This is a genomic window from Hydrogenophaga sp. OTU3427 (genome assembly GCF_038440225.1).
Lineage (GTDB): Bacteria > Pseudomonadota > Gammaproteobacteria > Burkholderiales > Burkholderiaceae_C > Hydrogenophaga.
The window spans coordinates 1-57,300 of sequence record NZ_JASATI010000023.1 but is presented as its reverse complement, the minus strand read 5'-3'; the positions used below and the strand labels follow the sequence as shown (position 1 = coordinate 57,300).

General features: G+C 68.5%; 47 protein-coding genes and 2 pseudogenes (1 of these 49 only partly in view). 20 read left to right on the top strand and 29 right to left on the bottom strand.

Annotation, left to right across the window (positions count from 1 at the left end):
• From AAHB17_RS14420 to AAHB17_RS14405, 4 genes are all read right to left on the bottom strand, one after another.
• Window positions 1-2,107 carry the 5' portion of a putative bifunctional diguanylate cyclase/phosphodiesterase gene (locus tag AAHB17_RS14420; RefSeq protein WP_342131322.1) on the bottom strand. The gene continues 227 nt to the left of window position 1, outside the view, so 2,107 of the gene's 2,334 nt are visible here — the first part of the coding sequence; the start codon lies at window positions 2,105-2,107; its stop codon lies off the left edge, out of view.
• A 49-nt stretch (window positions 2,108-2,156) separates the two neighbouring features.
• Window positions 2,157-2,756 (bottom strand): methylamine utilization protein, encoded by a 600-nt coding sequence (locus AAHB17_RS14415; protein ID WP_342131321.1) that lies wholly within the window; start codon window positions 2,754-2,756, stop codon window positions 2,157-2,159.
• Entirely contained in the window at window positions 2,753-3,694 is a 942-nt protein-coding gene (locus AAHB17_RS14410) for a DUF4394 domain-containing protein (protein WP_342131320.1), read from the bottom strand. The genes AAHB17_RS14415 and AAHB17_RS14410 overlap by 4 nt, the downstream gene beginning before the upstream one ends.
• 111 nt (window positions 3,695-3,805) lie before the next feature.
• Window positions 3,806-4,537 carry a Crp/Fnr family transcriptional regulator gene (locus tag AAHB17_RS14405; RefSeq protein ID WP_342131319.1) on the bottom strand — a complete coding sequence of 244 codons (732 nt, stop codon included), beginning with the start codon at window positions 4,535-4,537 and terminating at the stop codon, window positions 3,806-3,808.
• Between the two features lie 164 nt (window positions 4,538-4,701).
• On the opposite strand from AAHB17_RS14405, the gene AAHB17_RS14400 reads away from it, so the two are divergent.
• From AAHB17_RS14400 to AAHB17_RS14360, 9 genes are all read left to right on the top strand, one after another.
• Window positions 4,702-6,648, top strand: a complete 1,947-nt coding sequence (locus AAHB17_RS14400; protein ID WP_342131318.1) for an AMP-dependent synthetase/ligase — start codon at window positions 4,702-4,704, stop codon at window positions 6,646-6,648.
• Window positions 6,645-7,442, top strand: a complete 798-nt coding sequence (locus AAHB17_RS14395; protein ID WP_342131317.1) for an ABC transporter ATP-binding protein — start codon at window positions 6,645-6,647, stop codon at window positions 7,440-7,442. The genes AAHB17_RS14400 and AAHB17_RS14395 overlap by 4 nt, the downstream gene beginning before the upstream one ends.
• Before the next feature lie 10 nt (window positions 7,443-7,452).
• The gene (locus AAHB17_RS14390; protein WP_342131316.1) at window positions 7,453-8,382 is read left to right on the top strand and encodes a branched-chain amino acid ABC transporter permease; all 930 of its coding nucleotides are present in this window, start codon (window positions 7,453-7,455) and stop codon (window positions 8,380-8,382) included.
• Between the two features lie 12 nt (window positions 8,383-8,394).
• Window positions 8,395-9,471: a branched-chain amino acid ABC transporter permease gene (locus tag AAHB17_RS14385; protein ID WP_342131315.1), complete on the top strand. Its 1,077-nt coding sequence runs from the start codon at window positions 8,395-8,397 to the stop codon at window positions 9,469-9,471.
• A 48-nt stretch (window positions 9,472-9,519) separates the two neighbouring features.
• Complete coding sequence (locus AAHB17_RS14380; protein WP_342131314.1) at window positions 9,520-10,857, top strand: ABC transporter substrate-binding protein; 1,338 nt, start codon at window positions 9,520-9,522, stop codon at window positions 10,855-10,857.
• A gap of 163 nt (window positions 10,858-11,020) precedes the next feature.
• Window positions 11,021-11,830, top strand: coding sequence for an ABC transporter ATP-binding protein (locus AAHB17_RS14375; protein WP_342131313.1), 810 nt, complete (start codon window positions 11,021-11,023; stop codon window positions 11,828-11,830).
• Window positions 11,831-11,884: 54 nt separating this feature from the next.
• Window positions 11,885-13,135, top strand: coding sequence for a phenylacetate--CoA ligase family protein (locus AAHB17_RS14370; protein ID WP_342131312.1), 1,251 nt, complete (start codon window positions 11,885-11,887; stop codon window positions 13,133-13,135).
• Window positions 13,136-13,258: 123 nt separating this feature from the next.
• Window positions 13,259-14,245 carry a tripartite tricarboxylate transporter substrate-binding protein gene (locus AAHB17_RS14365; protein WP_342131311.1) on the top strand — a complete coding sequence of 329 codons (987 nt, stop codon included), beginning with the start codon at window positions 13,259-13,261 and terminating at the stop codon, window positions 14,243-14,245.
• Between the two features lie 156 nt (window positions 14,246-14,401).
• On the top strand, window positions 14,402-15,409 hold the full coding sequence (locus AAHB17_RS14360) for a Bug family tripartite tricarboxylate transporter substrate binding protein (protein ID WP_342131310.1): 1,008 nt from the start codon (window positions 14,402-14,404) through the stop codon (window positions 15,407-15,409).
• A 195-nt stretch (window positions 15,410-15,604) separates the two neighbouring features.
• Here AAHB17_RS14360 and AAHB17_RS14355 read toward each other — a convergent pair whose 3' ends face one another.
• Window positions 15,605-15,931 carry a DUF1840 domain-containing protein gene (locus AAHB17_RS14355; protein WP_342131309.1) on the bottom strand — a complete coding sequence of 109 codons (327 nt, stop codon included), beginning with the start codon at window positions 15,929-15,931 and terminating at the stop codon, window positions 15,605-15,607.
• 157 nt (window positions 15,932-16,088) lie between these two features.
• On the opposite strand from AAHB17_RS14355, the gene AAHB17_RS14350 reads away from it, so the two are divergent.
• The gene (locus tag AAHB17_RS14350) at window positions 16,089-16,580 is read left to right on the top strand and encodes a MarR family winged helix-turn-helix transcriptional regulator (RefSeq protein WP_342131348.1); all 492 of its coding nucleotides are present in this window, start codon (window positions 16,089-16,091) and stop codon (window positions 16,578-16,580) included.
• A gap of 128 nt (window positions 16,581-16,708) precedes the next feature.
• On the opposite strand, the gene AAHB17_RS14345 is transcribed toward AAHB17_RS14350, so the two are convergent.
• The 7 genes from AAHB17_RS14345 to gshA form a co-directional block, all read right to left on the bottom strand.
• Window positions 16,709-18,355, bottom strand: a complete 1,647-nt coding sequence (locus AAHB17_RS14345; RefSeq protein WP_342131308.1) for an HDOD domain-containing protein — start codon at window positions 18,353-18,355, stop codon at window positions 16,709-16,711.
• A gap of 2 nt (window positions 18,356-18,357) precedes the next feature.
• Entirely contained in the window at window positions 18,358-19,224 is an 867-nt protein-coding gene (locus AAHB17_RS14340) for a MinD/ParA family protein (RefSeq protein ID WP_342131307.1), read from the bottom strand.
• 9 nt (window positions 19,225-19,233) lie between these two features.
• On the bottom strand, window positions 19,234-19,968 hold the full coding sequence (locus tag AAHB17_RS14335) for a GGDEF domain-containing protein (protein WP_342131306.1): 735 nt from the start codon (window positions 19,966-19,968) through the stop codon (window positions 19,234-19,236).
• 60 nt (window positions 19,969-20,028) lie between these two features.
• Window positions 20,029-20,973: a glutathione synthase gene (gene gshB, locus AAHB17_RS14330; RefSeq protein WP_342131305.1), complete on the bottom strand. Its 945-nt coding sequence runs from the start codon at window positions 20,971-20,973 to the stop codon at window positions 20,029-20,031.
• Window positions 20,970-22,154, bottom strand: coding sequence for a benzoate/H(+) symporter BenE family transporter (locus tag AAHB17_RS14325; protein WP_342131304.1), 1,185 nt, complete (start codon window positions 22,152-22,154; stop codon window positions 20,970-20,972). Before AAHB17_RS14325 ends, gshB begins: the two co-directional genes overlap by 4 nt.
• Before the next feature lie 169 nt (window positions 22,155-22,323).
• Window positions 22,324-24,192 carry a potassium transporter Kup gene (locus AAHB17_RS14320; protein WP_342131303.1) on the bottom strand — a complete coding sequence of 623 codons (1,869 nt, stop codon included), beginning with the start codon at window positions 24,190-24,192 and terminating at the stop codon, window positions 22,324-22,326.
• A 162-nt stretch (window positions 24,193-24,354) separates the two neighbouring features.
• Window positions 24,355-25,647 (bottom strand): glutamate--cysteine ligase, encoded by a 1,293-nt coding sequence (gene gshA / locus AAHB17_RS14315; protein WP_342131302.1) that lies wholly within the window; start codon window positions 25,645-25,647, stop codon window positions 24,355-24,357.
• Window positions 25,648-25,754: 107 nt separating this feature from the next.
• On the opposite strand from gshA, the gene AAHB17_RS14310 reads away from it, so the two are divergent.
• The gene (locus tag AAHB17_RS14310) at window positions 25,755-26,933 is read left to right on the top strand and encodes an MFS transporter (RefSeq protein WP_342131301.1); all 1,179 of its coding nucleotides are present in this window, start codon (window positions 25,755-25,757) and stop codon (window positions 26,931-26,933) included.
• Window positions 26,934-26,957: 24 nt separating this feature from the next.
• Here the strand turns inward: AAHB17_RS14310 and AAHB17_RS14305 are convergent, their stop codons facing one another.
• From AAHB17_RS14305 to AAHB17_RS14265, 10 genes and pseudogenes are all read right to left on the bottom strand, one after another.
• The gene (locus AAHB17_RS14305; protein ID WP_342131299.1) at window positions 26,958-29,072 is read right to left on the bottom strand and encodes a putative bifunctional diguanylate cyclase/phosphodiesterase; all 2,115 of its coding nucleotides are present in this window, start codon (window positions 29,070-29,072) and stop codon (window positions 26,958-26,960) included.
• A 2-nt stretch (window positions 29,073-29,074) separates the two neighbouring features.
• Window positions 29,075-29,806 (bottom strand): substrate-binding periplasmic protein, encoded by a 732-nt coding sequence (locus tag AAHB17_RS14300; RefSeq protein WP_342131298.1) that lies wholly within the window; start codon window positions 29,804-29,806, stop codon window positions 29,075-29,077.
• A 45-nt stretch (window positions 29,807-29,851) separates the two neighbouring features.
• On the bottom strand, window positions 29,852-30,697 hold the full coding sequence (locus AAHB17_RS14295) for an alpha/beta hydrolase (protein WP_342131297.1): 846 nt from the start codon (window positions 30,695-30,697) through the stop codon (window positions 29,852-29,854).
• Between the two features lie 222 nt (window positions 30,698-30,919).
• Entirely contained in the window at window positions 30,920-32,416 is a 1,497-nt protein-coding gene (locus tag AAHB17_RS14290) for a M20 family metallopeptidase (protein ID WP_342131296.1), read from the bottom strand.
• 40 nt (window positions 32,417-32,456) lie between these two features.
• The gene (locus AAHB17_RS24760; protein WP_446719602.1) at window positions 32,457-34,517 is read right to left on the bottom strand and encodes a putative bifunctional diguanylate cyclase/phosphodiesterase; all 2,061 of its coding nucleotides are present in this window, start codon (window positions 34,515-34,517) and stop codon (window positions 32,457-32,459) included.
• A pseudogene (locus AAHB17_RS24755) lies at window positions 34,518-36,818 on the bottom strand (PAS domain S-box protein); the annotation flags it as partial.
• 194 nt (window positions 36,819-37,012) lie between these two features.
• Window positions 37,013-38,824: a methyl-accepting chemotaxis protein gene (locus AAHB17_RS14280; protein WP_342131294.1), complete on the bottom strand. Its 1,812-nt coding sequence runs from the start codon at window positions 38,822-38,824 to the stop codon at window positions 37,013-37,015.
• Window positions 38,825-38,898: 74 nt separating this feature from the next.
• A complete protein-coding gene (locus AAHB17_RS14275) occupies window positions 38,899-40,464 on the bottom strand; it encodes a methyl-accepting chemotaxis protein (protein WP_342131293.1) in 1,566 nt (521 codons plus the stop codon).
• A gap of 135 nt (window positions 40,465-40,599) precedes the next feature.
• Complete coding sequence (locus AAHB17_RS14270; protein WP_342131347.1) at window positions 40,600-41,094, bottom strand: chemotaxis protein CheW; 495 nt, start codon at window positions 41,092-41,094, stop codon at window positions 40,600-40,602.
• Between the two features lie 123 nt (window positions 41,095-41,217).
• Window positions 41,218-43,035, bottom strand: coding sequence for a SulP family inorganic anion transporter (locus AAHB17_RS14265; RefSeq protein WP_342131292.1), 1,818 nt, complete (start codon window positions 43,033-43,035; stop codon window positions 41,218-41,220).
• Window positions 43,036-43,121: 86 nt separating this feature from the next.
• Between AAHB17_RS14265 and AAHB17_RS14260 the strand changes: the two genes are divergently transcribed.
• The gene (locus AAHB17_RS14260) at window positions 43,122-43,817 is read left to right on the top strand and encodes a hypothetical protein (protein ID WP_342131291.1); all 696 of its coding nucleotides are present in this window, start codon (window positions 43,122-43,124) and stop codon (window positions 43,815-43,817) included.
• Window positions 43,818-43,890: 73 nt separating this feature from the next.
• On the opposite strand, the gene AAHB17_RS14255 is transcribed toward AAHB17_RS14260, so the two are convergent.
• From AAHB17_RS14255 to AAHB17_RS14245, 3 genes are all read right to left on the bottom strand, one after another.
• On the bottom strand, window positions 43,891-44,436 hold the full coding sequence (locus AAHB17_RS14255; protein ID WP_342131290.1) for an adenine phosphoribosyltransferase: 546 nt from the start codon (window positions 44,434-44,436) through the stop codon (window positions 43,891-43,893).
• Window positions 44,437-44,537: 101 nt separating this feature from the next.
• A complete protein-coding gene (locus AAHB17_RS14250; RefSeq protein ID WP_342131289.1) occupies window positions 44,538-45,497 on the bottom strand; it encodes an MBL fold metallo-hydrolase in 960 nt (319 codons plus the stop codon).
• Between the two features lie 114 nt (window positions 45,498-45,611).
• Window positions 45,612-47,597, bottom strand: a complete 1,986-nt coding sequence (locus AAHB17_RS14245; protein ID WP_342131288.1) for a cation:proton antiporter domain-containing protein — start codon at window positions 47,595-47,597, stop codon at window positions 45,612-45,614.
• A 59-nt stretch (window positions 47,598-47,656) separates the two neighbouring features.
• Here AAHB17_RS14245 and AAHB17_RS14240 point away from each other — a divergent pair, with 59 nt between their 5' ends.
• From AAHB17_RS14240 to AAHB17_RS14225, 4 genes are read left to right on the top strand one after another with little or no spacing between them, the layout of a single operon-like run.
• Window positions 47,657-48,649: a KpsF/GutQ family sugar-phosphate isomerase gene (locus AAHB17_RS14240; RefSeq protein WP_342131287.1), complete on the top strand. Its 993-nt coding sequence runs from the start codon at window positions 47,657-47,659 to the stop codon at window positions 48,647-48,649.
• Window position 48,650: 1 nt separating this feature from the next.
• Window positions 48,651-49,196, top strand: a complete 546-nt coding sequence (locus AAHB17_RS14235) for a KdsC family phosphatase (protein ID WP_342131286.1) — start codon at window positions 48,651-48,653, stop codon at window positions 49,194-49,196.
• Entirely contained in the window at window positions 49,193-49,816 is a 624-nt protein-coding gene (gene lptC, locus AAHB17_RS14230) for an LPS export ABC transporter periplasmic protein LptC (RefSeq protein WP_342131285.1), read from the top strand. The genes AAHB17_RS14235 and lptC overlap by 4 nt, the downstream gene beginning before the upstream one ends.
• A 3-nt stretch (window positions 49,817-49,819) precedes the next feature.
• Complete coding sequence (locus AAHB17_RS14225; RefSeq protein WP_342131284.1) at window positions 49,820-50,632, top strand: SDR family oxidoreductase; 813 nt, start codon at window positions 49,820-49,822, stop codon at window positions 50,630-50,632.
• Between the two features lie 115 nt (window positions 50,633-50,747).
• Here AAHB17_RS14225 and AAHB17_RS14220 read toward each other — a convergent pair whose 3' ends face one another.
• On the bottom strand, window positions 50,748-51,173 hold the full coding sequence (locus tag AAHB17_RS14220) for an RNA recognition motif domain-containing protein (protein ID WP_342131283.1): 426 nt from the start codon (window positions 51,171-51,173) through the stop codon (window positions 50,748-50,750).
• Window positions 51,174-51,459: 286 nt separating this feature from the next.
• Window positions 51,460-52,281 carry a formate/nitrite transporter family protein gene (locus AAHB17_RS14215; RefSeq protein ID WP_342131282.1) on the bottom strand — a complete coding sequence of 274 codons (822 nt, stop codon included), beginning with the start codon at window positions 52,279-52,281 and terminating at the stop codon, window positions 51,460-51,462.
• Between the two features lie 186 nt (window positions 52,282-52,467).
• Here AAHB17_RS14215 and metX point away from each other — a divergent pair, with 186 nt between their 5' ends.
• From metX to AAHB17_RS14195, 4 genes are all read left to right on the top strand, one after another.
• Window positions 52,468-53,658: a homoserine O-succinyltransferase MetX gene (gene metX / locus AAHB17_RS14210; RefSeq protein WP_342131281.1), complete on the top strand. Its 1,191-nt coding sequence runs from the start codon at window positions 52,468-52,470 to the stop codon at window positions 53,656-53,658.
• Window positions 53,655-54,236 carry a methionine biosynthesis protein MetW gene (metW, locus tag AAHB17_RS14205; RefSeq protein WP_342131280.1) on the top strand — a complete coding sequence of 194 codons (582 nt, stop codon included), beginning with the start codon at window positions 53,655-53,657 and terminating at the stop codon, window positions 54,234-54,236. The genes metX and metW overlap by 4 nt, the downstream gene beginning before the upstream one ends.
• 25 nt (window positions 54,237-54,261) lie before the next feature.
• Window positions 54,262-54,612 (top strand): arsenate reductase (glutaredoxin), encoded by a 351-nt coding sequence (gene arsC, locus AAHB17_RS14200; RefSeq protein WP_342131279.1) that lies wholly within the window; start codon window positions 54,262-54,264, stop codon window positions 54,610-54,612.
• A 109-nt stretch (window positions 54,613-54,721) separates the two neighbouring features.
• The gene (locus AAHB17_RS14195; RefSeq protein ID WP_342131278.1) at window positions 54,722-55,573 is read left to right on the top strand and encodes a 3-hydroxybutyryl-CoA dehydrogenase; all 852 of its coding nucleotides are present in this window, start codon (window positions 54,722-54,724) and stop codon (window positions 55,571-55,573) included.
• A 16-nt stretch (window positions 55,574-55,589) separates the two neighbouring features.
• Here the strand turns inward: AAHB17_RS14195 and AAHB17_RS14190 are convergent, their stop codons facing one another.
• The gene (locus AAHB17_RS14190) at window positions 55,590-56,837 is read right to left on the bottom strand and encodes an MgtC/SapB family protein (RefSeq protein WP_342131277.1); all 1,248 of its coding nucleotides are present in this window, start codon (window positions 56,835-56,837) and stop codon (window positions 55,590-55,592) included.
• Window positions 56,838-56,841: 4 nt separating this feature from the next.
• Window positions 56,842-56,970 (bottom strand): annotated as a pseudogene (locus AAHB17_RS14185) (cyclic pyranopterin monophosphate synthase MoaC); the annotation flags it as partial.
• Between the last annotated feature and the right edge of the window lie 330 nt (window positions 56,971-57,300).

The following is a 57,300-nucleotide window of genomic DNA, read 5'->3' as shown; positions in this document are numbered from 1 at the left end:
TCACGAAGGATTTGTCGATCTTGAGCTCGTTGACCGGCAGGCGCTTGAGGTAGGCCAGGCTGGAGTAGCCGGTGCCGAAATCGTCGATGGACAGCTTGAAGCCTTGCGCCGCCAGCTTGTTGAGCGTGGCCTCGGCGCGCTGCGGGTCGTCCATGATGGCGCTTTCGGTGATCTCCAGGCAGAAGCCGCTGGACAAGACCCCGTACTGGCGCAGCAGCGCGGCCAGGCGCAGCGGGAAGTCCTGGTCCAGCAGGTCGCGGGTGGACAGGTTGATGGCGATGCGCAGCAGGCCCTGCGCCGGCTGCAGCGCCGCCCAGTGCCGCGCCGCCTCCTCGAACATCCACAGGGTGAGCTGGCGCACGAAGCCGGTCTGCTCCGCGAACGGGATGAACTGCAGCGGCGGCACCAGGCCACGCTGCGGGTGCTGCCAGCGCACCAGGGCCTCGGCCGCCACCACCCGTTCGCTGGCGGTGTCGAGCTTGGGCTGCAGGAACAGGCGCAGCTCGTTGTGCTGCAAGGCGTGGCGCAGGTCGGTCAGCAGCGACAGGGTCTGGGTGCTGGCCGAGTCGAGCGAGGGCGAATACAGCAGCACGCCAGCGGTCTTGCTCTTGGCCGCGTGCATCGCGATCTCGGACCGGCTCATCAGCAGGTCGGGCTCGTCGGCGTCGCCAGGCCAGCAGGCCACGCCCATGCTGGCGCTCAGGTCCACCGTCTGTTCGTCGAAGGCCAGCGGCAGCTCGAAGGCGCGCGCCACACGCTCGGTCAACATCACCGCGCCCTGGGCGTCGGTGCGCGATAGCAGGATGGCGAACTCGTCGCCCCCCAGGCGTGCCACCAGGTCGCCTTCGCGGTAGACCTGCTGCTTGAGGCGCTCGGCCACGGCCTTGAGCAGTTCGTCGCCGAAGGCGTAGCCCAGCACGTCGTTGACGTGCTTGAAGCGGTCGACGTTGAGGGTGATCACGGCCAGCGGCTTGGCACTGCCACGGCTGTCCTCGATGGCGTGCACCAGCGCCTCGCGGAAACGCTCGCGGTTGGGCAGGCCGGTCAGGCGGTCCCAGTAGGCCAACTGCAGGATCTCACGGCGCTGCTCGGCCAGGCTGGTGCGCATGCGGTCGAAACCGCGCGCGAGCTGGCCCACCTCGTCGCCCCGCGCCATGTTGCCCAGGTCGGCCGCGTAGTTGCCCTGCTGCAGCGCGGTGGTGGCCTCGGTCAGGGTCTTGAGCGGCTGGGTGACACGCCGCATGACCAGGCCGCTGCCCGCCGCGAACAGGACCACGCCGCCGGCCGCGACCAAGGCCAGCAACAGCTGAAGCTGAACATAGGGCTCCACCGCGTCCACCACCGAACGCATGAGCACGGTGCGCACCACGCCGCCGGAGGTGTCGAGCTCGACGTGGCGCACCACGTAGGTGTCGCGCCCCAGCACCACGTCGGGGGCCATGGAGCGCGACACCTCGGCCAGTTCCGGCTCGTGCCCGCTCAGGGTGCTGACCACCATGCCGAGCCGCTGCGCCTCGGTGCCCGAGAGCACGGCAACGTGCACGGAGGACAGGCGGAACAGGTCGTCGGCCAGGGCCTGGTCGATGGGAAAACCCATCAGCACCCAGCCAATGATGGCCGGCGCGCGCACCGGCACCATGACGAACTGGTAGGGCACGCGGTTGATGCGGGCGATGCGGTTGCGCCCACGGTCGCGGGCCAGATCGGCCCCAACCCGCAGCAGCGCCTCGTCGGCCATGCCGCCATCGGCCGTGCCACTGGCCACCAGCGCCTGCGCGCCCGGGTCCAGCAGCGCGGTGACGGCCGCGCCGATGCGGCTGCCGCTGTTCTGCAGCGCCGACTGGATGGTGGCCTTGTCGCCGGTGCCCACCGCCGAGCGGAAGCCGAAGTCGGCCGCCAGCACCGAGGAAGCCTGGCGAAGGCGGTCGGCGTTCTGCTCCAACAGGCGCAGCCACACACGCTCGCCCACCTGCAGGTTGCCGGCGATGGCCTGGCGCGCCTGCGACTCCACCGTGGCGCGCACGATCACAAAACCCACCGCCTGCACCAGCAGCAGCAGCAGCAGCATGACCACCACGGTGCGCGTGGACAGGGGCAGGTCGCGCACGCGGTCGCGCCAACCGCTCAAGACACAGCCCCCCCGCGCCGGAGGCCGCTCACGGCGTCAACCCCCGCAAGGTGACGGTCGTGGACGCGCCGGCGGCCTCCAGCCGCTGCGGCAGGTCGAGCGCCGGCGCGCCCACCGGCAGGCGGCTGTGCCAGACCCTCAGGCGGTAGCTGCCCTCCGGCACGTCGTTCAGGCGCACCTGCCCGTTGCCAGTGGATCGGCCGAAATAGGGCGTGTCCACCACCAGGATCCAGCCGATCATTTCGTCGTGGATGTTGCAGCCCAGCACCACCACGCCGGCCTGGTCGAAGCTCACCGGGTTGGCCGGCGTGCCGATGTAGAGCTTGAGCTCGAAACGTTTGGCCGGCGAGAAGGAGTAGACATGGTGGCGCACGGTGTCGCGGTTGGGGAACTGCACCGAGGTGCCGCGGGTGACCACCACGGCTTCGGGCACGAAGGTCTTGTCCTTCTGCGCCATTTCCACCCCCGACAGCGGCTTGGCGGCGCGGGCGGCCTCGGGCGACTCGAGAAACACCACGGCTTCGGGCAGGGGCCGGCCTTGTTCGTCGCGCACCGTCACCTGCAAGGTGGCGGCCTGGGCCAGGGCACCCCAGCACAACCACGCCAGGGCGGGCCAGGTTCGGGTCATGGCTCGATCGCCATGCCACGCAGGGGCGCGCCATCGCCCACGGTGCCCATCAGCTGCGCGCGCCCGCTGCCCAGGTCGATGCGGTAGAGCCGCGTGCGGGCGTCGCCCGGTGTGCGCAGCGCGGCATAGGCCTGGTTGTTGATGTCGGCAATGTCGAAACTGGCGTCGAACAGCGGGCCCAGGCCCAGCGGCCCGACCGTGGACAGGCGCCCGGTGTTGGGCGAGACCACCGGCGACGCGCCTTCGACCGAACCCTGGGTGACCAGCACGCCCAGCGCGCGGTCGATGGCGTAGTTGCTGGTCAGCTTGTCGTCGCGCTTGTTGTAGGTGTAGGCGGCGCCCACCACCTGGGGGGGTTTGCCGGCATGCGCGTCGCCCGGCGCGTAGGCCAGGGCGGGGTCGGGCTGCAGGCCGGGGGTGTTGGGGTCGAAGTCGACCACCGCGCCGGTGTCGGGGTGCAAGCGCAGGTTCTGCCCACTGTCGCTGACCACGCGCACGCGATCGGCCACCGGGTTGAAGTCAACGCCGAAGGCGGTGCCCGACAACGGCAGCGCGGCCGGCGCATCGCCCACCGGCTTGAGGGCGCCGCTGGCGGTGTCCAGCGTGTAGAGGCGGCCGGCGCGCGACAAGGCGTAGAGCACACCGCGTGCGACGCGGAAGTCGATGCCCACCAGGGCGTCGCCAGCGGCCAGGCCGGTGACCGGCCGGCGCTGCAGCACGCGCTGAGGCTGGCCCGCGTTGAAGTGGATCAGTTGGTGGTCGGCCGTCACCGCCCAGACCACTTCCTTGGCCGGTGCGCCCGCCGGCTCGCCCGAGGTCGGGGCGCCATAGGGCACGGTGGACGGCGACGGCACGGCGCCGCAGGCGGCCAGCGCGGACACCAGCACCAGGCTGACCCAGCGGGCGCGCGGCAGGAGAGGCATGGCGAAGGGTGTCATGGGTGTCTCGGTGGATGAAAGGGACCGGGTCGCCGGCCCGGACCGGGGCGCGGCGGACGGCGCCTGGAAATGTCAAAGAAACTGTACACGGAAACAGGCCCGGGGGGAGGTTCAGGGCCGTTGCAGGTCCTGCGCGCTGGACACCCCCCGCAACGCCTGCAGGTCCAGCACCCGCACGCCGCCGTATTCGATGCGGATGGCGTTCAGCGCCTGCAAGGTGGACAAGGCCTCGTTGACGCGCTGGCGCGACAGGCCGACCAGGTAGGCCAGTTCCTGCTGGGTGATGCGCAGCATGTGCCCCACGCCGGGGTAGAGCTCGGGGTTGAACAGCGCCGCCAGGCTGCGCGCCACCCGCACGTCGGGGTTGCTGATGCGGTCGATTTCGCGCGCGGCGATGAACTGACCCAGGCGCTCGTTGAGTTGGCGCATGACAAAGCGGTTGAAACCAATGGAGTTGTCCAGCAACCAGTGGAAACTTTCCACCGGCAGGCCGGCCACCACGCTCTTGCGCAGCGCCTGGATGTTGTAGCGGTATTTCTCGCGCTTGAGCGCCGTGCCTTCGCCGAACCAGCCGCCCGGCGCCACGCCGGTGAAGGTCATGACCGGCCCCTGCGAGTCGTCGTTGCTCATCTTGAGCAGACCGTCGATGAGGCCGAACCAGTAGGTCACCGGGCGGCCGACGCGACAGATGTAGTCGCCGGGCACGGCCTCGGACACCACGATCTCGGCCTCGGCGCGGCGGCGGCCGGCCGGCTCCAGGTTGTGTATCCAGGGGATTTCGTCGAGCTCGCGCGCGCTCGCGGGCCGGGCCCGCTGGCGCAGGGAAGGAACGCCGGTGCTCATGCCGTTCCTGTCGGAAAACTGACGCGGTTCATAGGGAAAGTCCTAGGCGGGCAGACCCTCAATTGTCGTCGCAATGACAACATGGCGTCAAATGCTTGCCTACCATTCGCGCCACGCCAAGGTCAGACATTGTGAGTTCGTCCACGGCATCCACAGGAGACAACATGCGGAGCACCTTCCCCCAACTGCTGCTGGCCCATGCGGCGCGTCGGCCCGACGCACCGGCCATGCGCGAGAAGGAATACGGCATCTGGCAGACCACCAGCTGGGCCCAGATGGTGGCGCTGGTCAGGCACGTCGCCTGCGGCCTGCACCAGGCCGGGCTCAAGCGCGGCGAACACATGGTGGTGATCGGCGCCAACCGCCCGCGCCTGTACGCCACCATGCTGGCCGCGCAATCGCTGGGCGCCATTCCGGTGCCGCTGTACCAGGACGCGGTGGGCGCCGAATGTGTGTTCCCCATCAACAACGCCGAGGTGCGCTTCTGCGTGGTGGAGGACCAGGAGCAGGTCGACAAGATGCTGGAGATCCGCGACCGTTGCCCGCAGTTGAGCCACATCTACTACGACGACCCACGCGGCCTGCGCAACTACACCGACGCCGGCCTGGGTGGCCTGGCCGAACTGGTGGCAGCCGGCGAGGTGTTCGCGCGCCAGCACCCTGGTTTTTTCCAGGCCGAGGTGGACCAGGCCCGGCCTGAGGACGTGGCCGCGATGTTCTTCACCTCGGGCACGACCGGCAACCCCAAGGGCGTGGTGCACACCCACGACTCGCTGCTCAACCGCGCCCACGTGGGCGCCCAGTTCGACAAGCTGACCGAGCGCGACGAGGTGCTGGCCTACCTGCCGCCGGCCTGGATCGGCCAGAACATCTTCAGCTACGCGCAGTGGCTGGCCGCCGGCTACGTGGTGAACTGCCCCGAGTCGTCCAGCACGGTGACCATCGACCTCAAGGAAGTGGGTCCGACCTACTACTTCGCGCCGCCGCGCGTGTTCGAAGGCCTGCTGACCAGCGTGATGATCCGCATGGAGGACGCCAGCGCGCCCAAGCGCCGGCTGTTCCATTACTTCATGGACGTGGCGCGCCGCGTCGGGCCGGCGCTGATGGACGGTCAGCCGGTGTCGGGCAGCGACCGCCTGCTCTACGCCCTGGGCAACGTGCTGGTCTACGGCCCGCTGCGCAACACCCTGGGCTTCTCGCGCGTGCGGGTGGCCTACACCGCCGGCGAGGCCATCGGCCCCGACCTGTTCACCTTCTACCGCTCCATCGGCATCAACCTCAAACAGCTCTACGGCTCGACCGAGACCGCCGTGTTCGTGTGCCTGCAACCCGACCACGAAGCCCGCGCCGACACCGTGGGCGTGCCCTGCGAGGGCGTGGAGATCAAGCTGTCCGAGTCGGGCGAAATCCTGGTCAAGTCGCCCGGCCTGCTCAAGGGCTACTACAAGAACGAGGCCGCCACCGCCGAGGTGCTGACCGCCGACGGCTGGTACCACACCAGCGACGCCGGCTTCATCGACGCCTCCGGCCACCTCAAGATCATCGACCGCGTCAAGGACGTGGGCCGCATCCTGGGCGGCCCCAACGACGGCGCCATGTTCGCGCCCAAGTACGTGGAGAACAAGCTCAAGTTCTTCTCGCACATCAAGGAGGTGGTGGCCTTCGGCGACAAGCGCGAAAAGGTCTGCGTGATGATCAACATCGACTTCGATGCCGTGGGCAACTGGGCCGAGCGCCGCAACCTGCCCTATGCCGGCTACACCGACCTGGCGCAGAAACCCGAGGTCTACGAGCTGATCCGCGACTGCGTGGAAAAAGTCAACGCCGACCTCAGCCGCGACGCCCTGCTGGCCGGCAGCCAGATCAGCCGCTTCCTGGTGCTGCACAAGGAGCTCGACGCCGACGATGGCGAGCTGACCCGCACCAACAAGGTCCGCCGCGGCTTCATCGGCGACAAGTACGGCGCGCTGGTGGACGCGCTCTACGGCGGCAAGACCGAGCAGTACATCGAGACCGCGGTCAAGTTCGAGGACGGCCGCAGCGGCAAGGTCAGCGCCACGCTGAAGATCGCCGACGCCAAGACTTTTGCCCCCGTGAAGGCCGCAGCATGACCCAGAAGAAGATCGGCGACGTCATCCTGGACGTCAGCAACATTTCCCTCAGCTTCGGCGGCGTCAAGGCGCTGACCGACATCTCGTTCAACGTGCGCGAGCACGAGATCCGCGCCATCATCGGACCGAACGGCGCGGGCAAGAGCTCCATGCTCAACTGCATCAACGGCGTCTACCAGCCGCAGCAGGGCGCCATCACCTTCCGCGGCCAGACCTTCAAGCACATGAACAGCCGCCAGGTCGCGGAGATGGGCATCGCGCGCACCTTCCAGAACCTGGCGCTGTTCAAGGGCATGAGCGTGATCGACAACATCATGACCGGGCGCAACCTGCGCATCAAGAGCAACCTGTTCAGCCAGGCCTTGCGCAACCCCTTCGGCTTTGGCGGCGCCGAAAAGGAAGAGGTCAGGCACCGCGAGTTCGTCGAGCACATCATCGACTTCCTGGAAATCCAGGCGCACCGCAAGACCCCCGTGGGCCAGTTGCCCTACGGCCTGCAGAAACGGGTCGACCTGGGCCGCGCCCTGGCCATGGAGCCGCAGGTGCTGCTGCTGGACGAACCCATGGCCGGCATGAACGTGGAAGAAAAACAGGACATGTGCCGCTTCGTGCTCGACATCAACGACGAGTTCGGCACCACCGTCGTGCTGATCGAACACGACATGGGCGTGGTGATGGACATCAGCGACCGCGTGGTGGTGCTGGACTACGGCAAGAAGATCGGCGACGGCACCCCCGACGAAGTCCGCAACAACGAGGACGTGATCAGCGCCTACCTCGGCACTTCACACTGAAAGAACGGCCATGGCATTTTTTCTAGAAACCCTCCTCGGCGGCCTGATGGCCGGCATGCTGTATTCGCTGGTGGCGCTGGGCTTCGTGCTCATCTTCAAGGCCTCGGGCGTGTTCAACTTCGCCCAGGGCGCGATGGTGCTGTTCGCCGCGCTGGCCATGGCCCGCTTCTCGGAATGGATTCCGAAGTGGCTGGGCACCGACAGCCTGGTGCTGGCCAACGTGCTGGCCTTCATCGTCGCCGGCGCCTGCATGTTCGTGGTGGCGTGGCTGGTGGAGCGACTGGTGCTGCGCCACCTGGTCAACCAGGAGGCCGCCACGCTGCTGATGGCCACGCTGGGCATCACCTATTTCCTCGACGGCGCCGGCCAGACCATCTTTGGCAGCGACATCTACCGCATCAACATCGGCATGCCCAAGGACCCGATCTTCGTGCTCGACTCCGTGTTCGAGGGCGGCATCCTGATCAACAAGGAAGACCTCTACGCCGCGCTGATCGCCGCCGTGCTGGTGGTGCTGCTGTCGCTGTTCTTCCAGAAGACCAGCACCGGCCGGGCGCTGCGCGCGGTGGCGGACGACCACCAGGCCGCGCAATCCATCGGCATCCCGCTCAACCGCATCTGGGTCATCGTCTGGTGCGTGGCCGGCGTGGTGGCCCTGGTGGCCGGCATGATCTGGGGCTCCAAGCTGGGCGTGCAGTTCTCGCTCACCACGGTGGCGCTGCGCGCGCTGCCGGTGATCATCCTCGGTGGCCTGACGTCCGTGCCCGGCGCCATCCTCGGCGGCCTGATCATCGGCGTCGGCGAGAAGCTCTCCGAGGTCTACATCGGCCCCATGGTGGGCGGTGGCATCGAGATCTGGTTCGCCTACGTGCTGGCCCTGGTCTTCCTGCTGTTCCGGCCACAGGGACTCTTCGGCGAAAAGATCATCGACCGCGTGTAAGGAAACCGAACCATGTTCTATCGCGAAAACGGTCAATTCAAGACCTCCTACTCGGCCGACCAGCAGATCTTCCCGATCGCCCAGGACCGCTGGGCCGTGCTGGCCCTCATCGCCTTCGCCGCCATCGGCGTGCCGCTGCTGGCCGACGAGTACATGTTCCGCGCCATCTTCATCCCCTTCCTGATCCTGGCGCTGGCCGCCGTGGGCGTGAACGTGCTGGTGGGCTACTGCGGGCAGATCTCGCTGGGCTCGGGCGCCTTCATGGCGGTGGGCGCCTACATGGCCTACAACACCTTCGTGCGCATCGAGGGCGTGCCGGTGATCCTGGCCCTGCTCTCGGGCGGTTTCTTCGCCACCCTGGTGGGCATGTTCTTCGGCATCCCCAGCCTGCGCGTCAAGGGCCTGTACCTGGCCGTGGCCACGCTGGCGGCGCAATTCTTCTGCGACTGGATGTTCCTGCGCATCGGCTGGTTCACCCATGGCAACGCCTCGGGCTCGGTGTCGGTGTCCAACCTGCAGGTGCTGGGCTGGGTCATCGACACGCCGCTGGAAAAATACCTGTTCTGCCTGGCCTTCCTGGTGGTGTTCGCGCTGCTGGCCAAGAACCTGGTGCGCTCGGCCATCGGCCGCGAGTGGATGGCCATCCGCGACATGGACGTGGCCGCGGCGGTGATCGGCATCCGCCCCATGTACGCCAAGCTCAGCGCCTTCGCGGTCAGCTCGTTCATCATCGGCGTGGCCGGAGGCCTGTGGGGCTTCGTGCACCTGGGTTCGTGGGAGCCGGCGGCCTTCTCGGTGGACCGCTCCTTCCAGCTGCTGTTCATGGTCATCATCGGCGGCATGGGCTCCATCATGGGCAGCTTCTTCGGCGCCGCCTTCATCGTCGTGCTGCCCATCTTCCTGAACCAGTTCCTGCCCTTCGCCGGCAGCCTGGTGGGCGTGGAGGTGTCGACCGCCACCGTCTCGCACACCGAATTCATGGTCTTCGGCGCCCTGATCGTGTGGTTCCTGATCGTCGAACCCCATGGTCTGGCCAAGCTCTGGAGCATAGGCAAACAAAAGCTGCGCCTGTGGCCTTTCCCGCACTGATTCCGTTTTTTCCCCGCTCGCTTCAACCACACCCTTAGGAGACAACACATGAAGCTTCGTCAAATCGTCCTGGCGGCCGCCGTCGCCTCGGCCACGCTGTCTGGCGCCCTGGTCGGCACCAACGCATTCGCCCAGGCCAAGGAACAGTTCTTCCCCTCGCTGGTCTACCGCACCGGCGCCTATGCGCCCAATGGCGTGCCCTTCGCCAACGGCTACGCCGACTACCTCAAGCTGACCAACGCGCGTGGCGGCATCAACGGCGTGAAGGTCTCCTTCGAGGAATGTGAAACCGGCTACGCCACCGACCGCGGCGTGGAATGCTACGAGCGCCTCAAGGGCAAGAACGGCGGCGCCACCGTGTTCCAGCCGCTGTCCACCGGCATCACCTTCGCCCTGACCGAAAAGGCCCCGGGCGACAAGATCCCGCTGATCACCGCCGGCTATGGCCGCAGCGAGTCGGCCGACGGCGGCGTGTTCAAGTGGAACTTCCCGCTGGCCGGCACCTACTGGGTCGCGGCCGACGTCATCGTCCAGCACCTGGGCAAGAAGGAAGGCGGCCTGGACAAGCTCAAGGGCAAGAAGATCGCGCTGGTCTACCACGACAGCCCCTTCGGCAAGGAAGCCATTCCGCCGCTGCAGGAGCGCGCCGCCATGCACGGCTTCCAGCTGAGCCTGCTGCCCGTGCCCCACCCCGGCGTGGAACAGAAGGCCACCTGGCTGCAGATCCGCCGCGACCGCCCCGACTACGTGATCAACTGGGGCTGGGGCGTGATGAACTCCACCCTGGTGAAAGAGGCCCAGGCCACCGGTTACCCGCGCGAGAAGATCTATGGCGTGTGGTGGGCCGGCGCCGAACCCGATGTGAAGGACATCGGCGAAGGCGCCAAGGGCTACAACGCCATCACCATGCAGCACGGCACCGAGAAGGGTTCCGACATCGCCAAGGAGGTCCTGGCCAAGCTGCACGACAAAGGTCAGGGCACCGGCCCCAAGGACGAAGTGGGCGAGGTGCTCTACATGCGAGGCCTGATCAGCGCCATGTTCGCCGTCGAAGGCGTGCGCGCCGCGCAAGAGCGCTATGGCAAGGGCAAGGTCGTGACCGGCGAGCAGGCGCGCTGGGGCTATGAAAACCTGAACCTGACCCAGGCCAAGCTCGACGCGCTGGGCTTCAAGGGCGTGCTGCGCCCGGTGTCCACCAGCTGCCAGGACCACATGGGCGCCAACTGGGCCCGCATCCACACCTGGAACGGCAGCAAGTGGGAATTCAGCAGCGACTGGATGCAGGCCGATGAGCAGATCATCAAGCCCATGGTCAAGGTGGCCGCCGACAAATACGCCGCCGAGAAGAAGCTGACCCGCCGGGCGGGCGCCGACTGCCAGTCCTGATCCGTCTGCGACGGATCAGGCTGGCAGTGCCTGCCCTCCGTTGTGCACCCTCCCTCCCGCCCAGCGGGAGGGAGAAAAGAAAAAAGTGGCCCTCGCGGGCCGCCAACCGACAGTGCTGCGCGCAGCACTGTCGCTTGGTCACCGATTCGCACAAGGTCCTCACATGAGCACACCCAACATCGTTCTCAACGTCAACGGCATCGAGGTCATCTACAACCACGTGATCCTGGTGCTCAAGGGCGTGTCCCTCAACGTGCCCCAGGGCAGCATCGCGGCCATCCTGGGCGGCAACGGCGCGGGCAAGACCACCACGCTGCGCGCCATCTCCAACCTGCTCAAGGGCGAGCGTGGCGAGGTGACCAAGGGCAGCATCGAGTTGCGCGGCGAACGCATCGAGAACCTGTCGCCGGCCGACCTGGTCAACCGCGGCGTGGTGCAGGTGATGGAGGGCCGGCACTGCTTCGCCCACCTGACCATCGAGGAGAACCTGCTGACCGGCAGCTACACCCGCAAGGACAAGGGCGAGATCGCGGCCAACCTGGACAAGGTCTACAACTATTTTCCGCGCCTGAAGACGCGCCGCACCAGCCAGGCCGCCTACACCTCGGGCGGCGAACAGCAGATGTGCGCCATCGGCCGCGCCCTGATGTCCAGCCCCAGCGTGGTGCTGCTGGACGAGCCCTCCATGGGCCTGGCGCCGCAGATCGTGGAGGAGGTGTTCGAGATCGTGAAGGACCTCAACACCAAGGAGAAGGTCACCTTCCTGATCGCCGAGCAGAACACCAACATGGCGCTGCGCTACGCCGACTACGGCTACATCATGGAAAGCGGCCGCATCGTGATGGACGGTGCCGCCGACGACCTGCGCAACAACGAGGACGTGAAGGAGTTCTACCTCGGCATGGGTGGCGGCGAACGCAAGAGTTTCAAGGATGTGAAGAGCTACAAGCGCAGAAAGCGCTGGTTGGCTTGACCCACGTCCCTCGCTTGCCCGTGGCCCCACACCCAACCCGAATTGGTATCTTCAATGAGCAATTTCCACGACGCGCTTGAAACCCGCGACCCGGCCGAACGCGAGGCAGCGCTGATGGCGGCGCTGCCGGCGCAAATCGCCCACGCGCAGCAGCACACCGCCGCCTACGCCAGCATCCTGGCCGGCGTGAACGCGGTCCGCGTGAACAGCCGCGCCGCCCTGGCGCAACTGCCGGTGACGCGCAAGCACGAACTGCTGGCGCGCCAGAAGGCCTCGCGCGCGCAGGGCGGCGACGCCTTTGGCGGCTTCTCCGCCCTGGTGCGCGGCCCGGCCATGTCGCGCATCTTCGCCAGCCCCGGCCCCATCTACGAACCCGAGGGCGCGGACACGGACTACTGGCGCACCGCGCGCGCGCTGCACGCGGCGGGCTTCCGCAGCGGCGAGCTGGTGCACAACAGCTTCAGCTACCACATGACACCGGGGGCCTTCATCCTGGAGTCCGGCGCGCGGGCGCTGGGCTGCACGGTGTTCCCGGCCGGCACGGGCCAGACCGAGCAGCAGCTCGAAGCCATCCAGGAGCTTCGGCCCGACGCCTACACCGGTACGCCCAGCTTCCTGCGCATCCTGCTGGAAAAGGCCGCCGAGGCCGGTACCCGGCTGAGCATCACCAAGGCCTCGGTGGGCGGCGAAGCCTGCCCGCCCAGCCTCACCGCCTGGTTCAAGACACAGGGCGTGGACGTCTACCAGACCTATGCCACCGCCGACCTGGGCCTGGTGGCCTACGAAACCCCGGCGCGCCAGGGCCTGCTGCTGGAGGAGGGCGTGATCGTCGAGATCGTGCGCCCCGGCACCGGCGACCCGGTGCCCGAGGGCGAAGTCGGCGAACTGGTGGTGACCACGCTGGGCGCCGGCTATCCGCTGATCCGCTTTGGCACCGGCGACCTGTCGGCCATCCTGCCCGGCACCTGCCCCACCGGTCGCACCGCCACGCGCATCAAGGGCTGGATGGGCCGCGCCGACCAGACCACCAAGATCCGTGGCATGTTCGTGCACCCGGGCCAGGTGGCCGAGGTGGTGCGCCGCTTCCCCGAGGTGAAGAAAGCGCGGCTGGTGGTCAGCGGCGAGATGGCGAACGACCGCATGTGCCTCCAGGTGGAGGCCGATGCCGCCAGCGATGCGCTGCGCGACGGCCTGGCCCAGGCGGTGCGCGACGTGACCAAGCTGCGCGGCGACATCGAGGTGGTGGCGCCGGGTGCCCTGCCCAACGACGGCAAGGTGATCGAGGACGCCCGCAAGTACGACTGACCGGCAGCGGACGGTCGCGGGTTTTCACGCAGACCAGGCTAGGTACTTTCCTCGATGGCCCGACGGGGTGGCCGGGGTAGCATCGGCGCCACTTCTCCCCACACCTTGCGCACTGGAACCGCCATGAAAATTCTGCTGACATTCACCGCCCTGGCACTGGCCGCCTCGGGCAGCTTCGCCCAGGAGTTCCCGAGCGACAAACCCATCACGCTGGTCGTGCCTTTCGCCGCTGGCGGCCCGACCGACCGTGTCGCGCGGGACCTGGCCGAGGCCCTGCGCAAGCCGCTGGGCGGCGCCAACGTGGTGGTGGAAAACGCCGCCGGCGCTGGCGGCACCATCGGCGCCACCAAGGTGGCCCGCGCCAAGGCCGACGGCCACACCCTGCTGCTGTGGCACATCGGCCTGGCCTCGACCGTGGGCCTTTACCGCAAGCTGCAGTACAAGCCGCTGGAAGACTTCGAGTACCTGGGCATGGTCAACGACGTGCCCATGACCCTGATCGGCAGCCCCAAGTTGCCGGCCAACACCTACCGCGACTTCGAGAACTACATCCGGGCCAACTCGGGCAAGGTCAATCTGGCCCACGCCGGCCTGGGCTCGGCCTCGCACCTGTGTGGCCTGATGTGGCAGTCGGCCATCAAGCTGAACACGGCCATGACCACCATCCCCTTCAGCGGCACGGCACCGGCCATGACCAACCTGATCGGCGGCCAGGTCGACGTCATGTGCGACCAGACCACCAACACGACCAGCCAGATCGAGAGCGGCCGGGTCAAGGCCTTCGCGGTCACGACCGACAAGCCGCTGAGCGGCCACAAGCTGCTCAAGGACTACCCCACGCTCAACGAGATGGGTCTCAAGGGCTTCAACCTCACCATCTGGCATGGCCTGAACGCGCCCAAGGGCACGCCGGCCCCGGTGCTCAAGAAGCTCAACGACGCCCTGAAAGTGGCCCTGAAGGACCCCGAGTTCATCAAGAAGCAGGAAGGTCTGGGCGCCATCGTCGTGAACGACAAACGCGCCACGCCCGAAGGTCACAAGGCCTTCGTCGCGGCCGAGATCACCAAGCTCAAGGCCGTGATCGAAGCCGCTGGCCAGTTTGCGGATTGAACGGAGCCCACCCGTTGCTTGCCCGCTGCGCGTGGCCGCATCCCCCTCAAGGGGCGGCACCAGCCGTCTGGCGAAGCCAGCCCGGCGGTGTCTCCCGGACAAAGCCACCTCCGGGTGGCTTTTTTTTGGTTCACCCGCACAACAGGAGACCCACGCATGACATCAACGCTTCCCTCTCGCCGGCGGCTGCTGACCGGCACCGCCTCACTGGGACTCCTGGGCGCGCTCCCCGCCGCCTGGGCACAGGCCAGCTGGCCCACGCGGCCGGTGCGCATCGTGGTGCCGTTCGCGCCCGGCGGCACCACCGACCTGCTGGCCCGCGCGCTGGCGCCCGAGCTCAGCCGGGCCTTTGGCCAGCCCTTCACGGTGGACAACCGTGCGGGTGCGGGCGGCAACATCGGCACCGAGCTGGTGGCCAAGGCCGAGAAGGACGGTTACACCCTGCTGATGGGCACGGTGGGCACCCACGGCATCAACAAGGCCCTCTACAAGTCGCTGCCCTACGACCCGCAGAGGGACTTTGCCCCGGTGACCCTGGTGGCCGGCGTGCCCAACGTGATGGTCATGAACACCGAGAAGGCGCGCAGCCTGAACATCCGCACGGTGGCCGACTTCATCCGCCACGCCAAGTCCAACCCGGGCCGGTTGAACATGGCCAGCAGCGGCAACGGCACCTCCATCCACCTGGCCGGTGAGCTGTTCAAGCACCAGACCGGTATCTTCATGACCCACATCCCCTACCGGGGCTCGGGTCCGGCGCTCAGCGACATGTTGGCCGGCACCATGGACGTGATGTTCGACAACCTGCCCTCGTCCATGCCCCACATCCAGTCGGGCAAGCTCAAGGCCTTCGCGGTCACCAGCGCCCAGCGTTCCACCGCCCTGCCCGACGTGCCCACGGTGGCCGAGGCCGGTCCGCTGCCGGGCTTCGAGGCCAGCTCCTGGTTCGGCCTGCTGGCGCCGGCCGGCACGCCGCCGGACACCATCCAGCGCGTGCAACAGGAAGTGGCCAAGGCCCTGAACCTGCCGGCGGTGAAGGAGCGCCTGCTGTCACAGGGTGCCATCCCCAGCGGCAACACGCCGCAGGAATTCGCCCGCCTGATCGACAGCGAGATCACCAAGTGGGCCGCGGTGGTGAAAGCCTCCGGCGCCCGGGTGGACTGAACAGGACCGCTGGCAGAGGGAGGCCAGGCCGCCGCGCCGGGCCGCCCCAAGCAAGGCCGCGCCCCCTCGGGAGGCAGCGACCCGCGCAGCGGCGGAGCGTGGGGGCCGCGTTTCGCCGCCGGGCCGCCCCAAGGCGAAACCACCCCCTCGGGGGGCAGCGACCCGCGCAGCGGCGGAGCGTGGGGGCCTCAGTCCCTAGACCCCCCAGACGATGTCGGCCTGTTCCTTGAGGCTGTGCTGCACCATCTCGATGAAGGGCGCGCAACGCATGCGCAGGGTCACGCTGTCGGCGGGCTCGGGCAGGGGTTCGTCCCGATCCTGTGCCTCGCGGGCCTGGCGCTCGCGTTCGGCTTCGTCGGCGCGCACGGCCTCCTGCAGCGCGCTCACGGCAGCAGGCATCTGGGCGACCAGCAGGATGCCGGGCGCGCCCGGGTCCTTGCCCAGGATCTCCAGCACCCGCCGCCCAGAGGCCTCCAGCATCACCAGGTCGGCCGTGGCGCGGGACTTGAATCGGTACAGCATGGGGGTCCTTGTGGGCGGGGTGATGGATCGGCCCATTGTGGCATTCGGCTTCCCGCACAGGGGAAAACCCCCAGCACAAGCGTTTAACAATCATCGACAATTTTTCAGGCCTAAACTATCGCCACCTTCCCGACGCCACACCACCATGGACGACACCCTGGACCTCGAAGCCCGCGCCCACAGCGAGCACCCGGAAGCCTTGCGGCTGTGGCTGCGCCTGCTCACCTGCACCCAGCTGATCGAGAAGCAGGTGCGCACCGGGCTGCGCGAGCGTTTCGACACCACCCTGCCCCGTTTCGACCTGATGGCCCAGCTCGAACGCCACCCCGAGGGCCTGAAGATGAAGGAGCTGTCGCACCGCTTGATGGTGACCGGCGGCAACATCACCGGCATCACCGACCAGCTGGTGACCGAAGGCCTGGTGGAGCGCCTGGAGGTGGAGGGCGACCGCCGCGCCTGGCGCGTGCGCCTGACGCCCCATGGCCACGCGCAGTTTGCCGCCATGGCGCAGCAGCACGAAGCCTGGATCGTGCAGGCCTTCGACGGCCTGCAGACGCGCGAGGTGGAGCAGTTGCATCGCCTGCTGGGCAAGGTCAAGCGCCACCAGCAGCGCAGCGGCAGCGAAGACGGTTCAAGCGCAGGCGCCTGAAAAAACCGAAATCAAGCACCCCACCGGCAAGCCGTGCCCCACCCGGGGACACCGCCGGGCTGGCTCCGCCAGACGGCCGGTGTCGCCCCCTGGGGGGTGACGCCGAAGGCGGTGCGGGGGGGCCCCATTCACCTCGCCTGCCGAAACGCCATCACCGCCTGGTTGCGCAGGGTCTTGAGCAGCGACAGCTGCTGGTCGTTGAGCGCGATCGCACCCACGGTGGCGGTGTCGGCGTAGATCAGACCCAGCGGCGCCCCCTTGAGCTGCAACGGCAGCAGGAGGAAGGACGGCGCCTGCACCTGCTCGCGGAACCACGCGGGCAGGCGCTGGGCCACGTTGGGCGCGCTGGCGTCGCTGATCAGCGTGTCCACGTTCTTGGTGCAGACCAGGGCAAACACGTCGCTCGCGCCCTGCAGCGGGATCTTGAAACGCCGCGCCACAACGGCGGCGTCCTCGCCCAGCCCCATGCGGCCCACCATGTGCTGGCCGGTGCTGTCGCGCAGGCACAGCAGCACACGCCGGAAACCCAGGGCCCGGTACATGGTTTCCAGCACCATGCGCAGCACATCGTTGAGAGGCACGGAGTCGATCAGCGCCTGGGTCACGTCCTGGATGCCGGTGGTCAGCAGTTCGCTGGCCTGGACCACCGGATCGGACGCGGCGGACCGCCCTTCGTCGTCGGCCGCCATCAGCGCCAGGCTGTCGAGCGAGGAATCGATGGCGTCCACGGGCTCGGCGTCGGACGCTGCGTCGGCGGGGATTTCGGTGGGCACCTGCATGAGCCTCGCGGCGGGCGACTGCGGCGGCACCACCAGCCCGAGCGCGTCGGCGGTCTGCGCCAGGCGCTCACGCGCGGCATGCACGCGCTGCACCAGATGTTCCGCGTCCACGCCCATGCTGGCGCTGTAGGTCTGGGCCAGGCGCTGCAGGCGCGCCGGAAGGACCTCCGGGGCACTGGCGAGCACGGCGTCGGCCATGTCGTTGGCGCCCAGCACCAGCCAGCGCAGGCGATCGGCGTTGTCGCCAGGCTCCCTGGCGGGCGGGCGGCCGGCCGGCCGGCTCATGAGGCGCTGGATGGGGCCTGGCAGGCCCCAGGCGCGAGCCACGCCCAGGCCCAGGGTCTCGTAGTCCAGCCGCAGCACCTGGGTGGCGGCGGTGGTTTCGGGGGTGCCGGCAGCGACCGCGTCACGGACCCGGCGCGCCTCCTCGGGCAGGTAGAACCCGGCAAGCATGCGGCCCAGGTTCTGGAACAGGCCCCCGATGAAGGCCTCTTCGCCATCGGTGGCCTTGACACACAGATCGCTGGCCAGCGTGGCGGCCAGCAGCGCGCGCAGGAACTCGGTGCGCAGCTGCTGGGCGTGGGCCTTGTCCTGCATGTGCTCCAGCAGCAGCAGGCTGAGCGCCATGTTGCGTATGCCGGCAAAGCCGATCAGGCTGACCGCGCGCGAGACCGTGCTGATGCCGCCGCCAGCGTGGGCGAACTGGGCCGAGTTGACCAGGCGCAACAGCTTCTGGGTCAGCGCCACATCCTTGAGGATTTCGTTGGTCAGCCCGTTGAGGCTTTCGGTTTCCGAGTTCGCCAGGGTCTGCACCCGCACGATGGACTCGGACATGGCCGGAAAGTCGGTCTGGTGCCGCATGCGCCGCAACAGATCGGCCAGGGTGGCGGGCAGGCGGGGATCGGCCTCGCTGGCGGAGGTCGCCGGGGTCATGTCGGACAAGGTGTCGGGCGCCGCGGTCGGCACGGGAGGCGGGAGGGGTTCGTCGGGGTCCACGGTCAGGCCAGGTGGTGGCCCAGCACCGCTTCTTCGATGCGGCCGGCAATCTGCCCCAGGGCCAGCGCGGCCGGGCAGCCGGGCGCGTGCACCAGCAGCAGCTGGCGCCGCATGATGGCGTCCTTGACCGACTGGTCGGACGGCACGTCACCCATGTGAAGCAGCTTGATGGCCTGGCCCGGCTGGGCGTTCGGGCCATTGGACAGGAAGCGGTTGAGCACCTGCTGCAGCTGGGCGGTGATGTTGCGCCCGTCGCCGGGGCGGGTGGCCTGGTTGACCACCAGGCGGACCTGCTGACGCCCCTGCTGCATGGCCAGCACCTTGATGGTGGCGTAGGCATCGGTCAGCGAGGTGGGCTCGGGCGTGGCCACCATCAGCACCTCGGTGGCCAGGGAGACGGCGAACAGCACCACGTCGGAGATGCCGGCGCCGGTGTCGAGCAGCACCACGTCGTAACGCGGCACGATGGTCTGCATGACCTTCATGAAGTCGTCGCGCACCTCGGGCGTGAGGCGCGAATACTCGACCATGCCGGAGCCGGCCAGCAGCACCGAAAAGCCGCCGGGGGCCTTCAGGATGGCGTCTTCCAGCGTCGCCTTGCCGGTGAAGACGTCGTGCAGCGTGATCTTGGGATAGAGGTTGAGCACGACGTCGAGGTTGGCCAGGCCAAGGTCGGCGTCGAGCACCAGCACCTTGTGGCCGCGCCGGGTCAACGCGGCCGCGAGGTTGGCCGAGAAGAAGGTCTTGCCCACCCCGCCCTTGCCGCTGGTCACGGCCATCACCTTGCCCTTGCCGTTGTAGGCGGGCAGGCCCGCCTGCGCGGCGGCCAGTGGGGAAGGAGGCGTGCTGTTCATGCTGGGTTGGTTCATTGTCGGGCCTCAGTCGGCACCATGGGACGGCACACCATCATCGTGCAACGGTTCGCCCAGGGACGAAAGGCCGAAAAGCAGGCTTTTTTCTTCCGCGCTGACCACGCTGTCGGGCTGCGGCTCCAGGCAGACACGGTTGCGGCCCTCGGCCTTGGCGCGGTAGAGCTGGGCGTCGGCACGTTCGATCCAGGCCGCGGCGGTGAAGCGCAGCCACTGCGGGGCATAGGCGCCACCAATGCTGACGGTGACCTGCAACGCCTCACCCGAATCGAGCACGATGGGCGTGGCGGCAATGCGATCGAGGATGCGCTCGGCCACCTGGGCGCCGAACACCGATTGGCAGCTGGGCAGGATGATGGCGAATTCCTCGCCGCCGAAACGCGCCACCGTGTCCATGGGGCGCACGCAGGCGGTCAGGCTGTGGGCCACCGAACGCAGGACCTGGTCGCCCGCCGGGTGCCCATGGCGGTCGTTGACCCGCTTGAAGTGGTCGATGTCCAGCATCAGCAGCAAGGCCATGTCGCCGGCCCGGCTGACGCGGTCGATCTCCTGGTCCAGCGCGGACAGGAAATGGCGGCGGTTGGACAGGCCGGTCAAGGGGTCCTTGAGCGACAACTCGCACAAGGCATCGATCAGCCGCTGCAGGTAGGCGGGGTCGTCGCTGCCTGCCGGGGTGGGCAGGGACTGGCCAGCCCGGGCCAGCAAGGCCTGGGCGTTGTCCAGATGCAGCGAGTTGAGCTTCACGGAAGGGTGGTGAACGAGCGTTGTTACAAATCAGTCTAGCACCGTCCGGACACGGTGGACTTACACCATCGCCGCTTCCAGCGCATCGACAAACAGGGCCGGCACGTCGCAGCCGGTCTGCTGCTGGATTTCCTGGAAACAGGTCGGGCTGGTGACGTTGATTTCTGTCACTTTGTCGCCGATCACGTCCACCCCCACCAGCAGAAGCCCCCGCGCCGCCAGCTGTGGGCCCAGCGCTTCGCCGATGGCGCGGTCGCGCTCGGTCAGCGGCCGTGCCACGCCCTTGCCGCCGGCGGCGAGGTTGCCACGCACCTCGTTGCCCTGCGGGATGCGCGCCAGGCAATACGGCACCGGCTTGCCACCGATGACCAGCAGGCGCTTGTCACCGTCCACGATCTCGGGCAGGTAGCGTTGCACCATGACGCTGGTGGCGCCGCCCTGGTTGAGCGTTTCGATGATGGCGCCCAGGTTCATGCCATCGGCCTTGACGCGGAAGATGCCCATGCCGCCCATGCCGTCCAGCGGCTTGAGGATGATGTCGCCGTGTTCGGCGTGGAAGGCGCGGATGTCGGCGTCGGCACGGGTCACCAGCGTGGGCGGCGCGAAGGCGGCGAACTCCATCAGGGCCAGCTTTTCGGGGTGGTCGCGCAGGGCGCGCGGGCTGTTGAACACCCGGGCACCCTCGCGCTCGGCCTGTTCCAGCAGGTGGGTGGCATAGAAGAACTCGCTGTCGAAGGGCGGGTCCTTGCGCATCAGGATGGCGTCGAAGTCCTTGAGCGCCATGGGGCGACTGTCCTGCGCTTCGAACCAGCGCCCGGCGTCGCCCGTCAGGCGCAGCGGCCGCACGCCGGCCGTGACCACGCCGCCGCTGCGCCAGCTCAGGTGCTGCGGCTCGCAGGCCGCCAGGCTGTGGCCGCGCTTCTGCAGCTCACGCATCATGACAAAGGTGGTGTCCTTGTAGATCTTGAAGGACTCGAGGGGGTCGGCAATGATGAGGATGTTCATGGTGTTTTCTGCTTCAGGCCGTACTGTTGCACAAACAGCGCCAGCACGCCGGCCACCACGCCCCAAAAGGCCGAGCCGACGCCGGCAATCACCACGCCGCTGAGCGTGACCAGGAAGGTGACCAGCGCGGCCTCGCGGTGGCGCTCGTCGGCCAGCGCGGTGTGCAGGCCACCGCCGATGCTGCCCAGCAGGGCGATGCCGGCGATGGCCATCACCAGCTCTTTGGGAAAGGCCAGCAGCAGGGCGGTGAAGGTGGCACCGAAGATGCCGATGCCGATGTAGATCAGACCGCAGGCGACGGCGGCCGTGTAGCGCTTGTGGCGGTCGGCGTGGGCCTCTTCGCCCATGCAGATGGCCGCGGTGATGGCACTCAGGTTGAGCGCGAAGGCCCCGAAGGGCGCGAGCACCAGGGTGACCACGCCGGTCAGCGTGATGATGCGCGAGATCGGCATGCGGTAACCGGCGCTGCGGATGGCGGCCACGCCGGGCAGGTTCTGCGAGGCCATGGTCACCACGAACAGCGGCAGCGCCAGGCTGACCATGGCCTGCAGGCTGAAGACGGGCGCGGTGAACACCGGACGCGCCAGCTCCAGCGACAGACCCTCGGTCCGGAGCCCGCCCGTGAAGGCCGCGTGCAGCACGCCCACGGCCAGGGTCAGCACCACCGCGTAGCGCGGCAGCAGGCGGCGCCCCACCAGGTAGGCCAGCAGCATCAGCAGCACCAGCGACAGCGCGGTCTGCGCCGCGCCAAAGGCCTGCAGGCCAAAACGCGCCAGCACGCCGGCCAGCAGCGCGGCCGCGATGGCCATGGGAATGCGGTTCATGACGCGCTCGAACCAGCCGGTGGCGCCCACCAGGATGATCAGGGCCGCGCAGGCCATGAAGGCGCCGATGGCCTCGCCCATGCCGAAGCCCCCGGCCAGGCCGGCCGTGGCCAGCACCGCCGCGCCGGGCGTGCTCCAGGCCACCATCACCGGCTGGCGCAAGATCAGCGAGGGCACGGCCGAACTCAGGCCCATGCCCAGGCCCAGCGCCCACATCCACGAGGTGATCTGCGCCGGCGTGGCGCCAAAGGCCTGCGCGGCCTGGAACACGATGGCGATGGAACTGGTGAAGCCCACCAGCACCGCCACAAAACCCGCTGTCGCCGAGGACAGGCTGACGTCTCTGAAAAATCGCATGGGGGGATTGTGCCCGGGGCAACGGTGCTCGCCGGTCCGCGGACCGGGGACACCGGGTGAGCGACTCCGCTCATGTCCCCCGGGCGCTGCGCGCCCTCCGCCTTCACTTCGCTGCGTCGCTCACCCGGCGCCCCCAGCCCGCTGCGGATGGGCAGGCGGGGCGCAAGGTTTAGATTTCTATTTTTGAGCCCAGCTCGATCACCGCGTTGCTCGGCAAATTGAGGAAGTCCGCCGCCGCGCCGGCGTTGCGGTGCATCTGCGCGAACAGCTTTTCGCGCCAGGGCGCCATGCCGCTGCCGATGGTGGGGATCACGGTGTCGCGCGACAGGAAGTAGCTGGTGGTCATGTCCTCGACGTCGCAGCCGCGCCCGCGCAACAGCTGCAAGGCCTTGGGCACGTCGGGGTCGTTTTTGAAACCGTAGTGGATGACAACCTGCCAGCAGTCGTGGCCCAGCGACTCGATCTCCAGCCGGCGGTCCAGCCCGATCCAGGGCCGCTCGTGGTGGCGCACGGTGACGAACAGGTTCTGCTGGTGCAGCACCTTGTTGTGCTTGAGGTTGTGCAGCAGCGCGTTGGGCACCGAACCCCGCTCGGCCGTCAGGAACACCGCCGTGCCCTCGACCCGCAGCGGCGGGCTCACGAACACCGCGTCGAGGAAACTCGACAGCTCGATGGCCTCGGCCTGGTGCGCCTTGGACAACAGGTGGCGCCCCTGTTTCCAGGTCATCATCAGCGCGAACACCACCCCGCCGATCATCAGCGGGAACCAGCCACCGGCCAGCAGCTTGAGCAGGTTGGAGGAGAAGAACATCAGGTCCACCACGAAGAACCAGCCGGTGGCGGCGATGCACAGCCAGAGCGGGTATTTCCAGCCGTAGCGGATGACGAAGAAGGTCAGCACGGTGGTGATCAGCATGTCCAGCGTGACCGCGATGCCGTAGGCCGCGGCCAGGTTGCTGGAGGACTTGAACATCACCACGGCCAGCACGATGGCCACGAACAGGCCCCAGTTGACGAAGGGGATGTAGATCTGCCCGGTGTCGCGCACGCTGGTGTGCTGCAGGTTCAGGCGCGGCAGGTAGCCCAGCTGCACCGCCTGCTTGGTGACGCTGAAGGCACCCGAGATCAGGGCCTGGGAGGCGATCACCGTGGCCATGGTGGCCAGGCACACCAGGGGCACCAGGGCCCACTCGGGCGCGAGGTTGAAGAAGGGGTTCTTGACCGCCTCGGGGTCTTCGAGCAGCAAGGCGCCCTGGCCGAAGTAGTTGAGCGTCAGGCAGGGCATGACGACGCTGAACCAGGCCAGCCGGATGGGCTTCTTGCCGAAGTGGCCCATGTCCGCGTAGAGCGCCTCGCCGCCGGTGACACACAGGACCACCGCCCCCAGGATGATGAACGTGGTGCCCGGCTGCTGCCACATGAAGCGCAGCGCATGGTGGGGGCTGAGCGCGCTCAGGATCTCGGGATGGCCAACGATGTGGGACACGCCCAGGGCCGCGATGGCCGCGAACCACACCAACATGATGGGGCCGAACAGCTTGCCGATGCCGCCGGTACCGCGCTTTTGCACCACGAAGAGCAGGAACAGCACCACCAGCGTGACCGGGATCACGTACTGCTTGAAGGCGGGGGAGACCACCTCCAGGCCCTCCACCGCCGACAACACCGAGATCGCGGGCGTGATGACGCCGTCGCCATAGAACAGCGATGCACCGAAGATGCCGATCACCAGCAGCACCTTGCGCAGTTCGGGCTTGTCCTTCACCGCCTGCGAGGCCAGCGCCAGCATGGCGATCAGGCCGCCCTCGCCCGCGTTGTCGGCGCGCAGCACCAGCACCACGTACTTGAGGGAAACGATGACGGTCAGCGTCCAGAACAGGATGGACAGGACACCGTAGACGTTCTCGTGGGTGAAGGGCACATGGCCCGAACCGAAGACCTCTTTGACGGCGTAGAGCACGCTGGTGCCGATATCGCCGTAGACCACGCCGATGGCGCCAACGGTGAGCGCTCCCAGGGACGATTTGGATGCTGACACAAATGACCGGCGTCGGCTCGGTGCCGCGCGCCGTGTTGATACAAGGTGGCCGATTCTGCGCCCGCCCACCCCGGCCTGCCAACCGGGTATGGCGTCTAAACCACAGAAAAAGGGTCAACAATGTTGCGCCGCAACAACCGAGCCGCGGCGGCGGCGTCTCCGTCAGTCGTAGGTTTCCGCGTCCGGGTCTGTGGCTTCCAGCTCGTAGCTGGCCGCCAGCATGGCCAGACGGCCGATGACGCCATACATGTAGAAACGGTTGGGCGCGCTGGCGCCGGGCTTCTGGCCGGGCTGCGGCATGTGGGCGCTTTTCTCGAAGGCCAGCGGCACAAAACGCGCGCCCGGGGCGCAGAGGCTCTCGCCGTCGCCGCGTTCGGCGTGCACCCGGTAGAAACCGCCGACCACATAGCGGTCCATCATGTAGACCACCGGCTCGGCCACGGCGTCGTTGATGCGCTCGTGGGTCAGCACGCCTTCCTGGATGATCACGTCGCTGGCGGGCGCGGCGCCGCCGGCGGCGGCCAGTTTCTGCTGCGTCGCGAGCGCCAGCGCGTCGAGGTCCTTGACGTCGCGCACCGTCATGAGGCCGAAGCCCTGGTGGCTGTTGTCCGCCTTGACCACCACGAAGGGCTTTTCGTTGATGCCGTATTCCTTGTACTTGCGCTTGATCTTGGTCAGCAGCGCGTCGACGTTGCTGCGCAGGCACTCCATGCCGGTGCCCTGGGCGAAGTCGACCTCGCCGCACTGGTTGTACATGGGGTTGATCAGCCAGGGATCCATGCCCAGCAGCTTGCCGAAGCGCTTGGACACCTCTTCATAGGCCTTGAAGTGGTGGCTGCGCCGGCGGGTGGCCCAGCCCGCGTGCAGGGGCGGCAGCAGGTACTGTTCGTGCAAATCCTCCAGGATGCCAGGCACGCCGGCGCGCAGGTCGTTGTTGAGCAGGATGGTGCACGGATCGAAATTCTTCAGTCCCAGGCGGCGCTTGCTGCGGATCAGCGGCTCCAGCGTGACCTTCTCGCCGCCGGGCAGCTCGATGGTGGTGGGCTCCTTGATGTCGTTGGACAGGGAGCCCAGCCGGACGTTGAGCCCGGCCATGTAGAACAGTCGCTGCAGCTGCGCCAGGTTGCTCAGGTAGAAGGTGTCGCGCCGGTTTTCCGGCACCAGCAGCAGGTTCTTGGCCTCGGGGCAGATCTTCTCGATCGCGGCCATGGCGGCCTGCACCGCCAGTGGCAACATCTCGGCGGTCAGGTGGTTCCAGCCACCTGGGAACAGGCGGGTGTCGACCGGGGCCAGCTTGAAGCCGGCGTTGCGGACATCGACCGAGCTGTAGAAGGGGGGCGTGTGCTCCATCCACTCCAACCGGAACCAGCGTTCGATCACCGGGGTGGACTCGAGGATGCGCTGCTCCAGCTCGTTGATGGGGCCGGTCAGGGCGGTGACGAGGTGCGGAACCATGGGTGGGCCTTGGTGGCGAAAGATGTGGCGATTCTAGGGATCGCTGCACATGGGGGCATCGCGACCAAACACAAGGCGGCGATCGCATGAGATATAAACAAAGACTTATGAACAAGAACCTCTGGCTGCTGGCCGCCGCACAAGGCCTGTTCCTGACCAACAACGTGGTGTTCATCGCCATCAATGGTCTGGTCGGGCTGGCGCTGGCGCCGCTGGGCTGGATGGCGACGCTGCCGGTCATGGGCTATGTGGTGGGTGGCGCGCTGTCCACCGGTCTGGTGGCCAAGACGCAGTCGCGCTGGGGCCGCAAGGTCTCGTTCCAGCTCGGCCTGCTGGTGGCGCTGGTGTCGGCCCTGCTGTGCGCCTGGGCCGTCATGCACACCCAGTTCTGGCTGCTGGTGGCCAGCACCGTGCTGGCCGGCTACTACAGCGCCAACGGCCAGCTCTACCGCTTTGCGGCCGCCGAACTGGCGGCCCCGGCATTCCGTGAGAAGGCCGTCTCGCTGGTGATGGCCGGTGGCCTGATCGGCGCGGTGCTGGGCCCCAACCTGGCCAGCCGCACCCAGGACGCCCTGGCCGTGCCCTTTGCCGGCGCCTACCTGTCGCTGGCGCTGGTGGCCCTGCTGTCCATGGGACTGATGGCCGTGCTGCGTTTCCCGCCCGTGCCGCCCAAGGTGGTGGGGGCCTCCGGTGGGCGCCCGCTGGGCGAGATCATGCGCCAGCCGGCCTTCATCGTCGCCGCCGCCGGCGCGGCCCTGGGCTACGGCGTGATGAACCTGCTGATGGCGGCCACGCCACTGGCCATGCAGGTCTGTGGCTACGCCTTCAAGGACGCGGCCCTGGTGCTGGAGTGGCACGTGATCGGCATGTTCGCGCCGGGTTTCTTCACCGGCCACCTGATCAAGCGTTTCGGCACCCTGCCCATCATGGGCGTGGGCGTGCTGCTCAACGGAGCCTGCATCGCGGTGGCGCTGTCGGGCGTCGACCTGCACCAGTTCCTGATCGCGCTGTTCCTGCTCGGCGTCGGCTGGAACTTCCTCTTCACCGGCAGCACCACGCTGGCCATGACCGCCTACCGGCCCGAGGAAAAGGACCGCGCCCAGGCGGCCATCAACTTCTGCGTCTTCGCCACCATGGCCTTCACCGCCTTCGCCTCCGGTGCGCTGGTGACGACCCAGGGCTGGCAATGGCTCAACCTGGGCTCGCTGCTGCCGGTGGCGCTGACCGGCGCCGCCCTGCTGTGGCTGGCGTCGGTGCGCCGCCGGGCACCGCGCCCGGCGGCCTGAGCTGCCGCCGCGGTCCCGCGCCGATCAGGCCAACGGTACCTGCGCCAGATCGCCCATCCAGCGGGTCATGGCATCCGCGGCCATGGGGCGCGCGATGCCGTAGCCCTGCAGGTGGGTGCAGCCCTGTTCGCGCAGGAACACGCGCTGGACCTCGTCCTCCACGCCTTCGGCCGTGACCTCCATGCCCAGGGTGCGGGCCAGCCCGATGACGCCCTGCACGATGGCGCGGTCGTCGGCGTCGGTGCCGATGTCGCGCACGAAGCTGCGGTCGATCTTGAGTTGGTGCGGCCGCAGCCGCTTGAGGTAGCCCAGGCTGGAGTAGCCGGTGCCGAAGTCGTCGATGGCCAGCCTCACGCCCAGTTCGCGCAGGCGCTCGATGATGCGCAGCGAGGTGTCGCTGTCCGTCATCAGGGCGCTTTCGGTCAGCTCGATTTCCACCTCCTGCGGCGCCACGCCGTGCGCCGACAGCGCCGCGCGCAAGCTGTCGACCAGGCGGTGGTCACGGAATTCGAGCGCGGACACATTCAGCGCCAGCACCCCGGGACGCAGCCCCATGGCCTTCCAGCGCGCCAACTGGGCACAGGCCTCGCCCCGCACCCACAGGCCGATCTCGGCGATCAGCCCCGACTCCTCGGCGATGGTGATGAACTCCCCCGGCGCCACCAGACCACGCTCGGGGTGGTGCCAGCGCAGCAGCGCCTCGCACCCCACCATGCGCCCGGTCTGGGCGTGCACCTGCGGCTGGTAGTGCAACTCGAATTCGTGCCGTTCAATGGCGTTCACCAGTTGCTGCTCGATCAGCACGCTGGCCTGGCGGCGGGTGTTGAACTCGGGCTGGAAGAAGCTGTAGCGGGCGCGGCCCATGGACTTGGCCTGGTACATGGCCACGTCGGCGTGCTTGACCAGGCTGTCGAAATCGGCCGCGTCGTCGGGAAACACCGCGATGCCCAGGCTGCCGGACACCCGGGTCGGCGTGGCGCCGAGCTGGACCGGGCGCGCCAGGGCCGTCAGCAGGCGCTCGCTGAGCGTGGCCAGTTCTTCCCAACCGGCCACGTCGCGCGCCATCACCATGAATTCATCACCGCTGAGGCGGCACACCACGTCGGCCTCGCGCAGCGTGCCACGCAGGCGGTGGGCGACCTCGACCAGCAGTTGGTCCCCCAGCGTATGGCCCAGCGCGTCGTTGATGGTCTTGAAGCGGTCGAGGTCGATGAACAGCAGGCCGAACTGCCGCCGCTCGCGCTGGGCGCGGCCGATCTCGTGCTCCACCAGTTCGCGGAAGAGGTTGCGGTTGGGCAGGCCAGTCAGCGCATCGTAGAGCGCCATGTGCTGCAGCTGCCGGTTCTTGTCCTCCAGCGCACCGAAGGCATCGTTGAGCTGCTGCTGCACCTCGTGCAGCAGGCGGCCGAGCTGGCCCAGCTCGTCGCGGCGCCGCCGTTCCAGCGGCATGGGCTGGAGGGTGTCGCGCGCGGCCAGCGCGCTGGCCTGGGCCTTGAGCCGCTCCACCGGCCGGGCCACCCGGCGCGTCAGGAAGATGCTCAGCACCAGCAGGCTGCCCAGCATCTGCAGCAGGACCAGGGCCAGCAGCTGCAACCGGCCCTGGCGCAGCGCGGGCGGCTCGTTGTCGATGTCAAACCAGACGCGCAAGCTGCCCAGGGGCAGGCCTTCGCGCCAGATCTCCTCGCGCCGCTCCACCACGCCTGGCACCTCTTCGCCCCGCAGCATCGACTCGAACCGCGGGTGACGACCCATTTCGATGGGTCGGCCGTCGGGCCGCTGCTCCTGCACCTGCACGCCCAGCACCGACGGGTTGTCGAGCAAGCGGCGCCCCACGGCCTCGATCGCGGGCGTGTCGATGGCCCACATCGGGTCGACCAGCGAAGCGGCTCCCACGACCATGATGGCCTGCATGGATTCGGCCACCAGGGACTGGTGCTGGCTTTCAGCGATGCGTTGCCCCACCACCAGCAACAGCGCGGCCGGCGCGATCAAGGTCAGGCTGAGCACCCACAAGAGGCTGGCCCGCAGGCTCAGTCCGGCCCACCAGTGGGCCAACCACCGCGTCAGGCGCCCCCAGCGCCCCTCTGACGCGGGCACTGCGGCCTCCTGCAGCGCTTCATCGGCGGGGTGTCCGGCCATTGTCAGCGCGCCGGCGACGGCCGGGGCAGCGCCTCATCGACACGGCGCAGCAGCTCGGCGGGCACACTGTGGTTGCAGTACAGGTGGCGCTCCAGGCCCGGGCCGACATCGGCAAACTGGACCAGGCGCAACGAGCCGGGCGGGTGTTGCGCCATCAGCAGCTGGCCTTCCTCGGGCGCGACGATCATCCATTCGGCGCGCTGGGCCAGCAACATGCGCACCAGTTGCGGGGGCTCGTTGCCGGTGCTCACCCGCTTGACCGGCAGCGTCTGCAGCCAGCGGTCGATCTGGGCACCGTAGGAAAACCCTTCCTTGGTCAGGAGCGTGAGGCGCCGCGCCTCCAGGGTCTTGGCCATGGACGCGCCATCGGCGAGCTCGACCTCCGCGCGCACCAGTCCGGCCATGGGCAGGTCGCGGTAGATGGGCCGCGAAAAACGGCCCAAGGCCTCGCGCTCGGGGTTGCGGAACCAGCCGACGCCACACACCGGCGCATCGCCGGTCTGCACCAGCAGCATGTGGCGCTGGCTGGGCATGATCTCCCAACGGTGGGCCACACCGGCCCTTTGCAACGCCTGGTTCAGTGGCGTGGCCAGCAGCCCCTCCACCGTGCCGTCGGGGCGCAGCGCGGTGTAGGGCGGGCGCTCCTGGTAGAGCAGGCGCAGCGGCTCCGCCGGCGTGCCGACCCCCGCCGCCCACGCGCCGCGACCCACCGCCAGCGCGAACAGACAGCCCATCCATACACCATGCCAACGTACACCCATACGTCCATTGTGCATGGCTCAAAAACACTGGTCCAGCCAGTGCTCCAGGGTATCGAACACCGGCGCGGCGTCCAGCTCGTTGAACAGCTCGTGGTAAAGGCCCTCGAAGCAGCGGCTGCTGAGCCATTCGGCCGGCGCGGCGACCGCAAAAGCCCGGCTGCCGGCCGGGTTCACCAGCGCGTCGGCACCAGCGTAGAGCAGCAGCGTCGGGGTGGTCCAGCGCGGCGCCGCAGCCAGCGTGCGGGCGCTTTCGCGTTCGATGAAGCGGGCCAGGCGGGCGCTGATGCGGTCGTGGTTGCGCCGGTCGGCCCGGTAGCGCCGCACCACCTCGGGGTCGTGCGACAACCGGCTGGCGTCCAGCCCGTTGCGCAGCGTCAGGTTGGGGGCCAGCCGGTAGAGCAGTCCGATCAGGGCTTTCTGCCAACGCCGCAGGCCGGGGTCCAGCGCGGGCGAGGACAACACCAGCCCTTCAATGGGGCGCAGGCGTTCGGCCACAAAACGCGCGGCCACCAGACCGCCCATGCTGTGGCCCAGCAGCACCAGGGGGCAGGCGCGGGGGTTGCAGCAGGTCTCGCGGGTGTCGTCCAGCACCTCCGCCAGGTCGACCAGCAGGGCGTGGTCGGTCGGCAGCACGCCACGCGCGCCACCGGACTCGCCATGGCCACGCTGATCGTAGGAGCGCACCTGGAAGCCCCAGGCGTTGAGCCGGCGCGCCACATGGTCGTAGCGCCAGGCGTGTTCACCGATGCCGTGCACGATCAGCACCACCGCGCGCGGGCGCTGCGCCGGGTGCAGCGGCCAGTCGTAGACCGCGAGGTTCTCGCCGTCACGCAGGGTGAAGGGGGCCTGGGAAGTGCTGGTCATGCGGCAGACAGCGCCGCCAGCGTGCCACCCGCCCCGCATGAGGCAGCCCAGCCGGGGATGCCGCCGATCTGGCTCTGCCAGTCGGCTGGCATCGCCCCCTGGGGGGCTGAGGGCTGCGGCTCCAAGCCTGCCTGCGCAGGCTTGGACAGCCCGAAGAGGCACCGACTCTGGCGGTGACGCGGCCTGCAAGGCACGCCGCAGGCGGCGCAGGGGGTGCCCATTTCAAGGCATGCGCGCGATCACCTGGGCCACGGCCGAGGTCAGGCGGCGCGCGTAGTCCAGGTGCAGGAACTCGTTGGGTCCGTGGGCGTTGCTCTTGGGGCCCAGCACGCCGCAGACCATCATCTGCGCGGTGGGGAAACCCTGGCTCAGCATGTTCATCAGCGGGATGGTGCCACCCTGGCCGATGGTGCCGTAGCCGGCGCCGTAGCTGGCCTGCGAGGCATCGCGCAGGGCCTGGTCGAACCAGGGCGCGGTGCTGGGCGCGTTCCACCCGGTGGCGCCCCCCTCGGTCTCGAAGGTCACCTTGGCCTGGTAAGGCGCGTTGTCCTCCAGCAAGGCCTTGAGCTGCTGCACCGCCGTGGGCGCATCCACCAGGGGCGGCAGGCGCAGGCTGAGCTTGAAGGCGGTGTAGGGCCTCAGCACGTTGCCGGCGTTCTTGAGCTCGGGAAAGCCATCGGCCCCGGTGACCGACAGCGTCGGGCGCCAGGTGCGGTTGAGCAGGGCCTCCACCGGGTCGGTGGTGGTGGGCAGGGCAAAGACGCTGCTGCCGCCGCAGTCGTGGTGGGCCCAGGGGAAACGCTTGTAGACCTCGTCGCCCAGGATGGCGGCCGTGGCGCGCGCCTGGTCCACCCGTTCGGTCGGGATCTCGCAGTGGAATATCTCGGGCAGCAGGCGGCCGGTGGCGCTGTCCTCCAGGCGATCCAGCACCTGGCGCATGATGCGGAAACTCGACGGCACCAGGCCCGAGGCGTCGCCCGAGTGGATGCCCTCGGTCAGCACCTGCACCTTGAGCACCCCGCTGGCCATGCCCCGCAGGCTGGTGGTCAGCCAGAGCTGGTCGTAATTGCCAGCGCCGCTGTCCAGACAGATCACCAGGCCCACATCGCCCAGCCGCGAGCGCAGCGCGTCCACATAGGGCAGCAGGTCGTGCGAGCCGCTTTCCTCGCAGGTTTCGATCAGGCCGACGATGCGCGGGTGGGCCACACCCTGGGCCTTCAGGGCCTGCACCGCCGCGATGCTGGCGTAGACCGCGTAGCCGTCGTCGGCGCCGCCACGGCCATAGAGCTTGCCGTCGTCGATCTTGGGCGTCCAGGGGCCCAGGTCAGAACGCCAGCCGGTGAATTCGGGCTGCTTGTCCAGGTGGCCGTACATCAGCACCGACTGGCCCGAGCTGGGCGCCGGCGTGCCGTCGTTGCCAGCGCTGGCGGGCAGCTCGAAGAACATCACCGGCGTGCGTTCGCGGCCGTGGGCGTCCTTCAGGCGCACGATTTCCAGCGTCAGGCCTTCAACCTTCTGCTCAAGCACCCAGTCGGCGGCGCGCTGCAGCACCCGGTCGAGGTGGCCGTGTGCGGCCCAGTCGGCGTCGAAAGACGGCGACTTGGCCGGGATCTCGATGTAGGACTTGAGCTCGGGCACGATGCGCTGCGACCAGCTGTCGCTGACATGGGACAGCAGGGCATCGGTGTCGGTGGCGGACAAGGGCACGCGGGCGTTCATGGCATCTCCTGACATCGGCCATGGCGGCCGGACCCAACCATTATTCCAAAGGCGCGGGCCGCCCGAACAGGTAGCCCTGGAAGGCCTTGCAACCCATGTCCCGCAGCACCTGGCGCTGGCCCTCGGTCTCCACGCCCTCGGCCACCACGTCCAGGTCCAGGCTTTGCGCCAGCTGCAGGATGGTGCGCGCGATGGCCGCGTCGTTGGGGTCGGTCAGCAGGTCGCGCACGAAGGACTGGTCGATCTTGAGCTGCGACAGCGGCAGGCGCTTGAGGTAGCTCAGGGACGAGTAGCCGGTGCCGAAATCGTCGAGCGCGAAACAGATGCCCCGGTCGGCCAGCTGCTGCATCTTGAGGATGGTCTCCTCGATGTCGTGCAGCAGCAGGCTTTCGGTCAGCTCCAGCTTGAGCCGCCCGGCCACCGCGCCGCTGCGCTCGATCACCGCCAGCAGGTCGGGCACGAAGTCGTTGTGCCGCAGCTGCCGCGCGCTGAGGTTGACCGCCAGCGTCAGGTGGGCGCGCGTTGGGTCGGCGGCCCAGCGGGCCAGCTGTTCGCAGGCCGCACCCAGCACCCACTGGCCAATGGGCAGGATCAGGCCGGTCTGCTCGGCCACCGGGATGAATTCGGCCGGCGACACCATGCCCCGCTCCGGATGGCGCCAGCGCACCAGCGCCTCGTAGCCGGTGACGCGCTGCTCGGCGTCGACCACCGGCTGGTAGTACAGCACCAGCTCGCCCACCGCCACCGCCTGGCGCAGGTCGCGCTCCAGCGCGGAGCGGGCCATCACCACGGCCTGCATGTTGGGGTCGAAGAAGCGCACCGTGTTGCGGCCCGCCGACTTGGACTGGTACATGGCCAGGTCGGCGCGCTTGAGGATGTCCTCGATGCGCTCGTTGTGGTCGCGGAAAAGGGTCAGGCCGATGCTGGGCGTGTTGTGGTGCTGCGCGCCCAGCAGCCGGTAGGGCTGGTTGAGCACGCTCAGTATCTTCTGGCCGATGTTGTTGGCGTACAGCGCGGCGGCGTCGGCCTCCATCCCCAGTTGCTCGAACAGGACCACGAACTCGTCGCCCCCCAGGCGGGCCACGGTGTCCTGTTCGCGCACCACCTGCTGCAGCCGCTCGCCCACCTGGCGCAGCAGCTCGTCGCCGGTGTCGTGGCCCAGGGTGTCGTTGAGGTCCTTGAAGTTGTCGAGGTCGATGAAACACACCGCGGCCCACTGGCCGCTGCGCACGCTGTTCGCCTGGGCCTGTTCCAGCCGGTCCTGGAACAGGCGCCGGTTGCACAGGTGGGTCAGCGGATCGTAGAAGGCCAGGCGCTCGATCTGCGCCTCGGCCTGCTTGCGCTCGGTGATGTCGCGCGCCACGCCCAGCACGCCCATGGGGTGGCCACTGTGGTCGTGCACCGCGCGCTTGACGACCTCGAACACGCGGTTGGCGCCCAGCACCTGGTCGCTTTCCTCGTACACCAGCGGCGCGGTGGACCGCAGGGCGCGCAAGTCCGTTTCGCGGTAGGCCCTGGCCTCTTCGGCCGGCACCAGTTCGAAGTCGGTCTTGCCCAGCATCCATTCGACGGTGGTGCCATAGACCCGGGCCTTGCCGGGGTTGCACAACACGTAGCGGCCTTCGGTGTCCTTGAACCAGACGCAGTCGGGAATGGCTTCGAAAAACGCGCTCAGACTGGCCTCACTCTGCTCCAGGCGCTGCTCCAGGCGCTTGCGCGCGCTGATGTCGGTGAGCGTGCCGGAGACGCGGATCGCGCGCTGGTTCTCGTCACGCACGATGAAGCCACGGTCCAGCACGGTGAGCACGCTGCCGTCGCGGTGCAACATGCGGAACTCCAGCTCGAAGCTGCGGCGGTCCTCGGTCAGGGCCTCGGCGATCTCGGTGTCCACCCGCAAGGCGTCGTGGGGATGGATGAACTCGGTCCAAAGCGCGTTGCCGGGCGGACGCTCCTGGTTGCGCATGCCCAGCATGCCCCACCAGCGCGGTGAAAAGTAGACCTCGCCGGTCTCCAGGTTCCAGTCCCAGGCGCCGTCGTTGGAGCCTTGCAGCATGAGCTGCAGGCGCTCCTCGCCGCGCTTGAGCGCGCGCTGCGCCTCCACGTAGTCGGTCACGTCCGCGTAGGTCCGCACCCAGCCCCCGGACGGCAGGGCGCTGGTCTTGATCTCGAACACCTGGCCCTCCGGCCCTTCGCGCAGGTACTGTCCGGGCGCGACCAGCTGCTCGCCGGTGACGTGGCCGTACACACGGGAGACGTCCTGGCGCGACATGCCCTTGGGGAAGGCACCGAGCTGGTACTGATGATCGACGATCTCGTTGAGCGTGGGCTTGTGCGCCATCAGCGAGGCGGGCAGGCCCATGAGGTCGAGAAAACGCTGGTTGTGGAACACCGCGCGGCCCAACACGTCGTACATCACCACGCCCTGGCTCAGGCTGCCCAGCGTGACCTCCAGCAGATCGGTGCGCCCCGCCAGCAACACGTTGGCCTCGCGCAACTGCTGGTCCACCTGCACCCGCTCGGTGACGTCGCTGGTGAAGCCGTACCAGACCACCGCGCCATCGGGCTGCAGCTCCGGCCGCGCGCGGGTGCTGTGCCAGCGCAGGCCGGCGCCAGGCAGGCACACCCGGTAGTCCATCTCCCACGCGGTCAGCTCGCGGGCGGACTGGGCAGCCCGCTCGATCATGCGCTGGCGGTCGTCGGTGTGGACGCGTGAAAAGAAGGGGCCGGCCGCCTGCTCGGTGTCGGTGGGCTCGATCTCGAACAGCTCGCGCACGGCGGAGCTGACAAAGGGGAAGGTGAAGCGGCCGTCGGCCGCACGCCGCATCTGGAACACCATGCCGGGCACGTTGTCCGTCAGGCGCTGGCTGAAGGCCAGCCGGTCCAATGTGTCGCGCTCGGCCTGCTTGCGGTGGGTGATGTTGCGCCCCACGCCCCGGTAGCCACGGAACGCCCCCTGCGCGTCGAAGAAGGGCAGGCCGCTGATGGCCACCCAGAACTCGCGCCCGTTGCCATCGCGGCGCTGTATCTCCAGCCGCCGGAAGCCCTGGTGCGCCTGCAGCAGGGCGCGGTGCGCGGCCCAGTCGGCCTCGCCCATGTTCAGGGCCGGCAGCTCCCAGCGGCACTTGCCCAGGAAGATCTCGGCCAGTGGCGTGTCGGTGATGCCATGGCCTTCCATGCGGGTGTAGCGGAAATGTTCGTCCTGCTCCCAGTACCAGTCGGACGACAGCTCGGTCAGGCTGCGGAAGCGCTCCTCGCTGAGACGCACGGCTTCCTGCGCCCTCACGTGGTCGGTGAGGTCCGCGTAGGTGCGCACCCAGCTGCCATCGTCGAGCACGCGGGTGCTGATTTCCAGCGTGCGCCCGGCGGTCCCGCGCCGCACGAACACATGCTCGCGCAAGGCCGTCCGGTGGTGGTGCGCCAGGTCGCGCATGACCAGATCGGGGCCGTCATCGAGCGGGCCGACATCGCCACGCTGCTCCTGGAAGGCCCGCACGTCCAGTGCCTTCGGCGCGTTGGCCAACAGCGACTCGGGCAGGTCCAGCAGTTCCAGGTAGCGGCGGTTGTGGTAGCGCACGTGCCCGGCCGGATCGACCTGGGCCACACCGAAGCGGTTGTTTTCAAGCACCACCTGCAACAGGTCGTTGGCCGCCTTCAAGGCCTGCTCGGCCTGTTTGCGACCGGTGATGTCGCGGCCCACGCCACGGTAGCCCCGAAAACCGCCGTTGGCATCGAACATGGGCTCGCCCGATATCTCCAGCCACATGGCGCCGCCCCCGGGCATGGGACGGTGCACCTCCAGGTGGCGAAACGGCCGGTGCGCCTGCAGCAGGGCGCGGTGCGCGGCCCAGTCGACCTCGCTCATGTTGAGCGCGGGCACATCCCAGGGACTTCGACCCACGCTGTCCCGGTGGACAAAACGGCTCGGCACGTTGCCGTCGAAATGGGTGAAGCGGAAGTTCGGATCCATTTCCCAGAACCAGTCCGATGACAGCTCGGTCAGGCTGCGGTAGCGTTCTTCGCTGTCGCGCAACGCGCTGTCGATTTCGATCCGGTCGGTGATGTCGCGTTGCACCGACAGGAAATGGCTCACCTCGCCGTCGGCACCCCGGACCGGCACGATCTCCAGGTCGGCCCAATAGGGGCTGCCATCCCGGCGGTGGTAGACGATTTCCATCCGCACGGCCTGCCGGCGGGCCAGTTGCTCGCGCAGGCGCTGGACGAGTGCCGGATCGGTGGCCGGCCCGTGCAGGATGGTGGACAGCTGTCCCACCATTTCATCGCGCCGGTAGCCGGTGTGGCGCAGCATCGCCCGGTTGGCGAAGACGATGCGGTTGGGCTGCCCCTCGGGTGCCACCTCGGTGATCAGGACCAGGTCGCCCAGGAGGTCCAGGCTGTGCTCCATCCAGGCAAAAAAACGCCGCTGCATGGCCGTGCTGGCCGAGGACGCGCCCCGACCCGCCTCACCCGCACCGACCTCCCAGGACACGGGGAGTGCCTTCATCGGGGCCGCGCCCGCCAGGTCAGGCCCGCGTCCGCGTCGGTCTCCCAGCCTTGTGTTGCACCAGCGCCCATGCCGTGTCCCCGCCGGTCAATGGCCTAGAAGGTTTCCCACTCGCCGTCGTCCGCCGGCTTGGGCGCGGCGCGCACCGCCGCCTGCTGGGTCAGCAGCGGGGCGGCCTTGTCGGCGGGCGGCCGGGGTGCGGGCGCCGCACCGCCCAGGGCCTTGGCCGGCGCGGCGGCCTTGGGTTGCGGCAGTTTCTGGCCGGCCGGGGCCACCGGCTTGCGAGGCGCCGCTGCCGGCGCGGGGGCGGGCGGACGGGGTTTGGGCGCCGTCCGCAGGGGCGCCGCCGGGGCCGCGGCGCGGTCGCCCAGCTTGAACATGGACACCACCTCGGTCAGACGCTGGGCCTGCTCGCGCAGGCTTTCGGCGGCGGCCGTGCTTTCCTCCACCAGGGCGGCGTTTTGCTGCGTCATCTGGTCGAGCTGGTTGACGGCCACGTTGACCTGCCCGATGCCGTCGCTCTGTTCGCTGGACGCGGCGGTGATCTCGCTGATGATGTCGCTGACCCGCTGCACGCTCTGCACGATCTCCTGCATGGTGGCACCGGCGGTCTGCACCAGCGCGCTGCCCTCGCCCACTTTCTGCACGCTGGTGCCGATCAGGTCCTTGATCTCCTTGGCCGCCTGTGCGCTGCGCTGCGCCAGGTTGCGCACCTCGCCCGCCACCACCGCGAAGCCCCGGCCCTGCTCACCCGCGCGCGCGGCCTCCACCGCCGCGTTCAGTGCCAGGATGTTGGTCTGGAAGGCGATGCCGTCGATCACGCCAATGATGTCGGCGATCTTCTTGCTGCTGCCGGAGATGTCGTCCATGGTGGTGACCACCTGGCCCACCACCGCGCCGCCCTTTTGTGCCACCTGGGCGGCGTTACTGGCCAGCTGGTTGGCCTGGCGCGCGGCATCGGCGCTCTGGCGCACGGTGGCGGTCAGCTCCTCCATGCTGCTGGCGGTTTCCTCGAGGTTGCTGGCGGCCTGCTCGGTGCGGGCGCTCAGGTCCTGGTTGCCGCTGGCGATCTCGGCGCTGGCCGTTCCAATGCTGTCGGCGCTCTGGCGGATCTGCGAAACCGAACGCACCAGGGCGTCGCGCATCTCACCCAGCGCACGGAGCATGTCGCCCAGCTCGTCCCGGCGGTCGGTGCTGACGGTGACCATCAGGTCGCCCCCCGCGATCTGGCGCGCCACGCCCACCGCGCGCGACACCGGCTCGGTCACGCTGCGGGTGATCCGGTAGGCAGCGAACAGCCCCACGATCAGGGCCAGCAAGGCCGTCACGCTCAGATAGATCTCGAACGAGGTCAGGCCCGCATTGACCCGGTCGCCGAATTCGACGCTGAACTTCTCCTGCAGCTGCAGCAGGCTGAGCATGGTGCTCAGGTAGGCGTCGGCCGCCGGCAACAGCTTGCCCGTCAGCAGGACATCGGCACCGCCCTGGTCGCCCGCCTTGAGCGCCTTGAAGAAGTCGTTGCGCACGGCGATGTACTCGGCGCGGCGCTTGCCGATGTCGGCCAGCAAGGCTTTGCCCTCGGTCGACGTGATGGAGGCCTCCAGATCCTTCTGCAGCTCGTTGATGCGCTGCGTGGTCTGGGTGATCAGCGGCGCGAAATGGGCTTCGACGGCCGGGTCGTTGCGCGATTTGGCCAGCGCCATCACGCGGTTGATGTTGAGGCGGGTGCTCGCCACCCATTCGTCGACCAGGCCGACGCGGCGCGCGCGCTCGTTCGCTTCGGCGAATTGCGTCTTGGTCGTCTCCATGCTGGTCAGTCCCAGCACGACCAACACCGCCGTGAGCAGCATGACCAGGCCGAAACCCAGCGCCAGACGTGTCGCGATCTTCATGTTGGTGAGTTTCATGGTGTTTCCCTCGTTGTCTCTTCTGCTGCGGTTGCGCCGTGGCGTCGATGGTGGTGTGCCCCGTCGCGGCGGGCTCAGGCCCGCAGGCGGAACACCGCCACCACTTCGCTCAGGCGCTGGGCCTGCTCGCGCAGGCTGTCGGCCGCCGCCGCGCTCTGCTCCACCAGGGCCGCGTTCTGCTGCGTGCCTTGGTCGAGCTGGGCGATGGCGGCGTTGACCTGGGCGATGCCCTCGGACTGCTCGTTGGCCGATGCCGTGATGGCGCCGATGAAGCTGGAGATCTTCTGCGCGTTGGCCACGATGTCGCCGATGGTCTGGCCGGCGCGGTGCACCTGCGCGGTCCCGGTCTCGACCTTGTCCACGCTGTTGCCAATCAGCTCCTTGATCTCCTTGGCCGCCTGCGCGCTGCGCTGCGCCAGCGTGCGCACCTCGCCCGCCACCACCGCGAAGCCCCGCCCCTGCTCGCCAGCGCGGGCGGCTTCCACCGCCGCATTGAGCGCCAGGATGTTGGTCTGGAACGCGATGCCGTCGATGGTGCCGATGATGTCGTTGATCCTGCGGCTGCTGTCATGGATCTCCTGCATGGTGGAGACGACCTGGCCCACGGCCTGCCCGCCCTGCTCGGCCACGCCGGCATTGTTGGTGGCCATGTCGCTGGCCTGACGTGCCGCCTCGGCCGACTGCTGCACGCTGGAGGTGAGCTGCTCCATGCTGGAGGCGGTCTCCTCCAGGCTGCTGGCGGCCTGTTCGGTGCGCAGGCTCAGGTCCTGGTTGCCGCTGGCGATTTCGGCGCTGGCCGTGCCCAGGCTGTCGGTGGCGTGGCGCACCTCGCCCACGATGCGGGCGATCGAACCCTGCATGTCGGCCAGCGCCCCCAGCAGCGCGGCCAGTTCATCCTGCCCGGCGCGGTCGGCGTCCTGCGTCAGGTCGCCCGCCGACACGGCCTGGGCAAAACGCTGGGCCTGCTCCAGCGGCTTGCAGATGCTGTGCATGTTGGCCAGGGTGGTGGGCACCACGACCAGCGCCGCCACGGCCAGCGCCACCCCAAAGACCAGCAGGGTCTGCCGGCTGGCCGATTCGCTGTGGCTGCGCACGCCAGCGGCCTCGCCATCGAGCACCTTCTCGAGTTGCGCCATCAGCTTGTCCACCTGCTCGAAGGCGCCATGGGCGGCACGCAGCACCGTGTTGGCCACCGTGGCCGAGTCGTAGTCGCCATTGGCCAGCGAACGGGCCACCGGGTCCACCGCCTTGTAGTAGCGCTCCAGCAGGCCGGCCATCTCGCGCAGCAGCGCGTTGTCCTCGTCTTCCTCGCCGGCCAGCATGGCCTTGAGCTGGACGTCGAGCTTTTGCCGCGCCGTGTCCCAGGCCGCCTTGGCCAGCCGCACCTGTTCGGGCTTTTCGTAGTTGACGATCATGTCGCGCTCGTAGCGGCGCAACTGCCCCAGGGCCACGTGCATCTGTGTCAGCGCAACGGTCTCGGCGAACACGTGTTCGGCGAATTCCTCATTGAGCGCATTGAGCCGCTGCATGCCCCACAGGCCGGCACCACCCACCATGATCAGCAGGCACAGCACCACACCGATGGCACCGATCATGCGCAGTCGGATCGAGAACCGGCGCATCAAAGTCGTCAAACCCATTTTTCTTGTCTCCGTTGTGCACGCTCACGCCACCTCAGGCAGCGCTCCATGCGCCGGGTGGACTGTCCGAGCGGGCAGATGCCATCGGCCGGCTCGCCGCTGGCCCGCATCCGTCACCCGCGCCAAGCGCCCCGCTCAAGCCACCGTGGCGTCGATCAGGCCCATGTCGGCGCTGCTCATCAGCGACTCGATGTCCATGAGGATCAGCATGCGTTCGCCCACGCTGGCGATGCCGGTGATGAAGGTGGTGTCCACCGTAGTGCTCATCTCGGGCGCCTGGTTGATCTGGTCCTTGGCCAGTTCCAGCACGTCGGACACCGAATCGACGACGGCACCGACCACGCGGCCCTTGACGTTGAGCACGATGACGACGGTGAAACCGTTGTATTCGACCGACTCGCAACCCAGTTTGATGCGCAGGTCCACCACCGGCACGATCACGCCGCGCAGGTTGACCACCCCCTTGATGAAATTCGGCGAGTTCGCGATGCGCGTGGGCTCCTCGTACGAGCGGATCTCCTGCACACGCAGGATATCGATGCCGTACTCCTCGGCGCCCAGGCGAAAGGTCAGGTACTCCGAGGTCGCTTTCGAGCCGCCACCCTGTTCGGCCCCGGCGCGCCCGCGCATGCCGGCCGCGCCCATTCCCTGTATTTGTGTATTCATGCAAACTCCTCGTCTGAGACTGTGAACTGTTATGAAGTATCGGCACCCGCGTCCGGACTTTGAGCCTCGCGCAAGCCCGGAATTCTGTCAAGGCTGATCAACATTGTCGGCCAGCTTTGGCCTAGTTTCACATTCTTTGAAAATTCTGGCGCGGCATCTGCCACAAATGTCACTGTCCAGGCGCGGCACGATGGACGCAATCGCGGTGGCCTTGTCGGGGAACAGGTGATCGGCGCCCAGCCACCGGTCAAAGCCGGTGCGCTGCCAGATCTCGATGACCTCGGGGCGCGGGCGGTGGAAGTACAGGTCGCCGCCCATGGCCCGGCGCGCCCTGAGTTCGTCGGCCCAGAGTTCGGCGCCGGCCAGGTCGATGAAGTTCATGCTCTTGCCCATGACCAGCAGGTGGCGTTGCGCCCCGGGCGCCTCGCGCTGGGCGTGCAGGGTGTCGGCCACGTGTTGCACCGCGCCAAAGTAGACCTCACCCTCCATGCGCAGCAGCTTGAGCTGCGGGCATTCGGGCAAGGCGCCGGGTGTGTTGCCCAGCACTACGAAAGGCCGGTTCGCGGCCGGGCGGTCCGGCGGGCTGTCGAAGCCCATGCTGCGCATCGCCGGGCGCGAGGTGCGGTGCAGGAACACCGTCAACGACAACAAGGTGCCCAGCACGATGGCCATTTCCAGCCGCAGCGTGACGGTGGCCAGCAAGGTCGCGGCCGCGATCCAGAAGTCGCGCCGGCTCACCCGCCACAGCTCGCGCCAGCGCCGCAGATCGAACAGGCTCCAGGCCACCAGCAACAGCAGGGCGGCAATGGCGGCCATGGGGATCTGCGCCAGCCAGCCAGACACCGCACCGACCAGCACCAGCATGAACAGGGCCGCCAGCACCGCCGCCAGCGGCGTGCGGGCGCCGGCCTGCAGGTTGGGCACCGAGCGGTTGAGCGAGCCGCAGGACACGTAGCACGAGAAGAAGGCCCCGGCAACGTTGGCCAGGCCCTGGCCCATGAACTCGCGGTTGGCATCGATGCGCTGGCCGCTGCGCGCCGCCACCGCCTTGGCGATGGAGATGGTCTGCCCCAGGGCCACGATGGTCATGGCGAAGGCCATGCTCAGCAGCTCCGGCAGGCGCGCCCACTCCAGGCGCGGCAGGCTGGGCTGTGGCCAGGGCGAGGGCATGGCCCCCACCTGGCGCAGGGCCTCACCCTGCCAGCCGCCGCGCTGCAGCACCACGGCCAGGACGGTGCCGGCCACCAGCCCCAGCAACAGGTGTGGCGAACGTGGCCAGCGCCAGCGCAGCCCCCAGGCCACCACCAGGGTGAGCCCCGCGACCGCGGGCGCCTGCCACGTGACCAGTTGCCACTGGCCGGCCAGGTGGGCCAGCACGGCCGGCGCGCCGCGCACGCCATGGGCCTGCAGGCCCAGCACATCGACCAGGGCATAGACCGCGATCAGCAGCGCGGCGCCAGCGGTGAAGCCGAACAGCGCGGTGGGCGAAATGAAGTTGGCCAGCGCCCCCAGGCGCAGGGCGCCGATCAGCCACTGCATCAGCCCCACGAGCAGGGTGATGGCCAGGGCCAGCTGCACATAGGCGGCGCTGCCGGTGGCCGCCAGTGGCGCCAGCATGCTCAGCAGGGCCAGCGACAAGGCGTTGGTGGGGCCGGAGACCACATGCCAGCTGGAACCGAACAGGGCCGCGACCAGGGTGGGCACGATGGCCGAATAAATGCCCATTTCGATGGGCAGGCCGGCCAGCGCGGCGAAGGCGATGCCCTGGGGCAGGGCCAGCACCGTGCCCAGCAGCCCGGCCAGCGCATCGGCCCGCAGGCTGGGCCCGGACACCTGGAACACCCAGGGGCCGAACAGCCGGGCGCCGAGGCGGCGAAGGGGGGATGGGGCGAGGGAAACTGACATGTCGGCGCCAAGCATAACGGCAGCCCCCTGGGCGGGGCGGACAGCCGGGTCTGGCGCCGGGGCGCGGCTTTTGTGATACTCGGGCGATGGCCCACACCCCCGCCCTCGACCGCCTCTGGCGCTGGCTGCGTGGCAGCGAGACCCATGCTGCGTCGCCCTCGACCGCCAAGGCCCATGCCAGCCACGCCGGCTCCAGCGGCCTGCGCCAGCAGCGCAGCACCCGGCGCGAGCAGCTGTTCGCCCTGGTGCGCGAGAACATGATCCGCCTGGGCGTGCTCAGCAGCCACTACAAGTTCAAGGTGCTGACGCTGGACCCGGCAGGCGAGCAGTTCATCGTCATGGTGGACTGGCAGGCCAGTGCGCCCACGGCAGAACCCAGCTTCGAGAAGAGCTACGAAGCCGGCCTGCAGCACCTGATGGAAGAGCGTCGCTTGGGCTTCAAGGTGAAGGCGGTCTACTGGCGCGGCCACGTGACCACAGCGCCGGCCGCGGCGGTGCAGGCGGCAACCCCGGTCAATCCCGCGCCTGCGCGCACGCCCCCCGTGGCCCCGAAGGCCGCCGCCACGCCACCCCCTGCGACCGACCACGATGTGTCTGAAGACGAGATCCAGGCCTTTCAGGCCGCCCTGCGCGAGGCCGGCGGCGGCAGCCGCGCGACCCGCAAGCCCCCGCCGCTGTCGCCGCAGGACATGCCTGACTTCGAGCCGACCATCAACACCGACGACAAGCCGGGCACCGAGTTCGGCTCGCTCAGCGAAACACAGTACGGCAAGCTGAGCTGAAGGCCCGCACCGGACGGCCTCAGAACGTGTTGGCGATCTGCAAGAGGTCCCCTTGCAGATCGCCAACACGTTCTCAATGCCCGGAAAAATCGAGCAGGGTGAACAGCGCCAGGCCGCCGTCGCGCAGGCGCTGCGAGCCGCCCAGCTCGGGCAGGTCGACGATGGCGGCGCCTTCGATGACCTTGGCGCCCAGTTTCTCCAGCAGTTTCTTGCCGGCCATCATGGTGCCGCCGGTGGCGATCAGGTCGTCGATCAGCACCACCCGGTCACCGGTCTGGACGGCGTCGGTGTGCAGCTCCACCGTGGCGCTGCCGTACTCCAGCTCGTAGGTTTCCTCCACCGTGGTGAAGGGCAGCTTGCCCTTCTTGCGGATGGGCACAAAGCCGACCCCGAGCTCATAGGCCAGCACGGAGCCGATGATGAAGCCGCGCGCGTCCAGCCCGGCCACCACGTCGGGGCGCAGAGCGCGGTCCATGTAGCGGTGGACAAAGGTGTCGATCAGCACCCGGAACACCTTGGGGTCCTGCAGCAGCGGCGTGATGTCGCGGAACTGGACGCCCGGGGCCGGCCAGTCGGGCACGGTGCGGATGTGGGACTTGAGGTAGGCGGAGGTGTCCATGGCGCAAGGCAGCAAGGCAGGCAGGGTGGGCCGCCATTATCGGCCCGGACGCCCACCCGCCGCCCCACCGACCCGGCGGTCGGCGGGTGCGGGTGCGGGGTTCAGGCCAGCGGCTGGAACGCGTAGCCGCTGCCGGCGGCCTGCATGGTGCCAATGGCCGGGAAGGGGAAGTGGAATCCGCCCACGGTTGTGTTGTCCTTGATCAACATGTCGAACACGCGGCGGCGCGTCTGGCGGGCCATCTCCGGGTCCATGTCGAACGACACCGCCCAGTCGGGGCTGCGCGCAAACAGCGACGGGATGTTGGTGACATCGGCCACATAGACGAAGCGCTGGCCTTCTGAACTGAGGGTGAACAGGTTCATGCCGGGCGTGTGGCCAAAGGCGGCTTCGGCGCGGATGCCAGGCGCCAGTTCGGCCCCGGGCTCAAAGCGCAGCAGCTGTTCGGCGGGGATGGCGCCGATGACGCGGCGTGCGTTCTCGAACGCCCCCTTCAAGGCCGGCGGCGCGGCGTTCATCTTGGCGTCATCGAACCAGAAGGCATGCTCGGGCGCCGGCACATGCACCTTGGCCTTGGGATAGGTCAGCGAACCGTTCTTCTTGCGCAGGCCATTGATGTGGTCGCCGTGGTAGTGGCTGATGATGACGTGGTCGATGTCCTCGGGCTTGAGTCCCAGGGCCGCCAGATGCCCGGCCACCTTGCCGGTGGTCGGCGGGCCGTTGTCGGCAAAGCCGGTGTCGATCAGGAACCGGGTGTTGCCACTGAGCACCAGGTACGGCGTGTAGGGAATGTCCACGTAATCGGTGGGCAGGTTCTGCGAGGCCAGCAGCGACTTGACCTGCTCCAGCGGCGCGTTGCGCACGAACTCCTCGCCCAACGGACGGCGGGTGGCGCCGTCGTTGAGCGCGATGACCTCCATCGCCCCGAGCTTCATGCGCTTGAAACCCGGTGCCGGCAGGCTGGGCACACCGAAGTTGGGCGAGGCTTGCGACCAGACGGAAGAAAACGTCAGGGCGGAGGCACCGGCGATGCCGGCTCCGAGGAAATGGCGTCTGTCCATGGCGGGGAAATCTCCTGGAAATGGGGGTTTGGAGTTCAGCACAGGCGCGCAGGTTAACCGCAAGCATGCAAACAAAAAACCAACCAGTTCAATTTCCAACCTGACAGTCGGGTTTTATCCTCCCAGCAACTGCGCTTCGGCCAGCGCCAGCGCGGTGGGCGTGCCCGACAGCACCAGGGTGTCGCCGCCCTCCAGCATCAGCGTGTCATCCAGCGCCGCCGGTTTGCCATTGGCGCGGCGCAGGCTGATCAGCTGCACACCGATGGCGCGCAATCTCAGGTCACCCACCGCGGTGCCCTTCAAGCGGCTGGCCGGTGGCAGTGACAGGGTGGTCAGGCGCTCCTGGTCGGCATCGTCGATGCCCCCGTCGCCAGCGCCGTGGAAGTAGCCACGCAACAGGCCATAGCGGGCGTCGCGCTGGTCCCGCACCAGCCGGATCACCCGTCGCATGGGCACGCCCACCAGCGCCAGCGCGTGGCTGGCCAGCATCAGGCTGGCCTCGATGGCCTCAGGCACCACCTCGGTGGCGCCGGCCTCGCGCAGCTTGTCCAGCTCGCGGTCGTCCACCGTGCGCACCACCACCGGCACGCGCGGCGCGTGTTCGCGGGCGTTGGCCAGCACCTTCAGGGCGCTGGGAATGTCCAGGTAGGTCACCACAACAGCACTGGCGCGGTGCAAGCCGGCGGCCATCAGGGCCTGCAGGCGCGAGGCGTCGCCGAAGACCACGCTCTGGCCGGCGGCGGCGGCCTGGCGCACGCGGTCGGGGTCCAGGTCCAGCGCCATGTAGGGGATGCCTTCGCCTTCGAGCATGCGGGCCAGGTTCTGCCCGCAGCGGCCATAGCCGCAGATGATGACGTGTTTGTCGGCACTGATGGAGCGCCGCGCGATGCTGGTCATCTGCACCGACTGCATCAGCCAGTCGCTGCCCACCAGCCGGGTGACGATGGTGTTGGCGTGGATGATGATGAAGGGCGTGGCCAGCATGGACAGGACCATGGACGCCAGGATGGGGTTGAACAACTGCGGCGGCACCAGTTGGTGCTGCCCGGCCAGCGCCAGCAGCACGAGGCCGAATTCGCCCGCCTGGGCCAGGTACAGGCCCACCCGCAACGCCACCCCCGCCGTGGCGCCAAACAGGCGCGCCAGCCCGGTGATCATGACCAGCTTGAAGCCGATGGACAGGGTCAGCAGCAGCAGCACCATCGGCCAGCGCTCGACCAGGATGCGCCAGTCCAGCATCATGCCGATGGTGATGAAGAACAGGCCCAGCAACACGTCGTGGAAGGGCCGGATGTCGGTTTCCACCTGGTGTTTGTATTCGGTCTCCGAGATCAGCATGCCGGCCACGAAGGCGCCCAGGGCCAGCGACAGCCCGGCGTGCTCGGTCATCCAGGCCAGGCCCAGGGTGATGAGCAGCAGGTTGAGCATGAACAGCTCGTCGCTCTTGCGGCGCGCCACCAAGGTCAGCCACCAGCGCATGACCTTCTGCCCGCCGGTGAGCAGCACGCCCAGCAGCACCGTGGCCTTGAGCACGGCCACGCCCAGCGAGGCCAGCAGTTGCTCGGGCTCGGCGCCCAGGGCCGGAATCAGCACCAGCAGCGGCACCACGGCCAGATCCTGGAACAGCAGGATGCCCACCACCCGCTTGCCGTGCTCGCTCTCCAGCTCCAGGCGCTCGGCCACCAGCTTGATGACGATGGCGGTGCTGCTCATGGCCATCACCCCGCCCAGCGCCAGCGCGGTGCGCCACTCCATCTGCCACCAGCGCGGCAGCAGCCAGGCCAGGGCCAACGAGCCGGCCGAGGTCAGCATCAGCGTCAGCGCCACCTGCGACAGGCCCAGACCAAACACGTGGCGCTTCATGGTGCGCAGCTTGGGCAGGCTGAACTCCAGCCCGATGACAAACATCAGGAACACCACGCCGAACTCGGCGAGGTAACGCACGCCGCTCGAGTTCTGCGCCAGCGCCAGTGTGTTGGGTCCGATCACCACACCCACCGCGAGGTAACCCAGAATGGGCGGCAGCTTGAACTGGCGGCACAACACCACGCCCACCACGGCGGCGAGCAGGTAGAGCAGCGTCAGGTCCAGAGCGGTCATGCCGGGCATGTTAACGGCAGAGCCTGTGGGGACCGGACCCTTGGCCGATAATGCCGGCCATGACTGAGACCGTCGCCCACATCGACCGCGCCCGCGCACTGGCCATGGCCCGCGAGACCCTGGACATCGAAGGCCAGGCTGTCTTGTCCCTGGCCGCCCGGCTGGGGGAGGACTTCACCCGGACCGTGCAGGCCGTGATCGCCTGCCATGGCCGCGTGGTGGTGATGGGCATGGGCAAAAGTGGCCACGTGGGCCGCAAGATCGCCGCCACCCTGGCCTCCACCGGCACACCCGCCATGTTTGTCCATCCCGCCGAGGCCAGCCACGGCGACCTGGGCATGGTCACCGACGGCGACGTCGTTCTGGCCATCAGCAACAGCGGCGAAAGCGAGGAGCTCACCGTGCTGCTGCCCTTGATCAAACGCATGGGTGTGCCACTGATCGCCATGACCGGCAAACCAGGCTCCAGCCTGGGCCGCCATGCCGACCAGGTGCTGGACAGCGGCGTCGACAAGGAAGCCTGCCCCCACAACCTGGCCCCCACCGCCAGCACCACGGCCCAGCTGGCCCTGGGCGATGCCCTGGCCATGGCCTTGCTGGACGCACGCGGCTTCCGTCCCAACGATTTCGCCCGCTCCCACCCCGGCGGCGCCCTGGGCCGCAAGCTGCTGACCCATGTGCGCGACGTCATGCGCACCGGCGACGGCGTGCCCCAGGTGCCGCTGGACGCCACGCTGATGGACCTGATGCGCGAAATGACCGCCAAGGGCCTGGGCGCCAGCGCGGTGGTGGACGCCGACCAGTTGCCGGTGGGTGTGTTCACCGACGGCGACCTGCGCCGCCTGATCGAACAGGGCGGCGACCTGCGCACCGCGATGGCGTGCGACGTGATGCACCGACAACCCCGCACCGTGCGCGAGGACGCGTTGGCCGCGAGCGCCGCCGAGCTGATGGAACATCACCGCATCAACAGCGTGCTGGTGGTGGATGCCGCCGGCAAGCTTTGCGGCGCACTGAACAGCCACGACCTCATGCGTGCCAAGGTGATCTGACTTGAAACCCGTGCTCAGCTTCCCACCCGAGCTGCTGCTGCGCGCGCAGCCGGTGAAGGTGGTGTTCTTCGACGTCGATGGTGTCCTCACCGACGGCGGCCTGTACTTCACCGAGCTCGGCGAGACGACCAAACGGTTTCACACGCTCGACGGCCACGGGATCAAGCTGCTGCAGCGCGCCGGCATCACACCGGCGGTGGTCACCGGGCGCGACTCGCCCGCGCTGCGGCTGCGGCTGAAAGCGCTGGGCGTGACACACGCGCGTTTTGGCACCGAGGACAAACGCCCGGCGGCCGAGGCCATCCTGGCCGAACTCGGGTTGGACTGGGCCCAGGCCGCCGCCATGGGCGACGACTGGCCCGATCTGGCCCTGCTCACCCGCAGCGCCCTGGCCTGTGTGCCGCCGGGCGCCCAGGCCGAGGTGCTGGCCGTGGCCCACCATGTCACCCGCGCCGCCGGTGGGCAGGGCGCCGTGCGCGAATGCTGCGACCTGCTGCTGGTGGCCAGCGGCCACTACGCCGCCTTGCTGGACGAGGCCTGCCGATGAGCGGCCAGCCACTCCCCTGGCGGCGCGGCCTGCGCCGAGGCTGGGACCGCTTCACCATCTACCTGCCGGTGGTGCTCATGGGGGTGCTGGCCATGGGCTCGTACTGGCTGCTGCGCGTCACACCCGAGCCGGGCGTGGCGGCCGTTGAACGGCCGCCCCAGCACGAACCCGACTACTTCATGCGCGACTTCGCGGTGCGCACCTTCCACGTCGACGGCAGCTTGCGCTCGGAAGTGCGCGGCATCGAGGCGCGCCACTACCCCGACACCAACAGCACCGAGATCGACCAGGCGCGCATCCGCAGCGTGCAGCCCGGCGGCGTGCTGACCACCTCGCAGGCCCAACGCGTCACCACCAACGCCGATCAGACCGAATTCGTGCTGCGCGGCCAGGCGGTGGTGGTGCGCGAAGCCAGCCACAGCGGCCCGCCGCGCCCGCGGCTGGAGTTCCAGGGCGAACACCTCAAGGTGCTGGTCAATGACCGGCGGGTGGTGTCCGAACAGGCGGTGCTGCTGCTGCGCGGGCGTGACCGCATCCGCGCCAACACGCTGGACTACCGCGACGACACGGGCGTGGCCCTGTTGACCGGCCGCGTGCAGGCCAACCTGGGCGCGCGCTGAGCCATGGCCCACCCGCCCGCCCCCCTGCTGTTCGTCACCGGTGCGTCCAGCGGCATCGGCCAGGCGCTGGCGGCTCGCCACGCGCAGGCCGGCCACCGGCTGGCCCTGGTGGCCCGCCGGGTGGACGAGATGCAAGCCTGGGCCAGCAGCCAGGGCCTGGGGCCCGAGCGCTGCCGGGTCTATGGCGCCGACGTGGCCGACATCGACAGCACCGTCGCCGCCGGCCAGCGCTGCCTGGCCGAGATGGGCCTGCCCGACGTGGTGCTGGCCAGCGCCGGCCAGAGCATTGGCATGGACACCGCCGAACGCGAAGACCTGGACGTGATGGCCCACACCTTTGCGCTCAACAACGTGGGCACGGCCGCCGCCTTCCACCCCTTCTTGGCGGGCATGCGCGCGCGCGGCAGCGGCACCCTGGTGGGCGTGGCCAGCGTGGCCGCCATCCGTGGCCTGCCCGGGCACGGCGCCTACTGCGCCAGCAAGGCGGGCGTGGTGGCCTACTGCGAAAGCCTGCGCGGCGAGCTGCGTGGCAGCGGCGTCAAGGTGGTCACCATCGTGCCCGGCTACGTGGCCACGCCGCTGACCCAGCACAACAGCTACGCCATGCCCTTCCTGATGACACCCGAGGCCTTCGCCGACCAGGCCTTCAAGGCCATCGCCGAGCAGACCAGCTACCGCGTCATTCCCTGGCAGATGGGGGTGGCGGCCAAGCTGCTGCGCCTGCTGCCCAACCCGCTGTTCGACCGCCTGCTGAGCGGGCGCGGGCGCAAGAAGCGGCTGCGCGAACAAGCCGCCGCCACACCGCCGGCACCCTGAGCCGGTGCCGCGCGAAACCCCCGCGCCCCAAAAACAAAAACCCCGCAGGGCCAGACGCCATGCAGGGTTTTGGGGTTCCGGGGTGAAACGCGGAGCGCCTCACCCGGGGGAACGATCAGTAGCCGCCGCGGCCACCGCCGTAGCCACCACCGCCGCCGCCTTCGCGACGGCCACCGCCGCCGTAGGGGCTGCGGAAGCCGCCATCGCTGCCGCCACCGCCGTAACCACCACCACCGCCGCCTTCGCGACGGCCGCCACCGAAGCCACCACCGCCGGTGCGGGGGGGACGTGCTTCCATCGGACGGGCTTCGTTCACCACCAGGCTGCGACCGCCCAGCGATTGACCGTTCATGCCGCTGATGGCGCTTTGCGCTTCAGCGTCAGAGCCCATTTCCACAAAACCAAAGCCCTTGGAGCGGCCGGTGTCGCGCTCCATCATGACCTTGGCGCTGTTGACATTGCCAAAAGCGCCAAAAGCCTGTTGCAGGTCTTCGTCGCGCACGGTGTATGGCAGGTTGCCAACGTACAGTTTGTTGCCCATCAAGGGACTCCTCAAGAAACACTAAAGAGAAAAAAGCGATGGAGTCCCGAAAGCACAACCCACGAGGAAACGCTGTAGCACGCGAAACGGTCCGATCACTGATCACGCAGCCCACAGGCCGCGCTTAACAATTATGCGCCCCGGCCGGGAAAATGGGCATTTTTTTTGGGAAACCGCGGCTGCGTGCGATCACCGCCCGGTATTTGCCCCGCAAGCGGGCCGTTTGTGCGTTGTGAAACCGCAACGCTGAACACCGTTTCCCGGTGACAAGACCGGCCCAGGCGGTTCATGGCGTGGTGCCACGGCGGTAGATCACGTGGTAGGTCATCGCCACCAGCAGGCTGCCGCCCACCAGGTTGCCGGCGATCACCGGCCCCAGATTGCCCAGCATGCCCGACCAGGTGACGGGCGAGGCGCCCGCCGGCACATCCCCGCCGGCCTGCAGCAGCAGCGCCAGCGGGAACCAGTACATGTTGGCGATGCTGTGCTCGAAGCCGGCCGCCACAAAAGCGGCCACCGGCGGCACGATGGCCGCCGCCTTGTCCGTCACGCTGCGCCCGGCCATGGCCATCCACACCGCCATACAGACCAGCACATTGCACAACACGCCGCGAAAAAAGGCGGGCCAGGGCGCCAGTTCCTGCTTCGCATGGGCGATGGCCATCACCTGGCGGCCGATGGCGCCGCCGTTCATCTGCCCATGCCCGCTCAGGTAGACCAGCAGCGCCAGCCCGGCGGCTCCCACGAAGTTGGCCACACACACCAGCAGCCAGTTGCGCAGCACCTCGCGCGTGCTGAGCTGACCGGCCGCCCAGGCCATGGCCAGCAGGTTGTTGCCGGTGAACAGCTCGGCCCCGGCCACCACGACCAGCTGCAGGCCCAGGGCAAACACCACGCCCCCGAGCACCTGCGACGCCGCAAAGCCCAGGCTGGCGTCCGACTTGACCAGGGTGAAAAACAGGGCGCCCAGGCCAATGAAGGCGCCGGCCAGCACCCCCAGCAGGAGGGTCTGCGTCACGGGCAGGCGGGCCTTGGTGACGCCCACGTTCAACACGCGGCGCGCCACCTCGGCAGGGGCGTAGGCATCGAGTCCGTAGATGTCGGCCATGGGCAAGGGCTCCGGTGGTGGGGCTGGGCGATCGGTCCAGCGTGCCGATATACTACGGGTCACTGCGCCGATTTCTTCCAAATTGCGGGCGCGTTAAAAATGCCGCTAAAGAGGGGACCCCGGTCTCGCGCTTTGCGGCACCGGGTTTTTTGTTTTGGGCCGCGTGACGGCCCGGGATGCCGCCGCTTGAGCCTGATCGCCACACCCCAAACCCAGCAGTTCACGCAGCCGCTGCCCTTGCGCAGCGGCGCCACACTGCCCGCCTACGAACTGGTCTACGAGACCTACGGGCAACTCAACGCAGACCGTTCCAACGCCGTGCTGGTGTGCCACGCGCTCAACGCCTCGCACCATGTCGCCGGTCTGCACCTGGACGAACACGGCCAGCCCAAGCCGCGCAGCGAGGGCTGGTGGGACAACATGATCGGCCCCGGCAAACCGGTGGACACCGACCGCTTCTTCGTCATCGGCGTCAACAACCTGGGCTCGTGTTTCGGCAGCACCGGACCCACCCACGTCAACCCCGCCACCGGCCAGGCCTGGGGCGCCGACTTCCCGGTGGTGACGGTAGAGGACTGGGTCAACGCCCAGGCCCGCCTGCTGGACACGCTGGGCATCACGCAGCTGGCGGCCGTCATGGGTGGCAGCCTGGGCGGCATGCAGACCCTGAGCTGGACGCTGCAGTACCCCGAGCGGGTGCGGCACGCGGTGGTGATCGCCAGCGCACCCAACCTCACGGCCGAGAACATCGCCTTCAACGAGGTGGCGCGCCGCGCCATCGTGACCGACCCCGACTTCCACGGCGGTCACTACCTGCGCGCGGGCACCCTGCCCCGGCGCGGCCTGCGCATCGCCCGCATGATCGGCCACATCACTTACCTCAGCGACGATGTGATGAACGAGAAGTTCGGGCGGCAGCTGCGTTCGCTGGTCGCCAGCGCGGTGGACGACGACGAGGCCGCGCCCGGCGAGCGCACCGATTACCGCTACACCACCCAGGACGTCGAGTTCCAGATCGAAAGCTACCTGCGCCACCAGGGCGACAAGTTCAGCACCTACTTCGATGCCAACACCTACCTGCTGATCACCCGGGCGCTGGACTACTTCGACCCGGCGCGCGAACACGGCGGCCGGCTCAGCGCGGCGCTGGCCCGCGCCAAGGCCAGCTTCCTGCTGGTGAGCTTCACCACCGACTGGCGCTTCTCGCCCGCGCGCAGCCGCGAGATCGTGCAGGCGCTGCTGGACAACCAGCGCGACGTCTCCTACGCCGAGATCGACGCCCCGCACGGGCACGACGCCTTTTTGCTGGACGACCCGCGCTACCTGAACCTGGTGCGCGCCTACTTCGAACGCATCGCCGGGGAGGTGAAGGCATGAGCGCGCTGAGCGTGATGGAGTCCATCGCCCGCCTTGTGCCCCAGGGCGCGCGCGTGCTCGACCTCGGCTGTGGCGACGGCGCCCTGCTGGCCCACCTGCAGGCCACGCGTGGCTGCACCGGCTACGGCGTGGAAATCGACGACAACAAGCTGCTGGCCTGCGTGCAGCGCGGCGTCAACGTGCTGCAGTTCAACCTCGACGAAGGCCTGAGCGCCTTTGGCGACCAGAGCTTCGACGTGGTGCTGCAGATCGACACCCTGCAACACCTGCGCAACGCCGAGACCATGCTGCGCGAAACCGCGCGCGTCGGCCGCATCGGTATCGTCGCCTTCCCCAACTTCGCCCACTGGCCCAACCGCCTGAGCGTGCTGACGGGCCGCATGCCGGTGACCAAACGCCTGCCCTACCAGTGGTACGACACGCCCAACATCCGCGTCGGCACACACACCGACTTCGAAGTGCTGGCCCAGCGCAACGGCCTGCGGGTCGAAGACAGCTTCGGCCTGCACGAAGGCCGCGAAATCCGCTGGCTGCCCAACCTGCGGGCCAGCACGGCGGTGTTCAAGCTGACCCGCTGAACCAACGTCGAGCCGGACTCCGAACATGACCGACATCACGATCTACCACAACCCCGTGTGCAGCAACTCGCGCGGCGCGCTGGCCCTGCTGCGCGAACGTGGGCACGAGCCCCGGGTGATCGCGTACCTGCACACGCCGCCCAGCCGGGCCGAGCTGGCCGCCCTCATCGCCGCCGCCGGCCTGACGCCACCCGAGGCCGTGCGCAGCAAGGAAACCCTGTTCAGCGAACTGGGCCTGGACGCACCCGGCACCTCGGACGCCGCCTTGCTCGACGCCATGGCCGCCCATCCGGTGCTGATCAACCGGCCTTTTGTGGTCACGCCAAGGGGCACGCGGCTGTGCCGACCGCCCGAGCGGGTGCTGGACATCCTCTGAGTGTTCCCGCCACCGCTGCCCACCCCAAGCGGGCGGCGGCCCGGCCGTGCCCGGCTGAAACGCCAAGATAATTGACAATCAAACCCATCCCTCATCCTCAGGAGTTTCCATGTCTCTGATTCAAACCGTCGGCATCATCGGCGCGGGCACCATGGGCAATGGCATTGCGCAGGCCTGCGCGGTGTCGGGCCTGTCGGTCGTCATGGTCGACATCAACGAAGCCGCCGTGCAAAAAGGCATTGCCACCGTCGCGGGCAGCCTGGACCGCCTGATCAAGAAGGACAAGCTGAGCGCCGCCGACAAGGACGCCGCGATGGCCCGCATCCAAGGCAGCACCGACTACGACGACCTGCTCGGCGTGCAACTGGTGATCGAGGCAGCGACCGAGAACGAAGACCTCAAGACCAAGATCCTGCGCCAGCTGGACGCCGCCCTGCCGGCCAGCACCATCATCGCCACCAACACCAGCTCGATTTCCATCACCAAGCTGGCCGCCGTCACGCAGCGCGCCGACCGCTTCATCGGCATGCACTTCTTCAACCCGGTGCCCATGATGGCGCTGGTGGAAATCATCCGCGGCCTGCAGACCAGCGACGCCACCCACGACGCCGTCAAGGCGCTGGCCGAGGCCCTGGGCAAGACGCCGATCACGGTCAAGAACGCGCCCGGTTTTGTGGTCAACCGCATCCTGGTGCCGATGATCAACGAGGCCTTCTTCGTGCTCGCCGAAGGCCTGGCCACGCCCGAGGACATCGACGCCGGCATGAAGCTGGGCTGCAACCAGCCCATCGGCCCGCTGGCCCTGGCCGACATGATCGGCCTGGACGTCTGCCTGGCCGTGATGAACGTCTACATGGCCGAATACAACGACAGCAAGTACCGGCCTGCACCGCTGCTCAAGGAAATGGTGGCCGCCGGCTGGCTGGGCCGCAAGACCGGGCGCGGCGTCTACACCTACTGATGCCCCGCCCGGGGGGTCAGCGGCCCAGCACCAGCCAGGCCGCCACCGCCCCGGTGTGTGCCACCAGGCCGGGCGCCAGGGCCAGCGCATAGCGCCAGCCACCGGTGACGCCGGCATTGACACATTTGCTGATGGCATGCACCACCAGCGCGGCGGCAATGGTGGCCTCGGCCCGTTGTGCATCGCCGGGCAGGGCCGTGGCCATCACCGCCGCCACCGCGCTGTGCAACTCGGCCCACGAGGCCAGCAACGTGGCGGCCAGCAAGCCCTGGGGCCCCAGCCAAAGGCCCATGGCGTACACCGCGACCTGGATGCCGGCCAGCAGGGCCGCGATCCATGCAGCGGCGCGCAGACTGAACATGCGGCCGTCGGCGGGTGGCAGCGGTTCGGACGGCGCCGGCGCAGCCCCACGCAACATCCAGCCGCCCCACGCCAGGGCCAGCGCAGCGCCCCCCAGGCACGGCCACAGCAGCACCGGCCACCAGGCCGGCTGCACCGCGGCCGCCACCAGCAACAGCTGCAACAGCGTGGCCACGCACGACAACAAGGCCGCGCCGGCCATCGCCCCCGCGCTGCCCCGGCCTTCGCGCACCGCCACGCCCAGGGTGGCCACCGTCGCCGTGCTCGACACGAAGCCCGAGGCCAGGGACGACAGGGCCAGCGCATGGCGCGCCGCCAGCAGGCGTCGGCACAGGTGGGCCAGCGACTGCAGCACCAGCAGCAAGGCCAGCAGTTGTCCGATCACATGGGGGTTGAGCACCGGCCCCCAATACGGGCGGTCGGGCAGCAGGGGCAGGCCAATCAGCACCACCGCCAGCAGGACGACACCGTCGCGGACCTCGTCCGGCGTCAACCACACGGTGGCGAAACGGTGCAGGGCCTCGCGTGCGGCCAGCAGGGCCGTCAGCACCACGGCCAGGCCCGCCGCCAGCGGCAGGCTGAGCGCGCACAACACGCCGATCAGGTAGGTGAGGAACAGCGCCACCTCGGTGGTGACGCCGGGGTCGCCAGAGCGGTCCCGCAGGTAACCCGCCACCGTGAGCCCCACCACCAGCAAGGCGCCCACGGCCACCAGCGCGGGCAGGCCGGTGAGCATGGCGACCACGCCGCTGACACTGGTGAGCGCGAAGGTGCGCAGCCCCGCCAACGCGCGCCGGGGGCCGCGCCGCTTGCGGCGTTCGCGCTCCAGCCCCACCAGCAGACCACACCCCAGCGCCGTGGCCAGGGCGGCCAGCGTGGCGGGTTGCAGCAGGGGATCGGCCAAGGCGTCAGGCTGCGCGCACGTAGCTGCCCGACTTGCCCCCGTGTTTTTCCAGCAGCTTCACGCCGCCGATCTCCATGCCACGGTCGGCCGCCTTGCACATGTCGTAGATGGTCAGCAGGGCCACCTGTCGTCCTTGATAAATCAAGGACTTAGCTTCGCCACGGCGGTGAGTGCACATCGAAAAACTCTGCTTTGAACCAACGCAGTTGGACAAAACTTGGACAAAACTTGCCCAAGCCACTTGGAGCATACGGGAAGTTGACGTGCGAGGTGCCGGGGAAGGACACACAGGGGGAATTTAGCCTCGCGATTGCCACAGGGCTTTAGCCAACCGTCGTCACTTTATAAGACTTCATGGGAAGACGGGCTGGCTGGAGACCAAAGCCTTGTACCCAGTGAGTCATATTCCCGCCAAGCTTCGAAGGCGCCGAATCACTATTTCGCACCTTGCTTGGCTTGCGGC

Bases quoted from the DNA above. Each gene is read 5' to 3' on its own strand.
- AAHB17_RS14375 (WP_342131313.1), top strand. From the start codon at position 11,021: ATGAGCACACCCAACATCGTTCTCAACGTCAACGGCATCGAGGTCATC.
- AAHB17_RS14370 (WP_342131312.1), top strand. From the start codon at position 11,885: ATGAGCAATTTCCACGACGCGCTTGAAACCCGCGACCCGGCCGAACGC.
- AAHB17_RS14240 (WP_342131287.1), top strand. From the start codon at position 47,657: ATGACTGAGACCGTCGCCCACATCGACCGCGCCCGCGCACTGGCCATG.
- AAHB17_RS14280 (WP_342131294.1), bottom strand. From the start codon at position 38,824: ATGAAACTCACCAACATGAAGATCGCGACACGTCTGGCGCTGGGTTTC.
- AAHB17_RS14415 (WP_342131321.1), bottom strand. From the start codon at position 2,756: ATGACCCGAACCTGGCCCGCCCTGGCGTGGTTGTGCTGGGGTGCCCTG.
- AAHB17_RS14270 (WP_342131347.1), bottom strand. From the start codon at position 41,094: ATGCGCGGGCGCGCCGGGGCCGAACAGGGTGGCGGCTCGAAAGCGACC.
- metW (WP_342131280.1), top strand. From the start codon at position 53,655: ATGAGCGCGCTGAGCGTGATGGAGTCCATCGCCCGCCTTGTGCCCCAG.
- AAHB17_RS14400 (WP_342131318.1), top strand. From the start codon at position 4,702: ATGCGGAGCACCTTCCCCCAACTGCTGCTGGCCCATGCGGCGCGTCGG.
- AAHB17_RS14295 (WP_342131297.1), bottom strand. From the start codon at position 30,697: ATGACCAGCACTTCCCAGGCCCCCTTCACCCTGCGTGACGGCGAGAAC.
- AAHB17_RS14365 (WP_342131311.1), top strand. From the start codon at position 13,259: ATGAAAATTCTGCTGACATTCACCGCCCTGGCACTGGCCGCCTCGGGC.
- AAHB17_RS14290 (WP_342131296.1), bottom strand. From the start codon at position 32,416: ATGAACGCCCGCGTGCCCTTGTCCGCCACCGACACCGATGCCCTGCTG.
- gshA (WP_342131302.1), bottom strand. From the start codon at position 25,647: ATGGTTCCGCACCTCGTCACCGCCCTGACCGGCCCCATCAACGAGCTG.
- AAHB17_RS14265 (WP_342131292.1), bottom strand. From the start codon at position 43,035: ATGTCAGTTTCCCTCGCCCCATCCCCCCTTCGCCGCCTCGGCGCCCGG.
- AAHB17_RS14310 (WP_342131301.1), top strand. From the start codon at position 25,755: ATGAACAAGAACCTCTGGCTGCTGGCCGCCGCACAAGGCCTGTTCCTG.
- AAHB17_RS14395 (WP_342131317.1), top strand. From the start codon at position 6,645: ATGACCCAGAAGAAGATCGGCGACGTCATCCTGGACGTCAGCAACATT.
- AAHB17_RS14215 (WP_342131282.1), bottom strand. From the start codon at position 52,281: ATGGCCGACATCTACGGACTCGATGCCTACGCCCCTGCCGAGGTGGCG.
- gshB (WP_342131305.1), bottom strand. From the start codon at position 20,973: ATGAACATCCTCATCATTGCCGACCCCCTCGAGTCCTTCAAGATCTAC.
- AAHB17_RS14255 (WP_342131290.1), bottom strand. From the start codon at position 44,436: ATGGACACCTCCGCCTACCTCAAGTCCCACATCCGCACCGTGCCCGAC.
- arsC (WP_342131279.1), top strand. From the start codon at position 54,262: ATGACCGACATCACGATCTACCACAACCCCGTGTGCAGCAACTCGCGC.
- AAHB17_RS14380 (WP_342131314.1), top strand. From the start codon at position 9,520: ATGAAGCTTCGTCAAATCGTCCTGGCGGCCGCCGTCGCCTCGGCCACG.
- AAHB17_RS14260 (WP_342131291.1), top strand. From the start codon at position 43,122: ATGGCCCACACCCCCGCCCTCGACCGCCTCTGGCGCTGGCTGCGTGGC.
- AAHB17_RS14250 (WP_342131289.1), bottom strand. From the start codon at position 45,497: ATGGACAGACGCCATTTCCTCGGAGCCGGCATCGCCGGTGCCTCCGCC.
- AAHB17_RS14220 (WP_342131283.1), bottom strand. From the start codon at position 51,173: ATGGGCAACAAACTGTACGTTGGCAACCTGCCATACACCGTGCGCGAC.
- AAHB17_RS14410 (WP_342131320.1), bottom strand. From the start codon at position 3,694: ATGACACCCTTCGCCATGCCTCTCCTGCCGCGCGCCCGCTGGGTCAGC.
- lptC (WP_342131285.1), top strand. From the start codon at position 49,193: ATGAGCGGCCAGCCACTCCCCTGGCGGCGCGGCCTGCGCCGAGGCTGG.
- AAHB17_RS14360 (WP_342131310.1), top strand. From the start codon at position 14,402: ATGACATCAACGCTTCCCTCTCGCCGGCGGCTGCTGACCGGCACCGCC.
- AAHB17_RS14305 (WP_342131299.1), bottom strand. From the start codon at position 29,072: ATGGCCGGACACCCCGCCGATGAAGCGCTGCAGGAGGCCGCAGTGCCC.
- AAHB17_RS14275 (WP_342131293.1), bottom strand. From the start codon at position 40,464: ATGGGTTTGACGACTTTGATGCGCCGGTTCTCGATCCGACTGCGCATG.
- AAHB17_RS14225 (WP_342131284.1), top strand. From the start codon at position 49,820: ATGGCCCACCCGCCCGCCCCCCTGCTGTTCGTCACCGGTGCGTCCAGC.
- AAHB17_RS14390 (WP_342131316.1), top strand. From the start codon at position 7,453: ATGGCATTTTTTCTAGAAACCCTCCTCGGCGGCCTGATGGCCGGCATG.
- AAHB17_RS14385 (WP_342131315.1), top strand. From the start codon at position 8,395: ATGTTCTATCGCGAAAACGGTCAATTCAAGACCTCCTACTCGGCCGAC.
- AAHB17_RS14195 (WP_342131278.1), top strand. From the start codon at position 54,722: ATGTCTCTGATTCAAACCGTCGGCATCATCGGCGCGGGCACCATGGGC.
- AAHB17_RS14300 (WP_342131298.1), bottom strand. From the start codon at position 29,806: ATGGGCTGTCTGTTCGCGCTGGCGGTGGGTCGCGGCGCGTGGGCGGCG.
- AAHB17_RS14340 (WP_342131307.1), bottom strand. From the start codon at position 19,224: ATGAACCAACCCAGCATGAACAGCACGCCTCCTTCCCCACTGGCCGCC.
- AAHB17_RS14405 (WP_342131319.1), bottom strand. From the start codon at position 4,537: ATGAGCACCGGCGTTCCTTCCCTGCGCCAGCGGGCCCGGCCCGCGAGC.
- AAHB17_RS14245 (WP_342131288.1), bottom strand. From the start codon at position 47,597: ATGACCGCTCTGGACCTGACGCTGCTCTACCTGCTCGCCGCCGTGGTG.
- AAHB17_RS14325 (WP_342131304.1), bottom strand. From the start codon at position 22,154: ATGCGATTTTTCAGAGACGTCAGCCTGTCCTCGGCGACAGCGGGTTTT.
- AAHB17_RS14355 (WP_342131309.1), bottom strand. From the start codon at position 15,931: ATGCTGTACCGATTCAAGTCCCGCGCCACGGCCGACCTGGTGATGCTG.